Origin of the sequence: Candidatus Kapaibacterium thiocyanatum, assembly GCA_001899175.1 — a bacterium.
In the GTDB taxonomy this organism is placed as follows: Bacteria; Bacteroidota; Ignavibacteria; order Kapaibacteriales; family Kapaibacteriaceae; genus Kapaibacterium; species Kapaibacterium thiocyanatum.
The window spans coordinates 135648-193318 of sequence record MKVH01000003.1 but is presented as its reverse complement, the minus strand read 5'-3'; the positions used below and the strand labels follow the sequence as shown (position 1 = coordinate 193318).

The 57671-nt window shown below is 59.8% G+C and carries 50 protein-coding genes (1 of these 50 only partly in view); 24 read left to right on the top strand and 26 right to left on the bottom strand.

Annotated features, from left to right (window positions below; genetic code table 11):
* The 3 genes from BGO89_04485 to BGO89_04475 all read right to left on the bottom strand — a co-directional run.
* Positions 1-2658: the 5' portion of a hypothetical protein gene (locus BGO89_04485; GenBank protein ID OJX60827.1), read on the bottom strand. It extends 357 nt beyond the left edge of the window; only the first 2658 of its 3015 coding nucleotides appear in the window; its start codon is at positions 2656-2658; its stop codon lies off the left edge, out of view.
* 363 nt (positions 2659-3021) lie between these two features.
* Entirely contained in the window at positions 3022-3804 is a 783-nt protein-coding gene (locus BGO89_04480; GenBank protein ID OJX60826.1) for a hypothetical protein, read from the bottom strand.
* A gap of 74 nt (positions 3805-3878) precedes the next feature.
* A complete protein-coding gene (locus tag BGO89_04475; protein ID OJX60825.1) occupies positions 3879-7481 on the bottom strand; it encodes a hypothetical protein in 3603 nt (1200 codons plus the stop codon).
* 303 nt (positions 7482-7784) lie between these two features.
* Between BGO89_04475 and BGO89_04470 the strand changes: the two genes are divergently transcribed.
* Positions 7785-8228, top strand: a complete 444-nt coding sequence (locus tag BGO89_04470; protein OJX60824.1) for a hypothetical protein — start codon at positions 7785-7787, stop codon at positions 8226-8228.
* Positions 8229-8374: 146 nt separating this feature from the next.
* Here BGO89_04470 and BGO89_04465 read toward each other — a convergent pair whose 3' ends face one another.
* Positions 8375-9949 carry a hypothetical protein gene (locus BGO89_04465; protein OJX60974.1) on the bottom strand — a complete coding sequence of 525 codons (1575 nt, stop codon included), beginning with the start codon at positions 9947-9949 and terminating at the stop codon, positions 8375-8377.
* Positions 9950-9969: 20 nt separating this feature from the next.
* Positions 9970-11517: a hypothetical protein gene (locus BGO89_04460; protein ID OJX60823.1), complete on the bottom strand. Its 1548-nt coding sequence runs from the start codon at positions 11515-11517 to the stop codon at positions 9970-9972.
* 109 nt (positions 11518-11626) lie between these two features.
* Here BGO89_04460 and BGO89_04455 point away from each other — a divergent pair, with 109 nt between their 5' ends.
* A complete protein-coding gene (locus tag BGO89_04455; GenBank protein ID OJX60822.1) occupies positions 11627-13243 on the top strand; it encodes a hypothetical protein in 1617 nt (538 codons plus the stop codon).
* 8 nt (positions 13244-13251) lie between these two features.
* Here the strand turns inward: BGO89_04455 and BGO89_04450 are convergent, their stop codons facing one another.
* On the bottom strand, positions 13252-13989 hold the full coding sequence (locus BGO89_04450) for a hypothetical protein (protein OJX60821.1): 738 nt from the start codon (positions 13987-13989) through the stop codon (positions 13252-13254).
* 83 nt (positions 13990-14072) lie between these two features.
* Between BGO89_04450 and BGO89_04445 the strand changes: the two genes are divergently transcribed.
* Together BGO89_04445 and BGO89_04440 are read left to right on the top strand one after the other, a co-directional pair.
* Positions 14073-14912, top strand: coding sequence for a hypothetical protein (locus tag BGO89_04445; protein OJX60820.1), 840 nt, complete (start codon positions 14073-14075; stop codon positions 14910-14912).
* On the top strand, positions 14909-15829 hold the full coding sequence (locus tag BGO89_04440; protein OJX60819.1) for a hypothetical protein: 921 nt from the start codon (positions 14909-14911) through the stop codon (positions 15827-15829). The genes BGO89_04445 and BGO89_04440 overlap by 4 nt, the downstream gene beginning before the upstream one ends.
* Here BGO89_04440 and BGO89_04435 read toward each other — a convergent pair whose 3' ends face one another.
* The 3 genes from BGO89_04435 to BGO89_04425 form a co-directional block, all read right to left on the bottom strand.
* Positions 15830-16147: a phosphoribosylpyrophosphate synthetase gene (locus BGO89_04435; protein OJX60818.1), complete on the bottom strand. Its 318-nt coding sequence runs from the start codon at positions 16145-16147 to the stop codon at positions 15830-15832.
* Positions 16148-16165: 18 nt separating this feature from the next.
* Positions 16166-17950 carry an oligoendopeptidase F gene (locus BGO89_04430; GenBank protein OJX60817.1) on the bottom strand — a complete coding sequence of 595 codons (1785 nt, stop codon included), beginning with the start codon at positions 17948-17950 and terminating at the stop codon, positions 16166-16168.
* A 94-nt stretch (positions 17951-18044) separates the two neighbouring features.
* Entirely contained in the window at positions 18045-19397 is a 1353-nt protein-coding gene (locus BGO89_04425) for an asparagine--tRNA ligase (GenBank protein OJX60816.1), read from the bottom strand.
* A gap of 235 nt (positions 19398-19632) precedes the next feature.
* Between BGO89_04425 and BGO89_04420 the strand changes: the two genes are divergently transcribed.
* The 5 genes from BGO89_04420 (at position 19633) to mscL (ending at position 23394) form a co-directional block, all read left to right on the top strand.
* A complete protein-coding gene (locus tag BGO89_04420) occupies positions 19633-19983 on the top strand; it encodes a hypothetical protein (GenBank protein OJX60815.1) in 351 nt (116 codons plus the stop codon).
* A gap of 31 nt (positions 19984-20014) precedes the next feature.
* A complete protein-coding gene (locus BGO89_04415) occupies positions 20015-21679 on the top strand; it encodes a urocanate hydratase (GenBank protein ID OJX60814.1) in 1665 nt (554 codons plus the stop codon).
* Between the two features lie 202 nt (positions 21680-21881).
* Positions 21882-22439 carry a hypothetical protein gene (locus BGO89_04410; GenBank protein OJX60813.1) on the top strand — a complete coding sequence of 186 codons (558 nt, stop codon included), beginning with the start codon at positions 21882-21884 and terminating at the stop codon, positions 22437-22439.
* Between the two features lie 11 nt (positions 22440-22450).
* Complete coding sequence (locus BGO89_04405; protein ID OJX60812.1) at positions 22451-22867, top strand: hypothetical protein; 417 nt, start codon at positions 22451-22453, stop codon at positions 22865-22867.
* A gap of 110 nt (positions 22868-22977) precedes the next feature.
* Positions 22978-23394, top strand: a complete 417-nt coding sequence (mscL, locus tag BGO89_04400; GenBank protein OJX60811.1) for a large-conductance mechanosensitive channel — start codon at positions 22978-22980, stop codon at positions 23392-23394.
* Between the two features lie 8 nt (positions 23395-23402).
* On the opposite strand, the gene BGO89_04395 is transcribed toward mscL, so the two are convergent.
* Positions 23403-24581 carry a hypothetical protein gene (locus BGO89_04395; GenBank protein OJX60810.1) on the bottom strand — a complete coding sequence of 393 codons (1179 nt, stop codon included), beginning with the start codon at positions 24579-24581 and terminating at the stop codon, positions 23403-23405.
* Between the two features lie 113 nt (positions 24582-24694).
* On the opposite strand from BGO89_04395, the gene BGO89_04390 reads away from it, so the two are divergent.
* Positions 24695-26287, top strand: coding sequence for a phosphoenolpyruvate carboxykinase (ATP) (locus BGO89_04390; GenBank protein ID OJX60809.1), 1593 nt, complete (start codon positions 24695-24697; stop codon positions 26285-26287).
* An 84-nt stretch (positions 26288-26371) separates the two neighbouring features.
* Here the strand turns inward: BGO89_04390 and BGO89_04385 are convergent, their stop codons facing one another.
* The 3 genes from BGO89_04385 to BGO89_04375 form a co-directional block, all read right to left on the bottom strand.
* A complete protein-coding gene (locus tag BGO89_04385; protein OJX60808.1) occupies positions 26372-26644 on the bottom strand; it encodes a hypothetical protein in 273 nt (90 codons plus the stop codon).
* Between the two features lie 76 nt (positions 26645-26720).
* On the bottom strand, positions 26721-27410 hold the full coding sequence (locus BGO89_04380) for a hypothetical protein (GenBank protein OJX60807.1): 690 nt from the start codon (positions 27408-27410) through the stop codon (positions 26721-26723).
* A complete protein-coding gene (locus BGO89_04375) occupies positions 27361-29043 on the bottom strand; it encodes an energy-dependent translational throttle protein EttA (GenBank protein OJX60806.1) in 1683 nt (560 codons plus the stop codon). The genes BGO89_04380 and BGO89_04375 overlap by 50 nt, the downstream gene beginning before the upstream one ends.
* Positions 29044-29140: 97 nt before the next feature.
* On the opposite strand from BGO89_04375, the gene BGO89_04370 reads away from it, so the two are divergent.
* Both BGO89_04370 and BGO89_04365 read left to right on the top strand, forming a co-directional pair.
* Positions 29141-29500, top strand: a complete 360-nt coding sequence (locus tag BGO89_04370; GenBank protein OJX60805.1) for a hypothetical protein — start codon at positions 29141-29143, stop codon at positions 29498-29500.
* Between the two features lie 14 nt (positions 29501-29514).
* Entirely contained in the window at positions 29515-30144 is a 630-nt protein-coding gene (locus BGO89_04365) for a hypothetical protein (protein ID OJX60804.1), read from the top strand.
* Here BGO89_04365 and BGO89_04360 read toward each other — a convergent pair.
* The 5 genes from BGO89_04360 to BGO89_04340 form a co-directional block, all read right to left on the bottom strand.
* Entirely contained in the window at positions 30092-31057 is a 966-nt protein-coding gene (locus BGO89_04360) for a hypothetical protein (GenBank protein OJX60803.1), read from the bottom strand. The two genes, BGO89_04365 and BGO89_04360, sit on opposite strands and share 53 nt — an antisense overlap.
* 40 nt (positions 31058-31097) lie before the next feature.
* The gene (locus BGO89_04355; protein OJX60802.1) at positions 31098-34907 is read right to left on the bottom strand and encodes a hypothetical protein; all 3810 of its coding nucleotides are present in this window, start codon (positions 34905-34907) and stop codon (positions 31098-31100) included.
* Between the two features lie 76 nt (positions 34908-34983).
* Entirely contained in the window at positions 34984-35751 is a 768-nt protein-coding gene (locus tag BGO89_04350; GenBank protein ID OJX60801.1) for a hypothetical protein, read from the bottom strand.
* Between the two features lie 3 nt (positions 35752-35754).
* Complete coding sequence (locus BGO89_04345; GenBank protein ID OJX60800.1) at positions 35755-36951, bottom strand: 8-amino-7-oxononanoate synthase; 1197 nt, start codon at positions 36949-36951, stop codon at positions 35755-35757.
* 21 nt (positions 36952-36972) lie between these two features.
* Entirely contained in the window at positions 36973-37470 is a 498-nt protein-coding gene (locus BGO89_04340) for a YajQ family cyclic di-GMP-binding protein (protein ID OJX60799.1), read from the bottom strand.
* Positions 37471-37544: 74 nt separating this feature from the next.
* Between BGO89_04340 and BGO89_04335 the strand changes: the two genes are divergently transcribed.
* The 8 genes from BGO89_04335 (at position 37545) to BGO89_04300 (ending at position 43779) form a co-directional block, all read left to right on the top strand.
* On the top strand, positions 37545-39113 hold the full coding sequence (locus tag BGO89_04335) for a hypothetical protein (GenBank protein ID OJX60798.1): 1569 nt from the start codon (positions 37545-37547) through the stop codon (positions 39111-39113).
* A 3-nt stretch (positions 39114-39116) separates the two neighbouring features.
* The gene (locus tag BGO89_04330) at positions 39117-39755 is read left to right on the top strand and encodes a carbonic anhydrase (protein OJX60797.1); all 639 of its coding nucleotides are present in this window, start codon (positions 39117-39119) and stop codon (positions 39753-39755) included.
* A 57-nt stretch (positions 39756-39812) separates the two neighbouring features.
* Complete coding sequence (locus BGO89_04325; protein OJX60796.1) at positions 39813-40646, top strand: hypothetical protein; 834 nt, start codon at positions 39813-39815, stop codon at positions 40644-40646.
* Positions 40633-41235, top strand: coding sequence for a hypothetical protein (locus BGO89_04320; protein ID OJX60795.1), 603 nt, complete (start codon positions 40633-40635; stop codon positions 41233-41235). The genes BGO89_04325 and BGO89_04320 overlap by 14 nt, the downstream gene beginning before the upstream one ends.
* On the top strand, positions 41228-41611 hold the full coding sequence (locus BGO89_04315; GenBank protein ID OJX60794.1) for a hypothetical protein: 384 nt from the start codon (positions 41228-41230) through the stop codon (positions 41609-41611). Before BGO89_04320 ends, BGO89_04315 begins: the two co-directional genes overlap by 8 nt.
* Before the next feature lie 15 nt (positions 41612-41626).
* Positions 41627-42286, top strand: a complete 660-nt coding sequence (locus tag BGO89_04310) for a hypothetical protein (GenBank protein OJX60793.1) — start codon at positions 41627-41629, stop codon at positions 42284-42286.
* Between the two features lie 81 nt (positions 42287-42367).
* On the top strand, positions 42368-42724 hold the full coding sequence (locus tag BGO89_04305; GenBank protein OJX60792.1) for a hypothetical protein: 357 nt from the start codon (positions 42368-42370) through the stop codon (positions 42722-42724).
* Positions 42721-43779, top strand: coding sequence for a hypothetical protein (locus BGO89_04300; GenBank protein OJX60791.1), 1059 nt, complete (start codon positions 42721-42723; stop codon positions 43777-43779). The genes BGO89_04305 and BGO89_04300 overlap by 4 nt, the downstream gene beginning before the upstream one ends.
* Here the strand turns inward: BGO89_04300 and BGO89_04295 are convergent.
* The 6 genes from BGO89_04295 to BGO89_04270 form a co-directional block, all read right to left on the bottom strand.
* The gene (locus BGO89_04295; protein ID OJX60790.1) at positions 43767-46118 is read right to left on the bottom strand and encodes a hypothetical protein; all 2352 of its coding nucleotides are present in this window, start codon (positions 46116-46118) and stop codon (positions 43767-43769) included. The two genes, BGO89_04300 and BGO89_04295, sit on opposite strands and share 13 nt — an antisense overlap.
* Before the next feature lie 181 nt (positions 46119-46299).
* Positions 46300-49494, bottom strand: a complete 3195-nt coding sequence (locus BGO89_04290; GenBank protein ID OJX60789.1) for a hypothetical protein — start codon at positions 49492-49494, stop codon at positions 46300-46302.
* A complete protein-coding gene (locus tag BGO89_04285) occupies positions 49491-50018 on the bottom strand; it encodes a hypothetical protein (protein OJX60788.1) in 528 nt (175 codons plus the stop codon). Before BGO89_04285 ends, BGO89_04290 begins: the two co-directional genes overlap by 4 nt.
* Before the next feature lie 2 nt (positions 50019-50020).
* Complete coding sequence (locus BGO89_04280; GenBank protein OJX60787.1) at positions 50021-51799, bottom strand: hypothetical protein; 1779 nt, start codon at positions 51797-51799, stop codon at positions 50021-50023.
* 99 nt (positions 51800-51898) lie between these two features.
* Positions 51899-52657, bottom strand: coding sequence for a hypothetical protein (locus tag BGO89_04275; protein OJX60786.1), 759 nt, complete (start codon positions 52655-52657; stop codon positions 51899-51901).
* A gap of 37 nt (positions 52658-52694) precedes the next feature.
* The gene (locus tag BGO89_04270) at positions 52695-53246 is read right to left on the bottom strand and encodes a hypothetical protein (protein ID OJX60785.1); all 552 of its coding nucleotides are present in this window, start codon (positions 53244-53246) and stop codon (positions 52695-52697) included.
* Positions 53247-53753: 507 nt separating this feature from the next.
* Between BGO89_04270 and BGO89_04265 the strand changes: the two genes are divergently transcribed.
* From BGO89_04265 to BGO89_04255, 3 genes are read left to right on the top strand one after another with little or no spacing between them, the layout of a single operon-like run.
* Complete coding sequence (locus BGO89_04265) at positions 53754-54242, top strand: hypothetical protein (protein ID OJX60973.1); 489 nt, start codon at positions 53754-53756, stop codon at positions 54240-54242.
* 11 nt (positions 54243-54253) lie between these two features.
* Positions 54254-54970: a hypothetical protein gene (locus BGO89_04260; protein ID OJX60784.1), complete on the top strand. Its 717-nt coding sequence runs from the start codon at positions 54254-54256 to the stop codon at positions 54968-54970.
* A gap of 4 nt (positions 54971-54974) precedes the next feature.
* Positions 54975-55472 (top strand): hypothetical protein, encoded by a 498-nt coding sequence (locus BGO89_04255; protein OJX60783.1) that lies wholly within the window; start codon positions 54975-54977, stop codon positions 55470-55472.
* A gap of 82 nt (positions 55473-55554) precedes the next feature.
* Here the strand turns inward: BGO89_04255 and BGO89_04250 are convergent, their stop codons facing one another.
* Complete coding sequence (locus BGO89_04250) at positions 55555-55965, bottom strand: hypothetical protein (GenBank protein ID OJX60782.1); 411 nt, start codon at positions 55963-55965, stop codon at positions 55555-55557.
* A gap of 122 nt (positions 55966-56087) precedes the next feature.
* Positions 56088-56570, bottom strand: coding sequence for a hypothetical protein (locus tag BGO89_04245; protein ID OJX60781.1), 483 nt, complete (start codon positions 56568-56570; stop codon positions 56088-56090).
* Between the two features lie 137 nt (positions 56571-56707).
* On the opposite strand from BGO89_04245, the gene BGO89_04240 reads away from it, so the two are divergent.
* A complete protein-coding gene (locus BGO89_04240; GenBank protein OJX60972.1) occupies positions 56708-57661 on the top strand; it encodes a hypothetical protein in 954 nt (317 codons plus the stop codon).
* Positions 57662-57671: the final 10 nt, after the last annotated feature.

Below are 57671 nucleotides of genomic sequence, written 5' to 3'. Positions count from 1 at the left end.
TGCATGGACCGTCGCTGCGGACAGGTCGCTACGGAGGACCTCCACCTCGATACCGAGGGATCGTTCGACGGAAGCGTCCTTCGTCCATGCCGCACGAAGACTGTACGTTCCGTTACCTTCATGAACGAGTGACGATGCGGCTTCGTCGATTCCGTCGTCGGCGGAACGGCCGACGACACGGCGTGCATCCAGTGCCCGGTACGGCAGTTCGATGCGGAATCGGGCTTCTCTCATCGCCGGATCGGCGAACGTGATGCTCACCGTGTCGACGAGTCCGACGCTCGTCGAACGATCGGCGATGGCCGCGCCGATCGACGGACGTACGAGAGCATGGACAGGTATGTCGATGGAACCGAACGGCCCACGCGCGGAAATCGTCCCGCGCACGTCGCCCGATACCGATGATCGCAGGGTACATACGATGGGCAGCGACGAACGCGGCTGCAATTCGACGCCGTTGACCGGATCGATCGTGATGGCAGGATCGCCCGTCACGATGACGCTGTCGATGCGGATGACATCGAATGCACCTGCATTCGTCAGATCCACGGAGATATCGACGCTGTCGCCCGCACAAAGCGGACCGATCTCGATGCTGTCGCGCGATGCCTGGATGGTACGGGAACGGATCACGATGCAGACCGGAGCTTCGACTGCCGTATCGCTGTTGGAGACGAAGCGCACGACAGCCTGCTCCCTGGCTTCACGCTGGACGTGCAGGATGATGTCGACGACGACCGTCGCTCCGGGAGCGAGCGTGAAGGGAATGGGTTGTGACGTACCGACGGAGAACAGATCCTGTCGCGCTGCGATGACGTTCACAGCATTCACGACGATGGGTCCGTCTCCCGGATTACGTATGGTCACGAACGTCGGCACATCCGTACCCCGCGTCGCCATCACCGTATCGCACGTCGTCGAGCCGGTCGCGATGGCATACGTACGGATACCCTTGCCGACCGTCGCCACGGGAATATGCCGGGCTCCATAATGACATTCGAGCGTGGCACCTTCGGCACCACGGACCTGGGGTGCGAAGACGATACAGGCATGAAGCGTATCGCCCGGAGCTACACGTACGACACCTTTCGGCGACAGCACCGTGAACCGGTCGGGAGGCGTCATGACGAGAGAGTCGAGACGCAACGTATCGGAACCGTCGTTGACGAGCACATCGGCACATACGGTATCCGACGTTCCTACGGCGACGTCACCCGCATCGATCGATGCGGCGAGTACGCGAACCGTCGACGAAAGCCCGGTACCTCGCAAGGGTATCGTATCCTGGATCGGACCATAGTCGATGACGATGGCCGATGCGCGCTGGCCGGGAACCGACGGACGGAACCATGATGTGATGATTCTCTTCGATCCCGCCGGCAGTACGAGGGCGGCCGTATCGGCCGTCACGAGGAACTCGGCACTGCCCTGTTCCTGTCTGATCGTCACCGTGAGGGGAAGGAGCCATGTGTTTTCCAGAACGATCAGGACGCTGTCGCTCCGCGCGCCCACTTCCGTAGGATCATAGGCGGGTGCGGTCCATCTCACCGGACGCAGCCACATCGTCGCCTTCGTCGGCGCCGTACGTTCACGGCCCGCGACTACGACGGGCAGATTGTTGTCGGTGATGGCGAGGCCCGTCGCATCCACACGCAACGGCGTCGAGGCGATGGCCTCCCAGAATCCCGCAGGATCGGAGCTCGTAGGTAATGTGAAGACTTCGACATCGGATACGGGATCCGATGCGCGGCCACCGGCGACGAGATAGGCCATGGCCGTATCGCGGGGACCGGCGATGAGGGTGGAGGCGGCATGACTGCGCGCGACGAGGGGACGCGGCATACCGCGCCATCCACTCTTCACGTCGTACCACTCCGCCGTCGACAGTGTCGTCGTCGCATTCCGTCCGCCACTCATGCGCGCGATACCGGCAGGATCGCCCATCGCGACGGCATACGAGCGCAATTCGCGCGGCGGGTTGGCCCGTCCATCCCATGACGTTCCGGCAAGAAGCTCCGTCGTGGGCACGCCGGACGCCTCGCCTCCGGCGACGATGACTTCGAGGGCTCCGACGGCGTTGATCTGACGCATCAGTGCGTGACCGACGCGCGCGACGCTCATATCCGACAATCTGTCGACCGCCCCCGTCTGCCTGTGTATCCGTGCGGTGGTGGCGGAGACCGTACCCGTACCGAGTGCGGCAGCGGTCTGTACGCGGCCGCCGCAGACGATGATGTGATCACCGCCGTTGAATACGGCGCGGGGCTCCGCAAGGGCCACGGGAAGCGAGCCGACCGCGGACCAGCGCCATTGATCGATGGCCGGAATGTAGGTACAACGTTCGATCGTCGCCGTACTCGAATACGATCCGCCGCCACCCGTATATCCGCCGATGGCGTAGACTTCGCTACTGCCGTCCGGACGACGCAGTTCCAGGACGGCAGCAAGGCAGCGGGACGTCGCCATCGTGTTGGCCGTGAGCCGTACGGCACCCGTCCTGCCATCGATGACGTATGAGCGATCGCTCGTCGAACCATCGGCACGCAGACCACCTACGACGAGGACGTCGCCGGTATGGACCATGACGGCACCATGTCCTGACAGCGCTTCCGGCAATGGTGTGCCCAGGGCCCAGTCCGGACGGACCTGTCCGGACATCCCGACGGCACAGACGAGAAATGTAACAGCAAGTACGAGACGACGCATTCTCCACTCCGCGCATTCAGCGCGCAATCTACTGGTAGTCTATCCTATTCCGGACGGGACGATGTCCGTTCCGCGATGGAAACTATTCCGGGTTTTTCGCCGGTAGTCGGCGCAGGAAAACGGCGAGATACGCATGACGGCACCGCCGGGTTGCACATCATGAACGACAATCTACCGGCATTCCGGTTTCGACTGTCGGTCGCGCAGGATGAACCACCGCATTCACTTCCGCATGGAACGGCATTCGAGACACCATACGATACCGCATCGCTATCCGTTCGTGATATGCAGCGACATGAGGGACCGCCCGAACGATCACAACGTGAATCGTACCGGAATGTAGAGCCAGCACCCGACGGCCTGACCGTTCTGACGCCCGGGCTTGAACGTGATGCCCCGAACTCCCCGCAGGGCGGCGTCGTTGAGCAGCGCATGGTCCGATTGATGGACCCTGACGTCTCGCACATGTCCCTGTTCGTCGACATAGACCTTGACGACGACCGTTCCTTCGACACCATTCCTGCGTGCCATTTCCGGATAGACCACGGACCGTCTCAGAACATCATAGTCGAAGACCGGCTCTTCCTCCGCGAACGATATTTCTCCATCGTCGGGGATCGTCGGCGTCACGGTCTGCGTCGTTCCGCCACCGCCACCATTTCCGGTACCATTACCGGCTCCGTTACCGTTACCACTGCCGTTTCCATTTCCCACTGTGGAGCTACTGCCGTTGTCGATGATGGTTCCGGGTGTCCTGGGCGGAATCAGGGTCTTCGTGATCGTCACGTCCGGATCAGCGACAGGTACCGGGCGACTACCGTTCGTCGTCTTCGCCGGGATGGATTCTGCAGTCCGTGCTCCTGCACTCGCAACCGGATCGGGTGGCATCGGCAGGGAGATGTAGTAGGTCCGTGCATCGATCGTACTCGGCAGCATCGGTACGATGACTCCGACGATCTCTTCGTGGAACAGCATCGCGGCAGTGTAGACGACGATGGCGGCAGTACCCACCAGACCGAGTGTCATCGAATATGCCCTGCCCGCAAGACGATCGTTCGCATGCCAGCGTCCGGCAGCGTAGTGAGAACGTGCGCCCATGACGACCTCCGAGGTGAAGGATGGATGTTCATTCCCTCGGACACGCAGGATGGCGGGGCGGTTACAACGTGGTGTCACTCATCGGCGGCATCTTCATACTCATACGAGTCCTGTTCCACCTTCCATTCCATCAGCAGTCTGGCATGTTCGTCGGCATCGTAGTCGTCGAATACATCGTACTTCGTCACGAACGACAGTTTTCCGATATGGCCGCGCATATCCGGAAAGAACGGACCGGCGATACCAGCGTACCAGACGTCGGGTCCGTACGGCAGATTCGTTCTGAACTTCACGAGTATCCAGCGGCCACGATAGTCCGGATTCTCTTCCTGATAGTCCTTGACGACGATGGATGATGGCTGGCGGTAGCCTTTCTCGCCGAAAAGTGGCACCGTCTCATCGTAGGTATCTTCACCGTATGGCTCTTGCGATACACGCTGCACTTCCTCGACGATGAGCGCTTCCATCAATGATGTATCGGTAAGGACCGATTTCGGAACGGCGGATATGCTGCGGGTACTGTCGCACAAACGCAGCATGGACATCCTTCTACCGGCATCGGCGAAGAACCGCCGGATGCTGCGTGTGTCGAGGCGTTGTCCTGCCGTCGCGAGATTCCGTATCGCTTCCAGTCCCACATCCTGATGCGGGTTCATGATCAACGATCTCATGAGCCCAATGACCTTCTTATCATGACGATGATACCAAAGAAGAGAAAGACTGTTGACCATTGTGCTGTACTGTCGGCGCATCTCCCGCATCGACGTCATGACAGGCGGTTTGTCCATTTCCTGCATGACCGTCGTCAGAATACGTTCGACCTTGTTGATACACGCCTTGTCCCTGTCGGGTAACACCCTCTCCGTCTCATACTGAATTCCCTTCGTCATGAGATACAGATCCCGGAGTTTCGGCCGCAGATAGTATCGATCCGCAACCCTGGCGAGCGGGTCGATCAAGATGGAATCCATCAGCATCCACCTGAAGAGGTCGAGCGACCACGTCGTATCCGGTACCGTGCCGCTGCCGACCAACGAATCGAGCAGTTCGGTTGACGCGATATCACGATACGAGATGACATCATTGTGAATATCGGCCCGCGTCTGTGCGTCGTTCGTACTATCGGCCAGTGCGAGTAGCAGTCTTCTCGTACGAACGTCATCATGACGAAAGAGATCGGTGAGTACATAGTCCTTCGCATCGACATATGAATCCCTCCGATCCTTCATCCACGACCGATACCGTGCCATGTAGATATCGTAGTCGGATGGATTCATTCTCGACATCCGCAGGTATTCCATCGCACGATCCTTGCGAATGCTGTCATCCGACACTACGTCGGCGAATAATCGATCGGCCATCGATGTGAATCGCGTGGTGGTATCGATCGAGCACCGACATGTCATTTCGTCGAACGGGGCCGACCAGAGTCGCCTATCGCGGTACGTTGGCATGGTGATCAGCGACGACAGCACGTACAGCTCCGTTCCGCAGAAGAACGTCCTCTGCACGGACATGCCGAATCCCCGATCCAGGCGCCTGTGTATTTCCCGAATACGAACGACACCGTCCACGATCGTCGTGTCGACCACCGTCATCGAATCGATCAGACCGGCTCTTGCAAGGATCGTATCCATCGCTGCATCGGTGGATCCATCGAACGTCTGATACTCCGGAAGTATCACCCGTCCGACGAACCACATGACGTTCGAAATGGTGTCCTGACGATATATACCGATCGTTCGGCCAATAACTTCACGATGCTCGGCCTCCGGACCCGACGTATGCGTCGGCAACGGAAGCATCAAGGTCGAATCCATGCATGCCGTGATCGGCCAGTGTTGAACTCGCCGAAATGGACGGAGTTTGAACGATGCGACGAACCGGTCGACCGATGCCTTCCCATGTTCGGCCATCCAGTTACCGAGCAATAGATACATCCTTCCATCCCGAACGACGAGGTGGAGAATGCAGGCCACCTCTCCTTTCTTGGTCAATGTCGCCATGCAATGTGGATAGCCTTGCAGCTCGTCATACACCGTATCCGTGACCTCCGCACCCATGGCCGTAGCCATGATGTCAGGAATGGTCCTGAACGGTTCGTTCGACCAGACGTAGCCCGGCATGAGATCCATGATCTGGACCATGAGAGTACTTGCACCGCTGCCTTCCGTATACATTCGCTGCCATAGCTTGCGGATGTTCGCCTCGGAATCCTTCGATTCCCGAGTGACGGCCGCCTTCGGCATGTCGACCGAGAATCCGAGGGTATCGTCAGTGTATACCTCCCAGGTTTCATCGATCCGCATCGATTCGCCTATCGTCAACGATTGCTCGATATAGTCCAGCAGGGATGTATCCCTGTCCCGTTGCGTGAGAATGATGAGGGACATCGTGGACTCGGTCTTGACGACCAGCATCGTCAACTGGATCTTCTTCCTGATGGCATTGACAAGAAATACGCCCTTGCCAGCGATGATCCTCTCTTGGGCGGATAGTACAGTATCGACATCGGTCGATAGTCCTTCGACGATGTCGCCGAACATGCTCGTATTGTCGCTGTTCGCCTGATGCATCAGGCCAGTAAGGTGTATGATCGATACGGATTCCTGTCTGGCTGCATCTGCACCGACGAACATCTCACCGTCCATCGGCAATTGGGAAAGTGTGGCCTCCCTGACCAGCGCCGGCGCCTGTTGCAATGGAATCGGCGATATGAAGGAGAGAATGGAGTCCGTCGTCCTGAAGACGTGCGTCCCATATGGCATGAACGGAGGATTTCTTGGTGGTAGGGAATCCTGGAACGTCTGCACAACCGGCTCGACCGTGAATCCCCGTTTGCGAAGCAGTGCAACGAGTCCCCGTTCCCCCCACAGATGCGCGGCCCCGACTGCGATGAACGTCGATTCCTCCTTCAACAGTCCGGTAATGCGACCGATCATTCCTTCGTTGCGCCGATGGATGATGGCGTCCATATATGCAGAGGATGTAGCGATCCCCATGTTGACATACAGTCCTTCGACATCACCTTGCTCGTACAGTGCCAGCGTGCGCAGTTGCCGATCCGCCATTTCCCTATTGTTCGTGACGGTAAACGTAGAGTCCGCGCTTGGGCCTTCAAACAGGACCGACAGGTAGGAACGCACGGTAGCAACGTTCTCCAGACCGTGGCACGCTTTCCCTTCCGCCTTCGCCATTCGCTCCAGATAGAGATCCAGATGCAGGAGATAGTCATCACGATGCAACGGCATCGGCTTCCGGCCGATCGTGATGTTATCGAAGACCGTCTCGATACGTTTGTCCTGCGGTGTCATCAGAATGGCATCGCGTGCCCACGCGCGTATTCTCTCCTTCACGCTGGTAGCCGAACTGTCATCTGTGCCCTCGAACTGCCCCTCCATCATAGCGTTCTGCACTGAATCCATATCCACTTCCATCGCGAAGGCACTGCACCTGCGCAGGGCGGGAAGCACGGAATCGCCGAAGGCGAAGGCCCGTTCGTCACGCACGTGCATGGTACCGAAGAGATACGAGGTGCCGACCGCGCCCGGTCCGGTGATCCGCCAGAGCAGGCGATGACGCGAAGGATCCTTCCGTTCCTGCCCGAGACCGACGCTATCGGCGAGGATGAAGGCTGTGAGAAGAACAATCGATACGATGACGGAACGACGTGTCATGAACTACCGAACGGAATGGATATACCGGCTCTAAACTGTTTCCAAGCCTGCGAAGTTATTATCCTCGACACGATAACCCTACCGCACGAGTACGACACTCGACATCGCCACCTGCCGTCATCATGCTTCCGGACATGGAGGACGGACCGGTTCCCGGACGATGCGGAACGGTTCGTCAATGATTTCCGGTAACCTATCAACGGAAAAAGCATCCTTATCGACCACAATCCGATCCACACCACATCCGTACCCTATGAGGTACGGACTACGATCCCTACGGACGCTACAACCGGAGACCACCTCATGACCGACAACACCATAGAACTGGAAGTCCTGCTCCCGGCACCGGCGGAGCGGATATGGACGATGATCACGACGCCGGAAGACGTGACGGCGTGGTACGCCTTCGGCGGAGCCGATATCGACCCGCAGCCCGGCGGCAGGATCCGCTTCCGCTGGGATGAACACGGCGTCTACCACGGTATCGTCGAGGAGGCCAGGCGCCCCTCACGATTCTCGTTCCGATACGCGCCGTTCGAGGCCGATACGGTACCCGGGCAGGGCAACTCGGTCATCGTGAGCTTCCAGTTATCCCAACGCAACGGAAAGACGCTGCTGGCTCTCAGCGAACGTGGCTATCATGAGCTGCTGATGTCGGAAGTGGAGAAGCGCGATAATTTCGAGATCAGCAAGGGGGCCTGGGTCAATTCGCTCGAACTGCTCAGAAAGCTGGTGGAAACGGCATGAGGCCGACCGACGTTATGGATGCATGACGATCCATCCCGCTTGCACACGCACGTGGGACGGCGATGCCCGATCCGGAACATCGATCGGCGTTCACGGCCCGGCAGATCGTCTTCCCTGGCCGGACTTCCGTTCCATGACCGATGCCGTCACTTCACGACGACGAGCGGCCATGTCCTGTATCTGTCACCATAGCCCATCCGGACGAGATAGCTGCCCGAGGGAAGACCCTCAGCATGGAAAGGAACGGTGTACGATCCCGGCGCCACATATCCCTTCACGAGCGTTGCCACGTGGAAGCCGAGATTGTCGTAGACGGCGAGATGCATGTCCATCGCCTCGTTGACGAGATAGCGGATGTTCGCCGTGCCACGGACGGGATTGGGGGCGATGGCATTGATACCGAAGGCGGATGACGATACGTCGTCGACGGACGTCGGCATGCGGCGGATGATGGGCACCGTCGCGAAATCGTGGAAGAGAATGGACCGCACCGCAGCAGGATCGGCGCCGAACCATTGCTCCAGTACGGAGGCGTAGACCTGCCGGAAGTCGATCTGCATCTTGAGATTGTCGTTGTCGAGATCGCCGAGATCCGGATTGACACCGACGATACCGTCCTGCACCGGCGCGCCCACGACGAACATCGGTGCCGCCGTTCCGTGATCCGTTCCGAGACTGAGGTTGGATGCCACGCGGCGGCCGAATTCACTGAAGGTCATCGACACGACACGATCCTGGACACCGAGCGCTTCGATGTCGCGCTGGAATGCCGTCATGGCGTCGGAGACGGTGGTAAGCAGCGTCGCATGCGTGCCCGTGGTCGTCGCTCCATCCACCACCTGTGCGGCATGGGTATCGAAGCCGCCGAGCGTCACCACGTACACACGCGTCTTCAACCCTCCGGCGATCATGCGTGCGACGATCTGCAACTGGCTCGCGAGCTGATTCTGCGACGGATATTCGACCTTGTTCTGCGCCTTGTCCGCAGCGGCCTTGATGACGGTGGAGTAGGCCATGGACTGGGATTGTACCTGGCGTACGTATTCCACGTTCGTGCGTGCATACGGCTCGGAGGGGAGATCACTGCCCGGCGCCTCGGTACCGCTCACGAGCTGGTAGAATGTCTGCGGATCCTGCAGCGCGATGCCCATGGACTGCTGGTTGAGTCCGGTCAGTGCCAGCGACACGACTGCCGATATCTGGATGGCCAGGGGATCCGGCGTCGACGCATTCGGATAGCCTGCAGGATAGTCGGGATAGGATCCACCGAGATACCGGCCGAGCCAGCCGTTGGCGACGACCTTGTCGGCGTCGCTGCCCGACATCCAGATGTCCGTCGAACGGAAGTGCGAGAGATTCGGATTGGGATATCCCACTCCCTGGACGAGGGCGACCTTCTTCTCCTGGAAAAGGTCCCGCAGTCCCGTCATCACGGGATGAAGAGCCGTCGTATCGGTAAGCTTGAGTGCCGCCGATTCGGGAATGGCGATGTTGGAACGCAGTCTCGTGTACGCATCATATTGATCCAGCGGAAGCACGGTATTCAGTCCGTCGTTGCCGCCGATGAGCTGTACGAGCACGAGGACGTGGTCCGTTTCCTCACCGCCGTTCAGTAACCGATGCAGGACCGGTCCATCGAAGGCCTTGACCGGCAGGCCGTTGAGCAGCATCGGAAGCGCCATCGCTCCGGTGGAACGTGCAAGGAAGGTTCTGCGATTCATGTTCGTTTCCTTGTAGTACATCAGAGCAACTGGAATTCGGCCATACGGAAGAGATAGCGGAACAGGCCGTCGAGCTTCGTCTTCATCCTGCTGCGCATCATCGCATTGTCGGGATCGGCAAGGAAGCCCTCCCATTCCGTCGTCCACTCATAGTCCGGGGCACCGTTCTGCAGCACGTCCTTGACGAGTGCCGTACGACGTTCGTCCGTAAACTCGACGGCGAACAGCCGCATGTTGACTTCATCGACGAGAAGGTATGGATCGTTCGCATCGGGAATGGACCTGACATAGGCGATGCTGTCGAACAGCCCCAGCCCGCCCCTTCTGCCGATGATGAGTTGATCGGTGTATCCATTGCGGAGCGGAAGCGTCGCCGTATTCAGCCATATGCGGTAGTAGTCCGGCACCTGATAGTAGGCCGGCCACCCGGCGACGTTCGGCGGGCTGCCCGGATCCATCTGCTGTGCGGCGAGCGCCGTGACGATGTTGTTGCAGAACTGGTACCGCTGGAGTGCATCCGTCGGCAATGCGTAGGATCCGATAGATCTCAGGAGGCCGATGATGAAATCGGCAGGACTCTTGAGCGCACAGCCATGCATGGCATCGTCGTGGAAGTGCGTGCTCGCGAACAGCGTCCGTAGAATCGGTCCGACGACGAAGCCGTTCTGACGGAACGTCAGTGCGAGCGGACGTATCACCTCACGTTCGATATCGTCATCGATATCGGAGTTTACGAACCAGCGATACAGGCGCCTGATCACGTAGCGTGACGTCTCGTCCTGGTCGAAGATCATGTCGACGAGGTCGTTCAGCTCCGCCGTTCCCGCATCGGCGCCGGAACGGCCTGCAATCGTCCGGTTTCCGTAAGCTCCGGAGAACCGTTTGTCCCCAGTATCGTGCTGACGGAAGTTGAACGTCGTCTCACCGGTGAGCCGTGCGTCCCGCCAGCCCGTGAGAACGCGGGCAGCTTCGCGAACGTCCTGCTCGGTGTAGTTCGTGTAATCTCCCGGACCGACTTCGGCCCCCTTGCCGATCGTGAACAGCTCCTGCAGCTCACGGGCATAGTTCTCGTTAGGGTTGCCGACGGTGTTCGTGTTTCCGTTCAGGTAGCGAAGCATGGCAGGCATCAGCGTGATGTCCCTCACCATGTGCTTGAAATTGCCGAATGCGTTGATGCGGAGATAGTCCTGGATGGCATAGCAGTACTGCGGGTTCTGGACCGCCTCCATCTCCGTCACGAAGTGGTTCATCCAGAAGAGCACGAGCTTCTCCTGCAACGAAACGGGCTGCAGGAGCATACGCTCGATCCACCAGGCCTTGGTGACGCGATTGTAATAGGCGGACATCATCTGGTCGTAGGTCCCTGTCACGTAGGTCTGGCCGGTTCTCGGGTCGACAGGCGGAACCGGCGCCGGCAGCGGCGCGATCATCGTGGCGAGCGTGGCCGGCAGACCATCCGTCACAGCCCTGTCGATCTCGGCGGATGTCGCTCCGAAACATGAGCGTCGAAGCAGGTGTGCCGCCTCTCGCCTCGTCCATGGCCCGACGTACGGGTCAAGCATTGCCATAGTCCTCTCCCTCCGGAATGTATGCCGCCTTTGTTGCTCCCCTCGGACGATAGGTTTAATCGGCATCCTATTTTTGTGCGGCAGGCTTCAACACCATCGTGAGCAGACCGTGTCATCCCGTTCCATCCGCCTCCTGATAGTCATCGGCGCTCTGCTGCTGTTCGTCCCGTTCCTCGGCTCGGTACGTCTGTTCGATTGGGACGAGATCAATTTCGCCGAATGCGCACGGGAGATGATCGTGACGGGTGACTACCTGCACGTCCACATCGATTATCAGCCGTTCTACGAGAAGCCGCCGGTCTTCATCTGGCTCCAGGTGCTCAGCATGAAGGTCTTCGGCATCAATGAATTCGCGGCCAGACTGCCGAACGCCATCATCGGCGTCATCACCCTCGTCCTCCTCTTCACCTTCGGCGAGCGCTGGTTCTCACGTCGCACCGGACTGCTCTGGACCGCACTCTATGCGGGTTCCTTGCTCCCTCACTTCTATTTCCGCTCCGGCATCATCGATCCCCTGTTCAATCTCCTCATCTTCCTCAGCGTCGTAGGCATGATGCGCCGGCATCCCGTCTCCGCCGGCATCTTCAGCGGCCTCGCCGTCCTCACCAAGGGTCCCGTCGGCTTCGGTCTCGTGATGCTCACGACGGGAATATCGTGGTTCGTGCTGAGAAAGCGGATGCCGCTGCCGTGGAAGAACGTCATGATCGCCACGGCACTGACGATCGCCGTGACAGCGACCTGGTTCGGTATCGACTACCTCCAGAACGGACCCCGATTCATCATGGAGAATCTGGCCTATCAGGTTCGACTGCTCACGACGGGCGATGCCGGACACGAACAACCCTTCTGGTACCATCCCGTCGTCGTCCTCATCGGCTGTTATCCCGCATCGTTGCTGTTCTTCGGAGCGTTACGACGCAATCACGACGAAACGGACGAACAGAACGATACGCGGATATGGATGATCGTTCTCATGACGGTCGTCCTCGTCGTCTTCTCGGTCGTCAAGACGAAGATCGTCCACTACTCTTCGATGACGTATCTGCCGCTGACCTTCCTCGCAGCACTGTCGGTGGAGCGATGGCTGAGCGGACGCCTGCGGTGGCGCTGGTGGACGTCGGCGGGACTGGTCGCCGTATGCCTCGTCCTGACGACGCTCGGTGCGGCCGTTCCCCTGGCAGGATTGTACGTTGACACGTTGATGGCGCTGCCGACGTTCCGCGACGAATACCTTCGCGCCGCGATGCAGCAGCCCGTTCCGTGGCAAGGATACGAGCCCTTCGTGGCTCTGCTCCTCCCCGCCGGTCTGATCCTCTTCTTCGTCTGGAAGCGCATGTATCCCCTGCGTGCACTGGGCGCACTGCTGTCGAGCGTGGCACTCTTCATCTTCGTCTTCCTGCCGACCGTCACGCCGAAGGTCGAACGCTATACACAGGGTGCTGCACTCGATACGTACGAATCGCTACGAGGCAAGGACGTCTACGTCAAACCGCTGGTGATGAAGTCCTATGCGCATCTGTTCTATACGGACAAGCCCTATGCCCTGAGCGCTGCGGCACACGGCATGGAACAGGATGCATGGGAGCCGTGGCTCCTCGATGGCGACATCGACAAGCCTGCCTACTTCGTCTGCAAGGTCAACGACGCGGAACGGTGGCGCAGCGATCCGCGGCTGCGCATCGTGAAGGAATGGGGCGGCATCGTCGTCTTCGAGCGTATACGCTGACCGGCCGATCACTTCGCGGCAGGCGTCACTCCCATGACCTTCTGCGGCATGGCATCGGCGCTGGCAGCCATACCGTAGCCCGTGATGGACAGATCCGTATAGTCCGCGAGCGTCGTGACGAGCTTCACTTCGACCGTGAACGGTCCCGTCTTTTCCGGCGTATACGAACATGTCAGACCGTACGATTCTCCCTTCTTCAGCACGACGGATGCCGGTGACTTGATCGTCAGCCCGGGCGTGATCGCCGATACGTTGATCGAGACGGGCTCCTCGGCATAGGACGTGATGGACATCGCGCCTTCGATCGCCTGGCCGACGACACCCTGATTGAACGGGATGAAGCTGGACGACAACTGCAGCGGCCGCTGGATGTCGGCCTTCAGCGTCAGCGTCTTCGTGCTGTGCTGGATCTCGTTCGTCTGGATCGTCACGTACTTCGTGATAGGACCGTTGTTGCTCGGTGTGTTCAGCGTGATGTTCAGTGCCGTTTCCTCTCCGGGTTCGAGCGAATCCTTTTCGAGAGGCGCCGAGGTACAGCCGCAACTCGGACGTACGCTCGTGATGCGCAAGAGCTTGTCGCCTTCGTTCTTCAGTATGATCCTGGCCTTGAGCTTGTGGGCTTCGCCCTTCGTCTCGACCGGAGTCACACGTCCCCAGTCATATGTTTCTTCCATCTTCAGCTTCGGCTGTGCGAATGTCGCTGTGGAAGCGATGATCATGGCAATGGCGATGACGACGTACTTCATTGGTATACTCTCCCGCTATATGACGCCGGATGGCGCGGAATCGATCTGACGATAAAATACCTGATTTCGCTGTAGCTTGCCGCATGACCTGTCCCGTATGTTCTGCGGCCCTCGAAGAACGCCGCATCGGCTCCTCTCCGATCCTCTACTGTCCGTCCTGCACGGCTCATGTAACGCATCCGTCGCTGCGACGCGGCGACGATGCTTCGTTCTACGCAAAGGACTACACGCTGACGCAGACGGTCCGGTCATCGACGGAACGACATCGCTATTTCCGCTATCCCGAATATTACAAACTGCTTGGGGAATTGTCGGCCTTGCAGCCGCCACCGGGCAGATGGCTGGACATCGGTTGCGATCACGGTTTCTTCATCGACGAAGTACGTCGTAACGGGTACGATGTCGCCGGCGTCGAGCCGTCACAACGTGCACGCGCATATGCACGGCATATCGGACTGGATGTCGAAGCGGACGTCGCGAACGTCCAGGGACGTTGGTCCGTCATTTCGATGTGGCATGTTCTCGAGCATATCGGAGAACCGCGTGCGATGATCGACCGTTGCATTGAACTCCTCGAGCCGGGTGGTATCTTGTGCATCCGCGTTCCCGATTTCGCATCGGCATGGCGTCATGTATTCGGTGCGCGATGGATCTGGTATCAGCCCGGTGTCCATCTCGTCCACTATACCGACCGTGCACTACGACAACTCGTTGAATCGTCTGGGCTGACTGTGGAACTGGTGCGCCGGCAGCATCCGAATACGCTTCTCACGCGTCGTTCGTATGGATTGTCGACGACCGTCTTCCGCCGGTACGCGTCTCTCCCCTCTCCTTCGTCGAGAGATCGTATCGCACGGCTCTATCAGGATGTTACCGGCGCGGAGATATTCATCGTGGCTCGAAAACGTCAGACATCATCATGATCCGTCGACCTGTCATCATATCCCTCGGTGCTGCGGTGCTCGTTCTCGGCATCGTCTTCGGTACGGTCATGCTCGTGCAGGGTGGCCCTGCACCAACCGTGCAGCAGGATGGCGCGAAGGATACCACGAGCATGCTGCGGAGGGCAGCACAGATCGTACGCGCGAGCGGTGTCGATTCGGCCTTCATCGAAGATCTGCTGGCCCAGCCGGAAACGTCCTTCAACGAAGACTTCGCGCGGATCAACGTCACGAACTACGCGGTGAAAGTGGACTATTCGCATAATTACAATGCGCCATCCATACGACGCGTGAAGGAATTCATCTCGAACAACGACTCCATCCTCACGGTATGCGAACACACCTATGGTGTGCAGCGCGAAGTCGTGGCGGCCATCCTCTGGGTGGAGACCAAGTACGGTCGGATCCTGGGCAAGCATCACGTGCCCAGTGTCTTCCTCAGCGTCGTGCTGTGCCGCGAACCGGAATTCATCGAGCGCAACGTCGAGAAGGTCATCGCCGGTGAACCGCTGGATACGGCCGGTGTGGACAGTGTACGACGCCTCATACGCCAGAAGGCCGACCGCAAGGTACGCTGGGCCATTGACCAGCTCCGCTCACTGTCCGACATGCAGCGTCGTGGCGTCATCAACGTCCATAAACTCTACGGAAGCTGGGCGGGTGCGTTCGGTCTGACGCAGTTTCTGCCCTCGAGCTATCAGCGATGGGCACAGGATGGCGATGGAGACGGCACGATCGATCTCTATGCGATCCAGGATGCCGTACACAGCGTAGCCAATTACCTGCGCAGCAATGGCTGGGGTACGACGCCGGCCTCGCACAGGAGCGCCATCTTTCACTACAACAACAGTACTGCCTACGTGGATGCCGTGCTGACGCTCGCGGCGAAGGTACGCTGATCAGTTCTGTCCCGTACCGGGATGTATCTGCAGCTTGCGGATGAAGTCGGCATGCACCCCGTCGGCATAGGAACCGTATGCCATCACGAACGTTCCCCGCACTCCGTCGGGCGACATGATGGCATACAGTACCGTACTGTCGTCAGGATTCGTCATTCCCTCGAAGCGATGGACTTCCACGATCTCGAACTGATCGGGATGCAGGCGCAGAGCGAGCTGCGTGCATTCGATACAGTCACCGGCAAGGTTGAAGTCACTGGTGAAGCCGCGTGCCTTCAGGTCGTTGAGCGCCTGTACGAGTGTTTCGTATCGTTCCATCGTCGTCTCCTCTGATTCTTATTGGGTTGCCGCCAGCGCTTCCGCTTCCGAGATCAGGCGTTCGATCGCGGACAGACCGATGTTCCAGAAGGCCGGGTCGTTGATGTCGAGACCGAGCGGTGAAAGCAGGTCTTCGGGACTCTTCGAACCACCGCTACGCAACAGGTCCATGTATTGTTCCGGGAAGGTGCCGCCGTCGCGTTTGTAGATCTCGTAGAGGGCGAGCACGAGCAGTTCGCCGAAGGCATAGGCATAGACGTAGCCCGGCGTATGCATGAAGTGCGAGATATAGGACCACCAGTGCCGGTAGTTCTCCGTGAGGGTGACGGACGTGCCGAACTGTGCACGCTGCGTTTCCATCCACAGCTCGTTGAGCCTGTCCACCGTGAGCTCGCCTTCCGAACGGCGTGCCCTGTGGATGGCGTTCTCGAAGCGGTTGAGGCCGATCTGACGGAAGACGGTCGCGAGGATATCGTCGATCTTTCCGACGAGAAGCGCCAGGCGTGCCTGCGGATCCGTCGTACGCTCCATCAGCATGGAGAAAACGACCATTTCACCGAAGACCGATGCCGTTTCGGCGATGGTCAGCGGCGTATCGGCGAGCAGGATTCCCTGGCGACGCGACAGATACTGATGGATACCGTGACCGAGTTCATGGGCGAGGGTCATGACGTCACGGTTGGTCCCCATGTAGTTCATGAAGACATAGGGGTGGGCGGACGGAACGGTACCCGCACTGTAGGCGCCACCGCTCTTGCCCTTGTAGACAGGAGCGTGGATCCACGACTTGTCGAAGAACATCGCGGCGATCTCGCCCGCTTCCGGATGGAAGTCGGTATAGGCCTTGACGACGATGTTCCGCGCATCTTCCCACGACCAGAACGTCTGATCGCCTCCGACCGGCGCATAGCGGTCATAGTCCTGCATCTCCTCGATACCGAGCAGACGCTTCTTCAGTGCGAAGAAGCGATGGACGAGGTCATAGCGATCCACAACGGCGGATACCAGCGTTTCGACGGTGGCATCGCTCACTTCGTTATCGAGGTTGCGGGAGGAAACCCACGTCGGATAGTTGCGCATACGATCGTTGGATGCGCAATCGGCCAGCACCGTGTTGAAGATGAAGGCGTGCGTCTTCACACCGTCGGCGAGTCCCTTCGAAAAGGCTTCTGCTGCGGCCTTCCGTGTGGAACGGTCGGATTCGTACAGCAGCTTGAGGATCGCCGACTCCGTGTACTCACGTCCGTTCAGTTCGATGACCTTGGCATTCTGCAGTTCGTCGTACAGACGCACCCACGCGTAGCGCGCCGTCAGAGCCTTCTCGCCCAGCACCTGTTCCAGCCGCTCGTCGAGCATGTGCGGGCCGTACTTCCGGGTGCGCTCGAACCAGTGCGCGCGCGACGCATGCAGCGGTGACGAGGCGAGAGCCTGGAGCCGCTCGGTGGGCAGCGCTGCGAAGTCGATGGGAACGAAGAACAGGAGCTGGCTCGCCGACGTCCCGATTTCACGTACGCGTTGGAGCAGGCGGCCGTTCTCCGGATTCTCCGTATCCGTCGACCACAGGAGATGGGTATACGATCCCATCTTGTCGAGAAGTTCTGTCAGCTCCTCGTACGTACGCAGGAGGGCGTCGATGTCCTGGTCCGACGCCGTCGCGATCCTGCCTCTCCATTCCGTACGGAATGCATCGGCGCGTGCGACGATCGTCGTGAGGTCGTGTTCAAGGGCGGGGTCGGCAGGTGACTTGTAGAGATCGGAAAGATCCCACAGTACTTCTTCAGCTCCGGTCTGTTGTGTCGTCATGATCGATCGAAAAGTAAGTGTACATGTGATAATCTGCGTACGGCGAACTTCGCGAATCCGGCTATGCCGAGAGTGCGAAGGTGCATTGCGATGATCAGGGCATGATGCGGTAGATCATCCGCGGGAACGGAATGACTTCGCGGATATGTTCGGCGCCGGTGATCCACTTCACCGTACGCTCCACGCCGAGCCCGAAGCCGCTGTGCGGTACCGAACCGTACTTACGCAGGTCCAGATACCACTGGAAGGCTTCTTCCGGGAGGTTCTCGTGGCGAAGACGGTGCAGCAATGCATCATGATCGTCCTCGCGCTGCGAGCCGCCGATGATCTCGCCGGCACCTTCGGGTGCGAGCATGTCCATGGCCAGCACGACCTTCGCATCGTCCGGATCGCGCTTCATGTAGAAGGCCTTCACCTCGGTCGGATAGCGATGGATGATGCAGGGTTTGTCGAACTGCTGCATGATGGCTTCTTCCTGCGGCGCACCGAAGTCCTCTCCCCATGGGAAGTCGACCTGTATCTCGCTTCCGTCGGCCTGCTTGCGGTTGAGCTTGACGTTGTTCCTGTTGAGCCATTCCACCGCTTCCGAATACGACATGCGGTGGAACGGACGACGCACGGCCTCGAGCTTCGAGATGTCGCGGCCGAGTGCCGCCAGCTCGCGCTGGCAGGTCTTGAGGCAGTACTGGACGATGTATTCGACAAGGTCCTCGGCGAGGTCCATGTCGTCGTTGAGGTCGAAGTATGCCATTTCCGGCTCGACCATCCAGAATTCCGTGAGGTGGCGCCGCGTCTTCGATTTCTCGGCACGGAAGGTGGGACCGAAGGTATAGACCTTGCCGAGTGCCATGGCACTCGCCTCAGCGTAGAGCTGACCGGACTGCGTGAGATAGGCCTTGCCCAGATCGAAGTAGTCGGTCTCGAACAGCGTCGACGTGCCTTCGCAGGCATTCGGCGTGAAGATCGGCGAGTCCATGAGACGGAAGCCGTTACCGTCGAAGAAGTCGCGGATGGCCTTCACCACGGCCGAGCGTACGCGCATGATAGCGTGCTGCCGCGTGGAACGCAGCCAGAGGTGGCGATGCTCCATGAGGAATTCGACGCCATGTTCCTTCGGCGTGATGGGATAGTCCTTCGACGTCTGCCATACCTTGATGCTCTGGACGTCGAGTTCCACACCGCTCGGAGCGCGTTGTTCGGCACGGACCGTACCGGTGATGGAAATGCTGGTCTCCTGCGTCAGTGCCTGGGCATCGGCCGCCGTCTGCTCGTCCACGTTGGGCTTGAACAGAACGCACTGGACGATGCCGCTGCCGTCGCGCAGCTTGATGAAGACGAGTTTGCCTTTTTCCGTCTTGTCGTAGACCCAACCGTTCAGCGTCACCTGCTGGCCGATGTGCTGATCGAGATGTTCGATGGAGACGAAGCTTTTGTAGCGGGATGTCATGGGATGGACTGGAATGAACCGAAAATCTGTTGCTGGTGCTGGATGGCCGCGCATGAAGGCGATAGGACGTTTCAGGACGGGCCCTCATGTGCGCCGCGACCGGGCGGCCGTCCCTGATGGCATGCGGATCCGCACGCCCGGGGCGAACCGCAAATGTACTACGAGATGGGAAACCGTTACTACCGCCTGCGACCACGGCCTGGGGCAGCTTGGGTGGACGCCGTATCTTTGTCGCATGGAACGTCCCACCTCCCTCAAACGCCGCAATCCCGTCGTACTGGAAAGTACATGGACGGACGGCTTCGTTTCGGCAATCCTCCTGAGCGATCTTCGTGATGCCTGTCCGTGCGCTTTCTGCACCGGAGAGGAAATCATGGGGCAGAAGGTCTTCGCCGGTATCAAGACCTTCTCTCCCGGAATGAACGAACTGGAATCGCTGACACCCGTGGGGAACTACGGGGTGCAGGCGCGCTGGAAGGATGGTCACGACACGGGCATCTATACGTGGGAGCTCCTCCGGTCCATCTTCGAGGGCAAGCGCCTGAGCGAGGAGACGCTGGCCGAGATCGAGCGGCAGATCGGGTGAGAGACAACAATCATCAATCAGGAATCGAGGCATGACGGCAACGACGCGCATCGTACGAGCACCACGAGGTCCGCAACTCACCTGCAAGACATGGCAGATCGAGGCGGCCTATCGCATGATCCAGAACAACCTGGATCCCGAGAATGCCGAGAAGCCCGATCAACTGATCGTCTACGGCGGCCTGGGCAAGGCCGCACGCAACTGGGAGTCCTTCGATGCCATCCTGCGCTGCCTGCGCGAGATGGAAGCCGACGACACGCTGCTCGTCCAGAGCGGCAAACCCGTCGGCGTCGTCCGCACCCACGACCTTGCGCCGCGCGTCATCATCGCCAACTCGAACCTCGTTCCGAAATGGGCCACCTGGGAGGAATTCCGTCGGCTGGATGCGATGGGACTCATGATGTACGGTCAGATGACGGCCGGTTCATGGATCTACATCGGAACCCAGGGCATCGTCCAGGGCACCTACGAAACGTTCGCAGAATGTGCGCGCCAGCACTTCGGCGGGACGCTGCACGGACGTTTCCTGCTCACCGCCGGCCTCGGCGGCATGGGTGGAGCTCAGCCGCTGGCCGCGACCATCGCCGGTGCTGCAGCCCTCTGTATCGAAATCGACGCCGCACGGATCGACAAGCGCATTCACGATGGCTACTGCAACCGGAGAATGGACGACCTCGACGAGGCCCTCGCAGTCATCCGCGAATACCAGGAGCGCAAGGAACCGATCTCCATCGGACTGGTCGGCAATGCCGCCGAAATCCTTCCCGAGCTCGTGCGCCGCGGCATCACGCCCGACGTGGTCACGGACCAGACGTCGGCCCACGACCCGCTGAACGGCTACTATCCCGCAGGGCTGACGAAGGCCGAGGCCGATGATCTGCGCATGACCGACCCCGCCACCTACCTGGAGCGCACCTATCGTTCCATCGGCGAGCATGTCCAGGCCATGCTCGAATTCCAGAAACGCGGCGCCATCACCTTCGACTACGGCAACAATATCCGCGGCGTGGCACGGGATCAGGCCGGCGTCGGGAATGCCTTCGACTTCCCCGGCTTCGTGCCGGCCTTCGTCCGCGAACTGTTCTGCGACGGAAAAGGACCCTTCCGCTGGGTGGCACTCAGCGGCGATCCGGAAGATATCCGTGTAACCGATGAGGCCATCATGGGTCTTTTCCCGGAGAACGACCACCTGCACATGTGGATCAGGGAAGCCCGTAAGCACATCGGCTATCAGGGGCTTCCTGCCCGCATCTGCTGGCTCGGCTACGGCGAGCGCGCCAAGGCCGGGAAACTTTTCAACGACCTCGTCCGTAGTGGGAGGGTATCTGCACCGATCGTCATCGGACGGGATCATCTGGACTGCGGATCGGTCGCTTCTCCGCATCGTGAAACCGAAAGCATGAAAGACGGGTCAGATGCGATAGCCGACTGGGTGTATCTGAATTTCGCCCTCAATGCCGTAGGCGGGGCCACGTGGGTGTCCCTTCATCACGGCGGCGGTGTCGGAATGGGACTGAGTCTCCATGCGGGAATGGTCGTCGTCGCGGACGGAACCGACCTCGCAGAGCAGAAGTTGGCACGAGTATTGACATATGACCCTCTGATGGGTATATTACGTCATACCGACGCCGGTTATGAACGAGCTACCAACAATGCAAGGAAATTTGGCATAGAAATACCACTACCTTCTGTTTAAGCGATTCGCCACATATTTCGGACAAAATGGCATAACTGCTACGTCATTTTTACATGCGTGACTGACAAAACGTGTGTTTTCGTATTAACTGTAGCAGGAGTTGGCCATGAAGGTCGAAGAATTCCGTCGGCGTACGGGGTACACCCCGATGTCGGCAGCGATGCGCAAACAACGCCATTCACTGTCAGAAGGTAGAGATTCTATGGACCTCGCCCTGCAAATCGAACAACTTTTCCGCAACGACCGGAAAAAGTACCTCGGCTTCATCCGTCAGCGCGTGCGTAGCCAGGAAGAAGCGGAAGACATCCTCCAGGATGTATTCGCCAATGTACTGGCAGCCTCCCAGGATGTACAGAAACCTATCGAGAACATCGCCTCCTGGGTGTTCACCAGCGTCCGCAACCGCATCATCGACTCCTACCGGAAGAAGAAGACCGACAGTTTCTCCGATCTCTCCAGCCCGTCGGACCGCGACGAAGGCCTCGAGAACGTGGAGCGATTCCTCGGCGACTTCTCCTACAACCCGGAACAGGACCTCGTCCGCAAGACCATCTGGGAAGCCGTTCTGAAGGGTCTCGATGAGCTGCCTGTCGAACAGAAGGAAGTGTTCGTCAAAAATGAATTCGAAGGTGTATCGTTTAGAGAGATGTCCGAAGAGTCGGGTGTCAACATCAACACTCTTCTGGCGCGTAAACGATATGCCGTGCTGCACCTCCGCAAGAAACTGCAGGAGTTGTACGACACGGTCAACGAGAACTAGCATCTCCTGACATGCCGGCTTTGCAATCAAGAACAGCCCGCTCGATCATCTATCTCTGCTGCATCGGCGGGCTGCTGGTTTGCAACGCGTTCCTCGTAAGCTTCCTGTGGAACCATGCCCTTCACGACATGGCCCCGGACTCCCAAGAACTCACCTTTCTGGAAGGGGCCGGCCTTACAGCCTTCGCCTACGTCGTAGTGTATTCGATTCGCTACGGTATACGATCGGCAAGTCAGCCGGCCCGGACTTCCATGCAACGCTCCCCCGCCGAATCCTCTCCCTGCCGGTCGGAACAACCTTCCTCACCCGACCCCACCCTCAATGATCTCTGCTCCAAATTGTCGGCCGAACAACGCGCCGAGCTGAAACGTGAGCTGATCTCGAACTGCGGCTGCAAGGACATTGCCAAACAGCCGAACATGCGCTGATCCCCCAACCTCTCCTTTACGAGTACCGTAAAATTCCTTTGGATGTGCCTTTGCACATTGGCCGGAATGTTTAGATTGGACCTCGTACAATACAACCATGAGAGGGACACATGGGGATGATCTCCGAATTCAAAGAGTTTGCCGCCAAGGGTAACGTCCTGGATCTTGCAGTAGGCGTCATCATCGGCGGTGCATTCGGGAAGATTGTGAGTTCCTTCGTCAACGACGTCCTGATGCCACCGATCGGCATGCTGATGGGTGGTATGGACTTCAAGGACGTGAAGATTCCGCTGAAGGCAGCGGTGATGGAAGGCGACAAGGTCAAGGAGGCCGCCGTTTCCATCAACATCGGATTGTTCATCAACGCGACGATCGACTTCCTCATCATCGCATTCGCGATATTCCTGGTCGTCAAGGCCGTCAACTCGATGAAGAAGAAACCGGCCGAAGCTGCGCCTGCCGCACCGCCGGCACCGAGTAACGAAGAACAACTGCTCGCGGAAATCCGTGACCTTCTGAAGAAATAAGCACCCGGTCAGGCTGTAACGCTATTGACTCGAATGGCATATAGGGTGTATCTGACGCTGTCGGCGCGTGTCATCACGATTACGCCGGCACTTGATGAGGAGGAGGGGAAACCCAAAGCGTGGTGGACTTCCATGGGATCCATGGAAACGCCACGCTTTTTAATTTCCGTACCGCTGTTCCAGTCGAGCTCACGCACCTTGCGGCGCATACGCTTGACGTCGATCCCCTCTTCGATGTCGATGACGATGAAGGACTGCATCCAGGGCGATGCGGGGACATGCATCCGGCCCAGCCCGTAGGCGATACGCCGGTCGATCACGTCCAGTCCCTGCTCGACGAACCAGGACCCCACATCACCGCTCGCGATGAGGGCGGCATGCGGCTCGACGATGATGTCCCCTACCTCCGGTGGCCGTTCCGCGGGTAGTCCTGGCTCCGGCGGCGAAACCCACGTCAGCCCCTTGTCCACGAGCGTAACGCACCGTCGCGTGATTCCGGTTCCCTTCCACAGGATCCGCTCGCGCGCTTCATGCCCGAGGCCGATGTATTCGTCCATGAAGCCCGACGTGATCTGGCTGTCGACCTCGTCACCGGGGCCCAGCTTGATACCGATGACGAATTCCCCGCCATCCACGGGCAGGGTGGTCAGCAAGCCGAGCGGCGGGTCATGATGTACGGCCGAACGCGTACGGCGGCCCTGTTCGTCCCTGCGCGACGGATCGGCCCACAGTCCATCGGCCTGCCTCCACGCGTTCGTGAAGACCTCGGAGGGAACGGCCTGTGCAACGACGTCCACATTGCCGATGCCCGCACGACGCATGTTCCCTTCGGCGAGCGCGGCCAGAGTCGGGTCGGCCTCGAAGGTCGTGACGTGCGGAACGACGGCCGCGAGGGCGCGGGCATCGATTCCCGCTCCCGTGCATACTTCCACTACATGACGGCAATCCGCGAACCGCGCTGCATGATGGGCCGCGATGAGAGGATGAGTGGCCTGTTCGGCACCCGTCGACGTGAAGAACCATCCGTCCGCAGCCTTGCCCAGACGTATGGCCCGTTGCGTTCCCGTAACGAGGTCGACGATGCCCGGAACGAAGGTCTGCATCGTTGCGGGCAGTCCCTTGCGGACGGCTTCTATCCCGGCAGGAACGGGTACCGGACCATATCGGGACAAGGCCTCGGAGGCCATTCCGACGATAACGGCAAGTTCTTGTGAACGAAGGAGTTCACACCATGCTTCCGAGAAAATCACGATATTTGTGCCACTAGTGTCTTGATTGTGTCATTCATCGACGGATCGCAATGAGTACCGGTGCAGAAGCCGTTCGTTCTGCGTTAGAAGCGCAAGGATTGGCAAACGTTGGCGATATCAATTACAACCTCTCGACGCCCGAACTGTATGAACATGCTTTGTCATACGATGAAGGCAAGATTACGGAGCACGGAGCCCTGCTGGTAGTATCGGCCCCCTATACCGGACGCCGCCCGAACGACAAGTTCGTGGTTGAAGAGGAAGGTAGCAAGGGTGACGTGTGGTGGGGTAAGGTCAACCGCCCGTTCAGCGAGGAAAAGTTCAACGCGCTGAAGTCCAGGGTCTACGCCTATCTGCAAGGACGCGACGTCTACGTCCAGGATCTCATCGCCGGCTCGGACCCGAAGTACAAGCTTCCCGTACGATTCATCCAGGAATTCGCCTACCACTCCCTGTTCGTCAAGAACATGTTCATCGAGGCGACCGCCAAGGAGCTCGCCGACTTCGTTCCGGGTTTCACCGTCATCGCAGTCCCCGAATTCAAGGCGATTCCGGAACTCGACGGTACGGCATCGGAAGTCTTCGTCATCCTGAGCTTCAAGCAGAAGCTCGTCCTCATCGGTGGTACGTCCTATGCGGGCGAGAACAAGAAGGCCATCTTCACCGTGCTCAATTACCTCCTCCCCAAGGAAAAGGTGATGAGCATGCACTGTTCCGCCAACATCGGCAAGGACGGAGACACGGCCCTGTTCTTCGGTCTGTCCGGCACCGGCAAGACCACGCTCTCCACCGATCCCGATCGCGCACTCATCGGCGACGACGAGCATGGCTGGAGCAACGATGGCGTCTTCAACTTCGAAGGCGGCTGCTATGCCAAGGTGATCAACCTGAGCGCTGAAGCCGAGCCCATCATCTTCAAGACGACGCGTACCTTCGGTACGATCCTCGAGAACGTCGTGATGGACGAGGACACTCGCGTCATCGATCTCGAATCGCAGGAATACACGGAGAATACCCGTGCCTCGTATTCGCGCGAGATCATCGACAACATCGTACCCGACAACCGCGGCGGCCATCCCAAGAACGTCGTCTTCCTCACGGCCGATGCCTTCGGCGTCATGCCGCCGATCTCGCGTCTGTCGCCGGAACAGGCCATGTTCCACTTCCTCAGCGGATACACGGCCAAGGTGGCCGGTACGGAAGCCGGCGTGAAGGAACCGTCGGCCACGTTCTCGACGTGCTTCGGCGCACCGTTCATGGTCCACCACCCGAGCGTCTATGCCAACCTCCTCCGCGACAAGATCAAGGAGCACGGTTCCCACGTATGGCTGGTGAATACCGGCTGGAGCGGCGGTCCGTACGGCGTCGGTTCACGCATGAAGATCAAGCACACGCGTGCCATGCTGCGCGCCGCCCTCAACGGCAGCCTCAACAACGTGACCTTCGTCAAGGACCCGTTCTTCGGCCTGGAAATCCCGACGGCATGTCCGGACGTTCCGACCGAAGTGCTGAACCCGCGCGATACGTGGTCGGACAAGGCAGCCTACGACAAGCAGGCCACACACCTCGTCCAGTTGTTCCAGGAGAACTTCAAGCAGTTCGCCGACAGCGTCGAGGAAGCCGTACGCAAGGCGATGGGCTGATAGCGCAGGACATCGAATCAAACGAAAAAAGCGATCCGGTCGGATCGCTTTTTTCGTTTTGTCTTCGTCTGATGCTCCGGTGGCTCAGATGTCGTCCGCGAACTCGTCGAGGTTCGTGTCCGTCTCGAAGGGCGTCCCGAAGTCGTCGTCGTCGAGGGCACGGGCTTCCATGATCTCGCGGGCGAATTCGAGGTCGTCTTCGAACACCATCACGCGGACGCCGTCCGAGGCATGCATGGACGGGAACTGGCCGCCACCGTCGTCACGCACGATACGGTGATCGATACCGGCATCCTTCAGTTGTGACGCCAGCAACTGCGCTTCGAGGTCATTGGCAAATGTTGCGAGCAATATCATCGTCGATCTCCGATTCTCAGGATACAGGCCAAAAACACCAAACGGTCGATTCGGTTACTTCGGGCCGTCAAAAAGTCTACTTGCCTGCAGGTTTGTCGAGCTTGATCCTGCCGTCACGTACCATCTGCTCGGCCGTCGTGTTCACCATTTCGAAGGTCTTCTGCTGGCTCGCCAGCTTGACAGGGGCATCGGTGGTCTTGAAGCACCAGATGATGAGCTGCCTGTCGTTGGCCAGATACTCCACCTTTTCCTTCTCGGTATTCGCGATGGCTGCCTGCTTGTAGAACAGCGTGTTCAGCCTGGTACGGATGTCCTGCGGCAAGGTCTCGGAGAACTCCAGCATCACCACCGTACCGCCCTTGTCACCTGTATAGACCTGAGACAGTTTCTTCGACGGTTTGCCGAGGCCGGGAACGACGGACGACGGATCGTTGTAGAGACCTGTGACGGTCTTGTCGTCGGCCGAGAAGACTTTGCTCATCGACACACCCTTGGGAATCTCGCTCCCCGTCAGCGGCAGCTTGTCCAGCGGCAGGAGGATATCGCGACGCAGGTTGCTGAAGTTGTACCGCGTGGTCTTCGTGGTGACCTTCGTCGTATATCCGGGAGGCGCCTTGAAGCTGGGCAGGGTCAGGCGGCTCGGCTGCTGTTGCGGCGCAGCAAGCATCAGGGCCGTCAGCAATATGGATACGGTCATGACGATACTCTCCTTGCGCTCATTCGCGGGTAAGCTTCCGGTACGTGATCCGGTGCGGACGTTCCGCATCGGTGCCTAAACGACGATGACGATCCTCTTCGTATTGCGAGTAGTTGCCTTCGAACCAGACGACGTCGCTGTTGCCTTCGAAGGCCAGGATATGCGTCGCGATACGGTCGAGGAACCACCTGTCGTGGCTGATGACGACGGCACAGCCGGCGAAGCTCTGCAGCGCTTCTTCGAGAGCACGCAGGGTATTGACGTCGAGATCGTTCGTGGGCTCGTCGAGCAGCAGGACGTTGGCGCCTTCCTTCAGCATCTTGGCGAGGTGGACGCGGTTGCGTTCACCACCGGAAAGCTGGGTGACCTTCTTCTGCTGGTCACTGCCGGAGAAATTGAACCGGGCGACGTAGGCGCGCGACGACATTTCGCGATTGCCCAGGGTGATGATGTCGGCACCGTCGGAAATCTCTTCCCAGATGCTCTTCTGCGGATCCAGCGGCCGGTTCTGGTCGATGTAACCGAGTTTCACGGTATCGCCTACGGTGAAGGAGCCCTTGTCCGGCTGCAGCTCGCCGACGATCATCTTGAACAGCGTCGTCTTGCCCGCACCGTTGGGTCCGATGATACCGATGATACCGCCAGGAGGCAGCGAGAACGTGAGGTTCTCGTACAGGATTTTGTCGCCGAAGCTCTTCGCGATGCCGTTGGCGTCGATGACGAGGTCGCCGAGACGCGGCCCTGCCGGAATGAAGATTTCCATCTCCTCGTTGCGCTTGACGGTTTCCTCGCTGAGCAGTTTCTCGTAGGCCGAGATCCGGGCCTTGCTCTTCGCATGACGTCCCTTGGGATTCATGCGTACCCATTCGAGCTCTTCCTTCAGGGCCTTCTGGCGCTTGCTCTCCTGCTTCTCTTCCACTGCAAGGCGGGCCGACTTCTGGTCGAGCCATGACGAGTAATTGCCTTCGAACGGAATACCGTGGCCGTTGTCCAGCTCGAGGATCCAGCCTGCGACGTTGTCGAGGAAGTACCGGTCGTGCGTCACGGCGATGACGGTGCCTTCGTAGGCGTGGAGGTGCTGTTCGAGCCACGAGACGCTTTCGGCGTCGAGGTGGTTCGTGGGTTCGTCGAGCAGCAGGACGTCGGGCTTCTGGAGCAGGAGGCGAACCATGGCCACGCGACGCTTCTCGCCACCCGAACATACGCTGATGGGTGTGTCGCCAGGCGGACAGCGCAGGGCGTCCATGGCGAACTCCAGCTTGCTGTCGATGTCCCATGCCCCAAGGTGTTCGATCTTGTCCTGGAGCTTCGCCTGCCGCTCGAGCAGGGCATCGAAGTCGGCATCGGGATCGGCGAACTGCTCGCTGATCGCATTGTATTCCTTGAGAAGGCCGACGGCTTCGACGGCGCCTTCCTCGACGATTTCCTTGACCGTCTTGGTGGGATCGAGCTCGGGCTCCTGCGGCAGATAGCCGAAGGAGACATCCTTGTTCTTCGTGATCTGGCCCATATAGTCTTCATCCAGACCGGCGATGATTTTCAGCAGCGTGGACTTGCCGGCGCCGTTGAGACCGAGGACACCGATCTTGGCCCCGTAGAAGAAACTGAGGTAGATATCACGCAATACCTGCCGGTTGGGCTTGTAGACCTTGCCCACTCCGACCATCGAGAAAATGATCTTGTTCGGTTCGACTGCTGCCATGTAGACGATGCTTTCTGAATGTAGAGACACAAAAATACGAGCAACGGCGTCACCTGGCTCCGGAAGGGCATCGGCCCCCACCATCATATCTTGCGGCATGAACACCCTGCTGCGCCTCGAAGAACTGGCCGAATTCCTCGTCGCCAGCTTCCTGTTCTTCCAGCTCGACTGTCCCGGATGGTGGTATGCCGCGCTGATCCTCGCCCCGGACCTGGGAATGATCGGCTACCTGGCATCGCCACGCATCGGGGCGGCGACCTATAACCTCCTGCACCACAAGGGGATCGGCGTGGCCCTCGCAGCGGTCGGCTGGTTCCTGGAATCCACGCCACCGATGATGGCCGGGCTCATCGTCGTGGCCCACGCGGCGCTGGACAGGACGATGGGCTACGGACTGAAATACGATGACGATTTCGCTCACACGCATCTCGGATGGCTGAAACCACGACGATCATGACAGAACAACGACACATGACCTGGTCAGAAGTGCTGGCGGACGGCAAGGAACGGCAGACACTGTTCGCGACGCTGGCGGGAATCGCCATCGCCCTGTTTTCGTACACCCGTTTTCTCCGCGCAGTGGAAGCCCGCCAGGGCGTCAGCTTCATCGATCCGGTCCACGCCCTCGCGGGTCCGATCGATCTTACCTGGCCCATCTTCCTCGTGCTGTACGGCGGTCTCATCCTCGCCATCGCCGTGCTTGCGCGCAGGCCCCTGGACCTGCTGGCGGCCATGCGCACGTATACCATCCTGATCGTGATGCGGATGGCCTGCATGTGGTCCCTGCCGCTCGATCCACCACCGACGATGATCACGCTCGCCGATCCCTTCGTGGAGACGTTCACGCCGGGCAGTGCGGCACTGACGCGCGATCTGTTCTTCTCGGGTCATACATCGATCCTCGTGATGATGGCCCTCATCGTCCGCACGCGCCGTCTCCGCATCGTCTTCGGTGCGTTGGCGACGGTGATGGCCGTGGCCGTCACCTTGCAGCACGTCCACTATACGGTCGACGTGCTGGTGGCTCCGATGGCGGCATGGCTGGCGGTTACGATCGCCGGAGCCCGTCCGACAGACCGGCAAGCACCTCGGCGATCATGATGGCGGCGAGCTTGGCCGTACGTCCATCGATGTCGAACGACGGATTGCACTCCACCACGTCGAAGACCCTGAACTGCGGAAGGCCTGCAGCCCTGCGCAGACATGCCCCCAGTTCGGCGGGCACCATCCCGTCCGCTCCGGGTGCGCTGACGCCCGGCGCGAAGGCACTGGCGAACGCATCCATGTCGAGAGAAACGTAGAGCGACTCTCCCGCTCCGGCCCTGGAAAGGGCCTGATCCCATGCTTCGCCGAATCCTTGGCGACGTACGTCGTCGAGCATCATCACGTGCATCCCACAATCCGTCACGAAGGCCCGGTGTGCCATCGCCACGGCATGATGCTGCAGCCCGAACTCGACGAAGCCACCCTCGACGATCGCAGAGGGCGATGCCGTGAGCATCTGACGAAAAGGCGAACCCGAATGTGCACGCGCCTCGTCCTTGAGGGGACGTACGTCGGCGTGTGCGTCGACATTGATGACGCCATACGGCTTGCCGACGGTATTGAGGGCATGGATGGTAGGCCAGGCGGTGTCGTGTCCGCCCCCGAGTACGATCGGCACGTAGCCGCGCTGGAGCAGGTGAGCCACGACGTCGTGCTGTTCGTCGTGGATCTGTTCGAGCGTCTTTCCGTCCGTATCGATGTCTCCGACATCGGTGATGACGAGCTGTCCGCTACGTACCACATCGACGATGTCCGACGTGGCGAGACGCGTCAGTGCACGACGGATATGGAGCGGCGCTGCGGCGGCACCGGCACGGCCCCCATTGCGTTCCACGCCGATATGCTGGGGAACGCCGACGATGACGGCTACACATGCCGCAGTATCGGGAACGGCGTCGGATCGGGTAAGGAGATCGCCGATGCGAGGATCGTCGGCATCGTTGCTGCGAAAGATGGCCTCCTGCTCCACAGGGAGCAGGAGGCGTCGAGTCCGTGCTGAAGGCATGATGCTAGTGAACTACTGAAAATGGTGTCGATACGGTTACGGCCATCGATTCGAACGTCAGATAATACATGCCGGCCGCGAGTGTCGGCGGCAACGGCAGATGGAACTCGCGGGACGTCACGACGGCGTCGAACAGTGTCGCGGCATCGCGTCCCATGGCATCGCGCACGACGACGCGGCCACGATGTCCAGCCGCACGCTCGTCGAGTACGACGATGGCTTCACCCGTACCGATGACGGGATTCGGAACGACGCCGACCTCGGCGTGCATGCGGACGATGTCGTCGCCCGCCACGCTCGTCGGATCGCCGGCCGTACCGACGAGACGCACGGACTTCACGGGCAGTCGCTGATCGTTGGAATAGATGCGCAGACTTCCGGACGTGGTGCCGTCATCCGGGCGCATGAAGGATACCTTGATCGTCATGGTATCGCCGAAGGCCAGATCGACGTTGCGCAGGGCCGGCGTCACCGACACGATGTCGAAGTGGTTGCGCACGCTGGCGATGTTGATGCTGTCGATGTGCAGTCCTTCGCTGTTCTGCGGCGTGACGCGCATCTCGCGCTCGACGGTCGTGTTGGCAGGAACGGGACCGAACCTCAGCGTATCCGCCGTCGCCACGATCGTCGGCTTTGGACCGACGCGGAACTGCATCCATGCACTGTTGCCGAAATCGGGGTTGAAGGACTTCAACGTGATGTTCCGCGAACGGAACGTCAGCGAACCCGATCCGAGCTGATCGCGCAGGAACCAGAAGTCGAGCCCGTATCCGAGTTTGTTCACGAGTTCGAACTCGTAGCACCCGTCTTCCAGCGTATAGCTCAGATCGTAAAGCTTGTTACTTTCGAGATTACTGCCGGACGCCACCACGGTACCACCGATGCGTCGCAGCTCCCATTCGTACTGTTCGCTGGCCGAGTTGTTCGTGCGCAGTTGTATCTCGAAGTCCGAATACCAGAGCGGAGGCATGGAGAACGACGTCGTGGCCGTATCGTTTCCTGCATAGTCGTCAGCCACTCCGTTGGGCGACGATACGACGGCCACGAAACGATGCGGACCGACTTCCTTCGGCCATACGGGAACGGGAAGCGTCACCGTGTCCATGCTCATGAAGGGGAGATCGCCGCGCCATTCGTACGTCTGCACGGCACCACCCTTCGTACCGTAGGTGATGGTGCACTTCGTGAGCGGCATGCGACCGTTATTGCGGATGACGATGACCGGCTCTCCGCAGACGGGATTGAGCCGACCGTAGAACTCCCACGAATTCGGTGCGATGACGTCGTAGACGGAAGCGTCGTTCTCATGATTCGCACGACCGTATCCGAAGAGCTGGCCGCAGACGATCCAGTTGCCCCAGGCACCGCCCGTCGTGTCGGATTCGATGCCATAGTCGAGTCGTACGGTACGTCCCGGAGTCATCCAGGGCGTCATCTCGAAGTCGTATTCGTCGACGGGAGCACCGGGGCACCATCCCGTCCGATCGATCAGCCACGTGCCCCCCTGCGGGAAGACGGGATTGGAACCGCATTCCTTCCACAGTTCCCATTCGGCGCGCTTCGTACCATCGACGGTGATGGAATGATGGCGCGGACAGAATTCCGCGCAGTTCGTCGAGTTCGAGAAGCCGTGTCCGGACGAACGCGCCTTCATACGGAAGGTCTGGGCCTGGGAGGACAGCGCTACGTCCACGGGCGTGAGTGCCGTACCTTCCACGACTCCGCGATATCCGTAGTCGCCGAGGTCCCATACCTGGTCGATCTGCACCACGTCGCGTGGCGGCGTTCCCTTGATGAAGATGAAGGTGAGATCGATCAGCTCCTGCTGATTACCGGCCGACAACGTCACGTTCTCCCTCAGCAAGGGCGCATAGTCGGTGACGTCGTACACCCAGCGGAAGCCTTGCGGTCCGAGATCGAGACCGATTCCGTAAGGCGTGATATAGCGGCCGATTTCGAAGGTGACGACCGGACTGTAATAGATCTTCTGTGCATTGACGAGAGTGTCGACACGTCCGGTACGGCGTGTGGAATCCACGACGTTGCCGTTTTCGTCGAAGGTGCGGACCCATCCATCGGCTGGAATCACCGTCAACGTATCCGTTGCGGCGACGGGATACTGCAGCGAGTCGACTGGATAGATGCGCGGACTCGTCGGATTGCCGTAGACGATCACGTCGGTCTGGTCGAGGGGAAGGTTCACTCGGACGCGTGTCGTGTCGTTACGCCGGGTGAACGTTCCCTGCTCGAAGCCGATGTTGGCGCGGCTTCCGGGGTCGCGTCCACCGATGACGATCGACGTCGCATCGACGGGCATCGTCACGGGCATACCGAAGACCGATGCATCGTTGCGCTTGCCGCTGCGATCGACGAGCCGTCGATCACCGTTGTCTCCGAACGACGGATACCATGCCTGCAATGCCGCAGTATCCGCGGGGGACGGTGTGCCGTTCATCAGCGTACGGATGGAGGCGGAGTCGAGTGCCTTGTTGAAGACGGCGATCTGCATGAGATCTCCCGGGAAGGCGCCACTGGTTCCGTTGCCGACGATCATGCGCGTGATACCGCTCATCGAACGTGTGAGCGATTGTCCCTGATGGAAGAGCGAGCCGTTCAGATAGACCGACATCTGTCCCGTCGTGGCATTCTTGACGAAGGCCCAGTGATTCCATGTGCCGGACCATGACGACGGCACGGCATCCTTCTCGATCCGGTCCACGTTACCCGTCGACGGATCGATACCCGCATCCCAGTAGACGCGGCTGTTGCTCCAGGGAAGATGGACGTTCAGCACGCGACGGCCCTGGACATCGTAGGCTTCGAACAGATTCGATTCCCGTGGCTGGCGGCGGGAGTCGCCCCTGCACCACATCGCGACGGTAACAGCATTCGATAACGACTGTCCAACGGCACCCGGCAGCGCCACTTCGTCCACACCGTCGAACGTACCTGCCACCACCGATGCCGTCATGATGCGGGCAAGGCCCGCAGGTACGTTTTCGCCGTTGAACCGGCCATCGAGTGTGGAGCCCGCACAGGACCAGTCGAGAACGATGTCCGATGTCCCGTCCCATGTGAAGGACGTATGGAAGGGCAGCCACCGCTTGCCCGCCACCCCAAGATTGACCGTCGCACCGCGGAATACCGCCGTGAAGGGTCTGGCATCCGGACGCAGCGTATCGAGCACGGCATTACGCTCCTGGCGAAGCCGGATCACCAGATCCGACACCACGCCCGAAGGCAGGGCGACGTCGATACCGAGGCCGGTGATCGCACCTGCAACGATACCGGCATCCTTGAGCTCGGATGCCCGCCACACGTACTGTATCCGTGTGGGCCTGCGATCGGCGAGGCCCGACATGACGGTGGTACCGGATTTGACGAAGGATTTCTTCACGTTCTGCGAATCCGTGCGGACCGTCGTGATGTCCGTGACGCGCAGCAGCTTGTCGGCTTCCACGGCGGCGCTCTGTCCGCCGGCATAGGTCAGGGTCGGAGGTGCCGTCCTGTTCACGCGGAAGGATGGCCATGCCATGCGGGTCGAATCGAATCGTCCCGTGGAATCCGTCAGCGTCGTATAGGTAAGGTAGTCCCACTCGCCGCAGGGGAATCTGTCCTGCGTCGTGCGTTCGTCGCACTTCAGCGTGTAGTACATCAGCACTTTCTCGTAGCGCTGGGCGGGCGGGAACAGCCACGTACCGGTTCGTTTGGTGATGTCGTTGAACGTGAGCGTCTTGACGACGATCGTATCTCCGGCCCGGATCGCCGGAGCTGTCGACAGGCATATGATCAGGAACAGTAGCAGACGACGCATGATACCTCCACCCTCTCTGTTGATGGTGGAAGTTACGAATTGATCACGCCTTGCGCCTATCGGGAGATGCAATCCGTCAGTGACGGGCGACGCCGCCGTCCACGTTGATGGTCTGTCCGGTGATGATGCCCGAGGCGGGCAGGGCCAGGAAGGCCACGACGTTGGCGATGTCTTCCGGCTCGTCGGCGCGATGTACAGCCTGCGACGGCAGGATGTGTTCGAGGATGGTGGATGACGTCGCCGAACTGTCGGCCGACCGTTGCGTGGCGGTGAGGCCCACGGAGATCGTGTTGATCGTGATGCCGTACTTCCCTATCTCCGAGGCAAGGGAACGCGTCAGACCGATGACGCCCATCTTGGCCGTGACGTAGTGTGTCAGATAAGGTGTTCCGAGCCACACCGTGTCGGACGACAGGGTGATGATCCGTCCGAACCCTTCGCGCTTCATGTGCGGCAGTACGGCACGGATCGTGAGGAAGAGCGAGTTGAGCGTCACGTCGAGCGTGCGTTTCCACTCCTCGAACGACAGCAGATCGAAAGGTTCTTCGGAATAGTGTCCGACGTTGTGCACGAGGATGTCGATACGGCCGAAGCGCTCGATGGCGGCGGCCACCATCGTCTCCACATCCTTGGGTCTCGTGACGTCGGCACGCAGGCACAGGGCTTCGGCACCGATGGCCTTGACGGCGTCGGCGGTTGCGGTGGCATCGGCGATGTCGGCGATGACGATGCGGGCGCCTTCTTCGGCAAGGCGTTCGCAGAAGGCGCGACCGTTACCGACGGCCGCGCCCGTCACGAGAGCTACCTTGTCCTTGAGGCCGCGCTCGAACTTGTTGATCTGCATGTGTTACTTCTGGAGGATACCGAGTTCGATGCCCACTTCCTGGAAGATGTTCAGGATGGCGTCCAGATGCTCGTTCTCGTGCGTGGCCATGTAGCTCGTACGGAGCATCGACAGGGTAGGCGGTACTCCCGGCGGTACGAAGGCATTCACGAAGACGCCCTTGTCGTAGAGCTTGCGCCAGAAGAGGAGCGTCAGTTCCACGTCGCCCAGCACGACGGGAACGATACCCGTGTTGCTGTCGATGACCGTGAATCCGAGCTCCTTGAAGCCCTTCCGCATCTTGTCGGCATTGGAGATGAGCTTCGTGATACGTTCGGGCTCCTTCTCCAGGATGTCCAGGGCCGCAAGGGCCGAGGCGACGCTGGCCGGCGTCGGCGACGCGCTGAAGATGAGGGCCGGCGAATGGTGCTTGAGGTAGTTGAGGACGCGCTCCGGACCCGCCACGAAGCCGCCCAGCGAGGCGAAGGTCTTCGAGAACGTACCCATCGTGAGGTCCGTCTTGCCCACCATGCCGAAGTGGCTGGCCGTACCGCGGCCGCCGACGCCCACCACACCCGTGGCGTGGGCATCGTCGATCATGATCCTGGCACCGTACTTCTCGGCGACCGGCACCATCTCGGGCAGGTTGACGAGCTCACCGCTCACGGAGAAGACACCGTCCGTGACGATGAACTTCCCGGCATCGGCGGGAATGCGCGCCAGCACACGCTCGAGATCCTCCATGTCGTTGTGCTTGTAACGGACGAATTCGGCGAAACCGCCCTTGGCGAGCAGGCAGCCGTTGATGATGCAGGCGTGGTTTTCCTTGTCGGAGATGACGTAGTCACCCTTCTGCACCAGACCGGAGATGACGCCGAGGGCCGTCTGGTAGCCGGTGGAGAAGAGCAGGACGTCTTCGTATCCGAGGAAGGCGGCCAGTTTTTTCTCGAGTTCGATATGGAGGTTGATCGTTCCCGTGAGGTAGCGGGAGCCGGAGCAGCCAGTACCGTAGCGGTCGATGGCGTCCTTCGCGGCCTGCTTCACGCGCGGATCGGCGGTGAGGCCGAGGTAGTTGTTGGATCCGGCCATGATGGTCTTGCGACCTTCGATCATGACCACCGGTCCTTCGTTCTCCTCGATCGGGCGGAAATAGGGATACAGACCCGATGCCTTGACTTCGTCGGCACGGGTGAATTCGATACACTTCTGGAACAGGTCCACGTTTGATACTCCGATGGATGGTCAGCGCATGTTTTCGAACTGGACGGGGAAGCCCAGGTCCGCGCCGCGGACGAGGGTCATCACAGCCTGCAGTTCGTCCTTGTCCTTACCGGTGACGCGGACCTTTTCGTCCTGGATCTGGGCCGTCACCTTCAGTTTCGAGTCCTTGATCAGCGTGGTGATCTTCTTGGCATCTTCCTTTGAAAGACCGTTCTTGAGGCCGACGACCTGGCGGACCGATTTGCCCCCCATCTGCTCCGGTTTCTGCTCGTCGAGGGCGAGAACGGAGATGCCGCGTTTGATCATCTTGCTACGCATGATCTCGCCCGCGGCCGTGATGAAATGCTCGCCATCGGCTTTCAGGATGATCTGACGCTCTGTTTTCATGAGCTCGATCGTGCAGTTGGAGCCACGGAGATCGTAACGGTGTTCGATCTCCTTGCGAGCCTGGTTCACTGCGTTGTCGGCCTCCTGGAGGTCCACTTCGCAGATGATGTCGAAGGAATAGCTTGATGCCATAGGGAGACAAAGTTACTGAAAGGGCATATCACACTATATACGGCTGAATAATCCTGCCTGTGTATCTTGACCGTATGGCATTCTTTTCTATCCCGACATTCGCATCGGCCAAGCGCGACCTTCCCGCTGGTCTGGTAGTATTCCTCGTTGCCCTTCCTCTTTGCCTGGGCATCGCTCTCGCATCGGGTGCACCGGCCTTTTCCGGGATCATCGCCGGAGTCATCGGCGGCCTCGTCATCTCCTTTTTCTCGGGCTCCGAACTCAGCGTCAGCGGTCCGGCCGCCGGCCTGGCCGTCATCGTCGCTACGGCGATAGGGAAGTTCGGCACCTTCGAGACGTTCCTCATGGCCGTCATGTTAAGCGGTATCCTGCAGATGCTCATCAGCTTCCTGCGAGCAGGCTCACTGGGCAACTACATTCCCCATGGCGTGATCAAGGGCATGCTGGCGGCCATCGGCATCACGATCATCATGAAGCAGATTCCGCACGCACTCGGCTACGACAAAGGCTTCACGGACGAAGAACAGGCCTTCGCCGGTGCGGACTGGGTCCATATCTTCACCGATCCCTTCCACGCCGTACAGGCCTTCCACCCCGGTGCCGTCACCATCGCCCTCTGCTCCCTGGCCATCCTCGTCCTCTGGGAACTCAAGGCGATAAAGCGCCAGAAATGGACCGGAATCGTTCCGGCGGCCCTGATCTGCGTCATCCTGGGCATCGCCCTCAATGCCGTCTTCGGCTCCGTGGCACCCAGCATACAGCTCCTCGGCTCGAACGACCACCTGGTGAATCTGCCCGTGGCGGACAGCCTGATGGGGTTCTTCGGGCAGTTCACGATGCCCGATTTCTCGGCCGTCACCAACCCTCTCGTTTGGCAGACGGCACTGACCATCACGGCCATCGGCAGCGTGGAAACATTGCTGTCCATCGAAGCTTCGGACAAGATGGACCCCGAGAAGCGTATCTCCAACTCCGACCGTGAGCTGCTGGCCCAGGGTATCGGCAATACGATCAGCGGCTTCATCGGCGGCCTTCCCATCACGTCGGTCATCGTGCGTTCCTCGGCCAACATCTATGCCGGAGGCCGTACGCGCCTGTCGTCGATGGTCCATGGCCTCCTCCTGCTGCTCAGTGTCCTGCTCATCCCGGCCCTGCTGAACATGATCCCCCTGGCCTGCCTGGCCGCCATCCTGCTGGTCGTGGGCTACAAACTGTCGTCCATCAAGCTGATCCGCACCACCTATCACGAAGGATGGAGCCAGTTCCTGCCCTTCATCGTGACCACGGTCGTCGTCGTCGCTACGGACATCCTCGCCGGCGTGGCAGCAGGCCTGCTCGTGAGCATCTTCTTCGTGATGAAGTCGAACCATCACGCGGCATTCTCCATGGTCAACGACGGGAACTCCTTCCTGCTGCGTTTCAACAAGGACATCTCCTTCGTCAACAAGACGGCACTGAAGCGGCACCTGCGTTCCGTTCCCGCAGAATCGTCCCTGATCATCGACGGTGCCAAGGCACAGTATATCGATCATGACATCTACGAAACGCTGCACGACTACGAACTCTCCGCAACGTTCCGGAACATCTCGATCGAACTTCATCACGTTCACGGGAAGGAACGCCCGTGGCGAAACAAAGGATAACGGATGGAATCTTACAAGCGCTTACTGCTGAACAACAAGGCCTGGGTGCAGGACAAGCTCAATCTTCGTGAGGACTACTTCACGCGTATGAGCGAGAACCAGAAACCCGACTTCCTCTGGATCGGATGCTCGGACAGTCGCGTCCCCGCCGAAGATATCACCGGCGTGGAGCCGGGCGAGATCTTCGTCCACCGCAACATCGCCAACCTCGTCATCCATACCGACTTCAGCGTGCTCAGCGTCCTGCAGTATGCCGTCGAAGTCCTGGAAGTCAACCACATCATCGTCTGCGGCCACTACGGCTGTGGCGGTATCCGTACGGCCATGTCCAGGAAGAACCTGGGCCTGATCAACAAGTGGCTCCGCCACATCAAGGACGTCTATCGGCTGCATGCCTCGGAACTCGAGAGCATCACCGACGAACAGATGCGCTACGAGCGGCTCGTGGAACTCAACGTCATCGAACAGGTACAGCACCTGGCGGAGATTTCCTTCATCCAGCGCTCGTGGAAGAACAAGAAGCGGCCGATGGTTCACGGCTGGACCTACGACATCCATACGGGATATCTCAAGGATCTGGTCACGCTGAACCCCGGGGACATGCCGCACGACATCTACATCTACGACTTCGAAGACGAATAAGTACGACGGGAACGGGGATTCACCGCCCCGCCCCAATCACCACACTGGACCGGTGTCATGCGATTACCGACGTACGTCCTTGAGGGAGGACGCTCCGGACGCGAACGCCTTCGGCTTCTGGCCGGTACGATGCGCCCCCTGACCCTGACATTCCTCGACAGCCTGCACATCCGCCCCGGCGTCCACTGCCTGGACGTCGGCTGTGGAGGCGGTGACGTGAGCCGTCTCCTGGCCGAACGCGTCGGCATGGAGGGCAGCGTCACGGCCGTCGACGCCGATGCCGACATCCTCGCCATCGCCGAATCCGAAACGACGGGCGAAGCCGCCTCCATCGTCCGGTTCGTCCATGATGACGCCACCCGCTTCGTGACGGAACGTCGCTTCGACGTCATCTATGCCCGCTTCTTCCTGTCGCACGTCCCGGATCCGGCAGCCACACTACGACATTTATACGGTCTTCTACAACCCGACGGCATCCTGGCCGTCGAAGACGTATGGTTTCCCGGCCATTTCTGCTGGCCACCGAGCGCGGCCTTCGAGACCTACGTAGACTGGTACCGCCATGCGGCCCGGGCCCGCGGTGCCGACGCCGACATCGGCATCAAGCTGCCTGCCCTGTTCTCCGGAACGGAGCTCACCGATATCCGACATCAGATGCTCATACCATCATTTCGTACTGGGGAGGAAAAATTCGTGACGTTACTCACGCTCGACCGCATTCGGCAGTCGGTACTTGTAACAGATATCGCCGACGATCGTTCATACGCTCGCCTTTACGACGAGCTGGAGGCTCTTACGCAGAGCCCCGATTCCACCGTCAGTATGGCACCCGTCATGCAGATCCACGGAAGACGTCCCACGACCACCGGAAACAGCCATGTCTCCCTTTGAAGACTCCGAACTCGTACGCCTGTACAAGGAAATCAACGAACGCCGCAACCGGATGACGGAGCTGCTCCGCGAGCGTGCCGCCATGTCCATCGACCAGTCCTACCGGTTCGCCACCGGCGAACGGACGGATGTGACGCTGGACGAACTGTTCGACGGACGCAACGATCTTATCGTCGTTCACAACATGGGACGTGGATGTCCGTATTGTACCCTCTGGGCCGACGGCCTCAACGGAATCCTGCCGCATATCAGATCCCGCGCAGCAATCGTCCTCATGAACGGCGACAGCCCCGACGTTCAGAACGAGTTCGCTTCGTCAAGGGGATGGTCCTTCCGGATGGTGTCGGACGCCGAAGGCCGATTCACGGAGGATATGGGCTTTTCGACTCTCGACAATCAGAAACGTATGCTACAGCCTGGGTTTTCCACCTTCCACCGCAATGCCGACGGTACCATCGTACGCGCCGGTACCGATGCATTCGGACCGGGAGATTTCTACATGGGCATCTTCCCGATGTTCGATCTCCTCAAGGACGGACAAGCCGGCTGGCATCCCAAATACACTTATAACGAGGAACATCATGGATAATCCACATGCAGTGAGCTGGTTCGAAATTCCCTGCACGGACTTCAAACGGGCGACCAAGTTCTATAGCGCCATGTACGACCAGCCCTTGTATACATCCCGCATGGAATCCAAGGCCGGCGACCACGACATGTGCTTCCTGCCGCGCGGACAGAACGGTGTGGGCGGAGCCATCACCAACGACTCCCACAACACGCCCGGAACGCTCGGCGTGGTGATCTATCTGAACGCCGGACAGAATCTTCAGCCCATGCTGGACCGTGCCATCGCGGCCGGTGCCACCCTGCTGATGAAGAAAACCAAGGTGAACGAAATTGGCTACATTGCCTTCATTACCGATACCGAAGGCAACAAGATCGGGCTCCATTCCGAAAAGTAACCGGGCCGGCTCCCAATGCTCTCGCAACACTACTTCGACTTCTTCGCTGGCCTCGAGCGCAACAACTCCAAGGAATGGTTCGATGCACACAAGGCCGAGTACGAACGCCACGTCAAGGTGCCGTTCCGCGACCTCGTCGCCGCCCTGATCGAAGCCGTCCGTGAACGTGAACCGGATCTCCACATAGAGCCGAAGGATACCCTCTTCCGGATCAACAGGGACATCCGGTTCTCGAAGGACAAGTCGCCGTACAAGACGCACATGGGAGCCATCATCTCGAAGTATGGCCGCAAGTCCGAAGGATATCCCGGCTTCTACATCCATGCGGAAGCGACGGGTGGCTATGTGGGCGGAGGGGTCTACATGCCGGACAAGGAACGGCTGTCCATCATCCGTGAAATGATCGCCGACGATCCCGCGGCCTTCAGGAAGCTCATCGGGGCGAAGCCGTTCGTCAAGCACTTCGAGTCGATCAAGGGCGAGCGGAACAAGATCGTGCCGGCGGAATTCAAGGAAGCCGCCGCCGCCGAACCGCTCGTCGCCAACAAGCAGTTCTACTATATGGCGCCGGTGTCGCCGGAGATATTCATGCGCAAGGACGCGGTGAAGGCCCTCATGGCCTACTACGATGCCGCTCGCCCTCTGCGGGAATATCTGGCGCAGGCATTCGAATAGCGCCTGGACGATGCGGACGATACATCTCACCGATACGACGAAGACGATTACCCTTTTCCATTTCACTCTATGAGGTCGGTCATGGGTCGCGTTGTCCATTTCGAAATTCCGGTCGAGAACTTCGAACGCTCGATGGATTTCTACCGGAAGGTATTCGGCTGGAACTTCCAGCCCTACGGTGAAGACTATATCTTCGCTTCCACAGGCAAGGAAGGCGAAATGGGTATCGACGGTGCGCTGATGAAGCGCACGCCGGAATCCTCGCGCGTCACGAATGCCATCGGCGTCGCTTCCATCGACGAAACGATCGCCGCCATCGAAGCCAACGGCTGCAAGATCGTCGTCCCCAGGATGACGGTCGGCGACATGGGCCATCTCGCCTACTTCGCAGATCCGGACGGCAACGTCCACGGCATCTGGGAGCCCATCCAGCAATGACGACCATCATCGGTCTGATCCGCACCGGCTATGAACACTGGAACGATGCCCGTGCATTGTTCGAGGCCGGATTCGAGCTGGAGGAGCGTGCACGGGTCGATCTGGCGGAACTGTTCCTGAGGAGGAGCATCGAGCTCGATCCCGTCGGCAATCCCGGCGCCTACATCGCCCTCGCATGGGCGCTGCAGCGCAGTAATGCACCGCGTGAAGACGAAGCTGCGGCAATCCTCGACGAAGCATTGGCCAGAACGAACGATCCGCTCGTACGCACATGGCATGCCGCTACGCGTCCGTCGCCGGACGAAGCCAGACCGTTGTTCGATGCGATCCTCGCGGACGCTTCCTTCGAGATCACGATGTCCGTGGCGAACGGCCTGATCTGGCAGGGCGAGAACGATCGCGCCTGGGAACTCATCCGCGAAGCACGTACGGAAATCGGCTCGGTGGAAGATGCGGAAGCGCTGGCATCCTATATCGGCACCCTGTGCGCCCTGCATCGCAGTGGCCAGGCGAATCTGGACGAGCAGGACGTGGAGCCGTTGCTGACGCAACTGCAACGACTCGATCCGGAGAAGTTCGCCACGTATTCGCTCGCCATCACCTACTATCGCGTGCTCGAGGACTGGCACGGCGCACTCCGCGTTACGGAAGTGGCCCTGTCGGCCATGCCCGACGAAGAAACCATGATGTGGAATCGTGGCGACCTGTTCGTTCGCCTCGGCGACGACGTCCACGCCGAACAATGGTTCCTTCGTGCCATCGGAGCCAAGCACACGTATTCGTCCGCACGCATCAGCCTCGCACGACTGTACGAACGGACGGGCCGTGTGGACGACGCCGTGGCCATCGCCCGCGAGATTCCCCGCACGAATGCCGACTTCCTGTTCGGTCATTTCGCTGCAGGCGGAGTGCTATGGCGCGCAGGACGACATGAGGAAGCAATGGAAATGGCCCGCGAGGCAGCCGACAAGCTGCCACCGTGGGCCATGAACCGTATCAGGAGTGACGAATCGCTGAACGAACTGTATCAGCGATTGTCTGCTCAGAAGCTGTAGGTGACCGTCGCCGTCGCCTGGCGACGCAGCATCGTACCACCGAAGATCTCGTAGTGGTAGTTGTCCAGCAGGTTGAAGATGTTGACGCTCACGCGCAGATCGTTCATCACGTAGACGCCGGCATTGAGGTTGACGACGGTATAGGATGGTACGCTGCCTTCGAACAGACCGGCTATCCAGCGGAAGCCTTCGACATACCGAACCATGATGCCGGCGTCGAACTGATTCGGACGGCTGTATTCGAGACCGATGTTCACGCGGTTCTTCGACGTGTTCGGCAGGATCTTCTGCGAGGGAACGTCGTTTTCACGGACGTTGATGTCCAACCATGAATAGTTACCGGTCAGCAACAACTCGTTGGTGACGTAGTAGTTCACTCCGAGTTCCACACCGTATTCGTCGACGACGGCGATGTTCGTGGGCGCGATCACCAGTGCGGGACCACCTTCGTACGTCGCGAGACGGGACATGAAGGCGGGGTTGATCTTGCCGAGTTCCGCAGCCAGCACAGAATCACCGATACGGTTCAGTCCGGCATCACCGGTGTTGGAGCGGATGGGCGCATAGACCGACGGAGCGAGACCGCCGAGCGGTGCCGAGATGAGATTCTTGCGCTGGTTATAATATGCATCCACCGTCACGAAGATATCCTTGTTCACCTGGCCCTTGTATCCGAGCTCGAGCGACAGGGCCGTCTCAGGCTTCAGATCGGCATTGCCGAGATTGAACTGACGCACTGCCGTACCCAGATTCAGGTTGGCATCCACTTCACGTCCAGCGGCCTGCGATACGGCTGCGTTCACGAGCGAATCGACGCGGGCGAGATTGACGGGCAGACCTGCGGGCGAACGGCGATAGAGGTCCGTATAGCTCGGACGCAGGAAGGACCTGTTCAGCGTCAGACGGAACGTCTGCTTCGCGATCGGCTCCCACACCAGTCCGACCTTCGGGGAGAACTGCGTGGAGAATAATTGCGAACCATCGACGCGCGCCGCGACCACGGCCGAAAGCGTCGGTACGATGCGGTATTCGAGTTGACCGTAGGCGCCATAGAAGTCGGCCTTCACGCGATCGGGGCTGATGAGCGACACGGCATCGCCCTGCAGCGGCGAGCTCACGTCCTGATGCTCCGCCTGCACTCCGAAGATGTAACGGAGATCACCATCCATCGCCGTGTTGTTGTACTGGGCATCGATACCGAGAACGTCGGAAAGTTCGAGCGACGTCGCAGCGGCATTGAACACCAGTTGGGCGTTCGGCGTATTCCGGCGCTGCCACAGACCCTGGACATTGATGTGCTCGGAGTTGTAGGCCAGACGTGCGAAGGGCTTCTCGACACGTTGTACGAGCAGGCGTCCCGTCTGGTTGACGTACATCTCGTTACCACTGGCGGAGAATCCGCCTTCGAGAACGAGACGGCTGGTGGGGTCGAGGTCGTAGTCCAGGCGTGCCGTCCCCACGTAGAGGAACGGACGACGCTGTTCGTCGGTGAGCGGTCGTACGTCGAAGGACAGTCCCGGATATTCGAGACCGAGGTTGGGTTTCGACGAATCGCGCATGCGCGACGTCAGCGAATAGTTCAACTGATGCGATGCACCGAGATTGATCTTGTACGCGAAGTCTCCGAACGTGCCGGCATGGCGGATGGATGCGCGATACGTTTCCCATTCGCCACCGGTCAGGCTGATGCGCGTTCCCTGTACGTCACGCGGATCGGTGGTACGGATGTTGACCACGCCGTTGTAGGCGTTCTGTCCGTAGAGTGCCGATCCCGGACCCCGCACCACTTCGATGGAGGCGATGTCGGAAAGGATGCTGGACATCGAGTTCCACTCGTTCAGGTTGATGAGCGGTGTGGAGGGGTCGCGTCCGTCGATCAGGACGAGCGTCCGGCGGTTGATCGAATTGTTGAAGCCACGGGCATTGACGTTGAAGTCGTTCGATCCGGACTGGACGACGTCCACGCCGGGCATCGTTTCCATCGTCTTCGCCAGGGAGCCGTGCGACGACGCACGTTCGAGCTCCATCGGCGAAACCGTGCTGATGGCGGCCGGAGCTTCCGTCAGCTTCTGCGCCCTGCGGGCGGCGCCGTAGACGATGATGTCGCCCACGTTCTTCGCCGTCGACGTCACCGGGATCGGACGTTCGTCGGGTGCCGCCGTACCCATCCTGCGTTCGACGTCATTCCATCCCATACCGGAAATGGTCACGGTGACGGAGTCGCCCTTCACGTTGGAAATACGGAACCAGCCATCGTCGTTCGTGAATGCCGACAGCTTCTGGGCCTTGACCCTGGCTCTCACGCCGTAGATCGGCTGGCCGGTCGTCGCATCGATCACTCTCCCCGATACGGTACCTTGTGCGAACAGGGCTGCCGAAGAGCATACCAGTGCAAGTACCGATAGTACCAGACGTTGCATATATCTTCCTGTCTCGTGTGTGCAATATTCCGACCAGTCGGTCGGGGTGCAAACATAGGAAGATATGTCCGCCCGGTCCCTATGGGCCGGATGGCGAGGATCATCGATCGATGATGAAACGCAGGGTGAAACGTCTGTCCGGTGAAGCGAGGACGGCGATGTATACACCTGACGGCAAATGACTTAGATCGACTTCACGCCGAATGTCGGCCGGAACGTCGGCAAATCCGGCCGTACGACCGACGATGTCCACGATGTTGACCGTACCCCCCATACCGGCGGTGACGACGAGCCGGTGATTGGCCATATCCACGAACATGGGTCGGGCGGTCTCTCCGGCTTCCGATACCGAAACCGACCTCATGCTGCCATGGAGGGCGATATGCAGGGGAACCGCGCAGGAATCGAGGAACAGATCCAGACTTCCCTCGATATCTCCCGTACCCGTCACCAGGGATGGCTTCAGCATGATGTCGATATCGAGCGGCCGTGTCCTCCGCACATCCTGTCCGGGGCGGACACTCGTAACGAACGGGCCTTCGATATCGACTCCTGTGATCACGCCGGCCGGAAGAACTTCGGTATCCGTCGCGATCGTCGTCATTCTGCGGATGTCGGCATCGCTCGTCGACGTCAGTTCTCCGAACTCCACGACATCGTCGTGCCGATATGGGGCCGTGATCGCGGTAATGCGAACCGGCATGTCGAACCTACGTTCGCATGAGGATGTCGTGAACGATACCGCCAGCGTATCCATCGTGATACCTGCGGGCAGGACAGAACGGAAGAGGGCGATGAAGCGCACGTCGGCGCGTGCAGGGATTCTCACACGACCGTCGGGAAGCGTGAAGGTACCCAGTCGACTGCCACGGACGGAGGTGATGACGGCGTCGGCGGAAGAGGTATTCGCCACGCCGATATGGACCGACCGTGGGGATTGCCCTGTGCACTCTATGTGCGTACCGAAGTCGGTGACGTCGTCCGAAGGAGACACGCTACCCGCCGTACCAGCAACGAGAACCGGAACGGTACGTCCGCACGCCGCATCGGTGAACCAGACCGTATCACGAATCTGCCTGGTCGTCGTCAACCGGATCGTGACGGGCATGGTCAGCGCCGCTCCCGGCACGATGGTCGCAGGCAGCATCGACGATGTCATGACGGTATACCTGGACTTCGTCGTATCGATGGCGATCGTCATCGTATCCGCACCGTCGTTCCTGATGACGATGGTACCGGGGAAGGTGTCCTCGCATGCAGACAATGCGGGGATCGGGAGGGCGGATGGTGTGACGGTGTATCGGATATCGTGCACGGGAATCGTGTACTCGGTCGTATCCGCGCAGCCGCTGATGTCCGTCACCACCACACGGTACGTCATGGTCGCATCGGCAGCGACGTCGAGATAGGGTGTATTGGTGACGAGCTTCCGTCCGTTCTCGAACCACACATAGGCGAGCGGACCGAGTCCAGACAGCACACTCGTCCTCAACCTCACCATCTCACTCCTGCATGCTTCGGGCAGATCGTTGATGGTCACGACAGGTGCGGGTCTGATGATGACATGCATCGTATCCGCATCGACACAACCGTTGGCGTCGGTGGCCTGCACGATGTAGTCCCCGTTCATCGCAGGTACCGTCGTGAAGGTCGCACCGATGCTGTCCTGCATGGCGTCGCCCGCGTACCACCGATACGTGAAGGGCGGCATGCCGGAATTCGTCGATGCGGAAAGGCGCAGTGCACTTCCTTCGCACAGCATCTGGTCCGCGCCGAGCGATACGTCGACGGGGGGATTCACCGTAACGACGACCGTATCCTTCACGGATGCGTTGTACTGATCGCGTACTTCGACGATGTAGACCGTCGTCGCCACCGGGTTCACGATCGGCATCGATGTCGCCGAGCCCGTCATACCCGCTGCAGGTGACCAGATGTACGTATACGGTGCCGTGCCACCCGTGACCGTCGCGCGCAGCGTCACGGCCGCACTGCCGCAGACCGCGGTATCGCGTCCGGCATCGACCGTCATGTTCGTCGAAAGTCCGACGCATACCGCGTTCCGCAGTTTGCCATCCATCAGGGCCACGACGCGCGGATGGAATTCGAGCGACGTTCCCTTGTTGGTCAGATGGCAATAGCTCATGATGGTACCGAGCACCGGCTTCGTACCCGCATAGCAGTTGCCGCTCTCGGCGGCCACGCACGAGTCGATGGGCGGATTCCATGTACACGAATGCGTGTGCGGCGAGCCTACGTTGTGTCCGAGTTCGTGCGACGTCACATCGGTATCCCACGCATATCCTGCGGCGGGATAGTCGATGTTGCTGTTCAGGCCAGACACGCCATAGCCCCACGTCTTGCTGCAGAGTGCATCCAGGTAGGCGATGCCACCGATGCGGTTGACGCCCGACAGCAGATGGGCCAGCGTACGGTCGACGCCCGTCCTGCTGGTACGCCACTCCGCACGGAATTGTACGAGCAGATCGTCCGGAGCGATACCGGGATACGGATCGTTCGTCGTCCATATATCCAGTTGTCCGATATAGAGCGTGGCCGACACGTCGCGCTGGTAGATGTCGCTCGATGCTGCGATCACGGCCTCGGCATACTCCGTGGCCCGGTTCACGTTCTGTCCGTGATCCTGATAGTATTCGTAGTCTCCCTCAAGGGCGAGCTTGATCCTGCGCAACGTCGCCTGCACGCCATCGCCGCCCGATTTGCCGTTCGGTACCGTACGCGTCGGTTCTGCCGTCCCGCATATCCAAGGCTGCGGCTGCACGGCATACCGCTCGTCGTAGACGATCATGGTGGCCGGGCGATGCTCGACGGACAGAGGATTGACGAGATATCGCTGCATGGCCGGGCCGTTCCACATCGTGACGTATCCGATGCAGTAGCCGGTGAAGCAGGACAATACCACGTTCGAACGCGGCATGCCGTCGACGGTACCACGCAGAAGCACACTGCCCGGCCGGGTCAGACGTTGCCGTCCGTTCTTCGTACGCGCCCATACTTCGGTCTCATCGTCCATCACGGAGAACCGCTCCAGGTTCAGGACGACGTCACCGCGTTGCGGCAGTGACACCGACATCGTCATGGACGCACCCATCGGAAGACTCAGGGCCTGGGCGAAACGTTCGTCGTCGATCGTCGCGAACGATGCCGGATGTTGTCCCTGGAACGAGGATGGCTTCGAGGTCGGACGCAACAGAGGCAACGTGGTGGGCGTCTGCGCGAACGATACGATGACGGACAGCGGCAGGAGAACGGACAGGAGGTAACGCAGCTTCATGGTTTCGCTCTCACTGCGGCAAGGATCTTTGGAATATCGAAGTACGGGGCCGTGGCATGGTGTTCGAGCACGACATGCGCATCGTTGAAGACGATCGTACTGTGGAGTTCGGTCACCGAACCGTCGCGTTCACGTATGCGGGCTCCGATGGCATCGGCCACCGCACCTGCGGTATCGGAGTACAATCCGATCACCGCCGTGTCGAGGTCCATCGACACCATCGTTTCACGGTTCTCTTCCGGCAGATCCTCACAGACTGCCACGACGTAGGCGCCGGCCTCGTGCAATATCGCGGCGGCATCGCCGAGAAGACGTATCTGTCGTATGCAGTGCAGGCATTGGTTGCCGATGTACCGTACCAGGACGACCGGACGACCTTTCAGCAGCGCATCGACGGATACGACGTGGCCATCGGCCGCGGTGACGTGCAGGGCCTTCACCTTGTCCGCTATCTGCGCATGGAGATGTCCATGCATGCACGACGATGCCGCGATGACGATCAGGATCGTGACCAGCAGCTTCATGGTTATCGTACCAGGACGAGTTTCGTCGTTTCGCGATAACGCGGACCGTTGGTGACCATCACGTAGTAGGTACCGGCCCCGAGTTCATCGAGTTCGAGCGTCGCGAGCTCGCCATCGGCCGCATCGACCTGCTTGACGAGAACCATCTCGCCCGTGATATCCACCACGCGAATCGTCGTCTTCGTACCTGCGAGGAATTGCGGCAGCCGCACCTTCACGGTGCTGAAGCGACCTGCGACGGGATTCGGGAATAGCTCCGGCGACTGCCACGGCTGCGTTTCGTCGACACCTACCAGCGGCTGGATGTCGATGACCTGCATCATGCCCCAGTCCTCGTGCGCGAGGAAGTGACAGTGCAGAACGGTCTTGCCGTAATTGTCGTCGATCCGCATACGGACCTTGTACGTCGATTGCGGCCGGAGCAGCAGGACGTCGTGCCATTCCGGTACTTCGAGCGGAAGGCCGTTGTCCTCGACGAGCTGGAATTCGTTGACGTGGATGTGGAATGGATGGAAGTCGTCGCTCACGTTGCGGATCGTCCATTCCTCCACATCGCCCACGCGCAGCGTCATGTTCACGACGTCGTGGTCGTAGGGCGTGCTGTCGATCAGGAAGGATCGCGTGATGATCGTCGGATCCTCTCCGATACCGCTCATATCGCCGATGCTGAAGGTCAGCGTTCGCGTACCGGTGATCTCCTCACTGCGGATGTCGCCGCCCGTCATCGGAGCCGGCAACGTGAAGGGAACGTAGGGCGTCATCGCTTCGCCTGCGACGACGATCTGGATGAGGTCGCGGGTTTCGACGGTTCTGAAGGACCTGTCGAGTTCGCGCATGACCAGCCAGTACGTTTCGCCCTCGACGATGTCCGTCGGAGCCTGTAGCAGGACGTCCGAACGCGATCCTGGTACGACGGTGACGGCCGGCATCGTACGTGCGCCGGGAAGGTAGAGTCCGTCGACGGCGATCTCGAACTGCGGTATGGCGATGACGCCATCCGGCGAGCGCTTCTGTACGAACAGCATGACCTGGCTTTCGTTCGTGGCATTGCACAGACGCAGGCGCTTCGTTTCGCCCGGACGCATCGTGAGCTTCGCTTCGTGCATGCCATTGACGAGGATCGGCGTCTCCTTGCCGGCGATCGGCGTGAACGGATTCGTCAGCCGCGTAGGATAGGGCATCGTATTGGTCAACGAGTCATAGAGCAGGGACTGGAAGACCATGACGACGTCGTCGAGTGCGAGAAGACCCGGCTCGGCGACGGCAGGATCGTCTTCGACGATGATCATGCCTGCCATGCCGCTCATGACCTGGGGCGAAGTGGACGTATGATGGTGCGGATGGTACCAGTACGAGCCGCTGGCGTGGTCCCTGCCGACGGCGACGCTGTAGTCGAACCTCTCGCCCGGCTTGATGGCGAGCAGGACGTTGTCCGAGCTGTCACGCGGCGAAACGTTCAGTCCGTGCGTATGCAGATTCGTCGTGTTGATGCGTTGGGGATAGTTACCGAGGCTGGCACTGTCTTCGTCCGGATTGGGCGGCATGTCGTTGATCAGACGGACCTTGATGGTGTCTCCGGCCTTTATCCTCCACGTCGCGGACGGGAGCTGGCCGTTGTAGAGACGGGTCGAGAGCGTGGTCTCGCCGAGTTGAAAGGGGCTGAGGGCGCAGCGGAGCTCGGTGCGGAGTACGCCACCTTCAGGCCGGAGTTCGGCCGGTTCACGCAGCTCCTGTCGCTGTGCTTCGGCCGTCGCACTGCCGACGACGGCGACGAGGATCATTCCAGCAAGAGTACGTAGCATTCTTGCCATTACGGCCCTTTCGGATTCGTGGTAAACGCAGTTATGAAGATACAAAAGAGTTGATTCGAGGCAGCACGTTTATCGAACGGCGGGTCGACCATTCAGGGACCAGTCGTAGTCGAGGTACGTCACGGTGAAGACCGTGGCCTGAGTCCTTATCGCGGCAGCCGTTTCCGCGGGCAGATACTTCGCGACGTATCGCAGGAGCCCCGCATCGTCCCCTGCGAAGTCCTTGCGGTACCAGTCGAAGATCCTGGAAAGCCTTGCACGGCGCCCGGCGACGTCGATGACGTTCAGATTCCCGTCAGCCATGAACCGGCGCACCTGGTCGTCGAGCTGGGCATCGAGCTTGCCCGCCTCGTAGGCTTCCGAGCGCAATGGAGGGCAACTCCTGGCGGCGCATACCAAGGCCATGTGAATCCTCGGATCACCGAGGGGACGGATGATGTCGTGTTCCACCTCGTTCAAGGAAAGCGAACGTCCCTTCACATGGACGAGCTTCGCGTCCCAGACATCCGGAACGTCCCGTATGCTCTTCAGCGGAAGATGGTCGCATACGATCCTGATCGTCGAGGCATTGTAGACATTCAGCCAGAAGGCGAGTTTCTCGGCCCCCGAAAGCGAGGCGGGATCGATCGTCCTCAGCATCTTCAGATAATCGTGAAAGCGGCGGTCGTTGCGGATCGCCGGATAGTCGACGACGCCCCTGTCGACATGGTCGGCCAGTATGGCCGTGAAGAGCTTGTGGCCGGTCTTGCCGGTATCGCTCCCCTGAGCTGTGGTGCTGCTCAGCAGGAGCAGTGCAAGAATACAGAGATATCGGATATGATGCAGCATACGGTCGTTCGTAGGGTGAAACTACGAAGACCGCCCATCATTTCGCCGAGCAGTTGCATTCGGGATTGCGACATTCGTGTTCGCCCGCTTCGATCCTGCAGCAGTCCATCATCATGTCGCGAAGCTGGGCGCGGCCGCGCTGGACCCTGGACTTGATGCCCGACAGCGATACACCGGTCTCTTCGGCGATCACCCGCATCGGCACACCGTCCAGCTCGGAGCGCCGGATGGTGGACTGATAGGGTTCCGGCAGATGATTCATCATGTGTTCCATGCAGGCGGCCAGCTCCTTGAGCGTCGAAGGATCGGCTTCGTCCATCACATCGAACTCTTCGTCGAGGCTCACCGTCGGACGCTTGGCACGATAGTGATCACGAACGGAGTTCATGGCGATCTGGAAGAGCCAGGACAGGATCCGGTCCTCGTCCCGAAGCGTATCCCGCTTCGCGAGCGCCTTCACGAGAGTATCGTGAACGATATCCTCCGCGGCCTGTTCGTCGTGCACCCGCGATCGTACGAAGCGCACGAGACGTGAACGATAGTCCTTCCATACCGTATTCGTCAACAAAGAGCTGGCCGTTGCATCCATGATCGTCGTTCTCCTTTAACAGCAGGTCGTCGTGGTAGTACCCATGCAACACGTTCCACACGTGCAATTCTTGCAGGTACAATTCGAGCATTCGCAGGACTTTTCCATGATGGACTCCGGATGTTGATGATGAAGCGGTCTGTCGTACGTTGGACGCTTCCGGCCGAAAAAGGACGCAGAAATACGCCCCCCGATCAGGATCGATCCTATTCTACGGATCACGGGTGCATTCTCCAACATGCATCGCGACACCGTTCCTGTTCCGTCGATCATGCCACGATACACCTGCCTGTTTTCGTGTGACAACGCAGATCCATCGGCAATCACGACCACACCCCACGCCATCGTAGCCCGCAGCATCATGTGCAGGAACATTTTGTAGAATCGCCCCGTCGGGAGCCCCGATAGAGGGATGGTTAGTCTCGTTCATTACAATTGGAGGGATGCATCATGGATGCAATGCGCCGATGTCTGACGATCGTCGTGGTGCTGCTGGTATCGTACGGCATGTCCACGGCAGCACAGGATATGTTCCTGAAGATCGAAGGTTCCAAACAGGGGAAATTCCCGGATGAATCCGGGCAGCAGCGGGGAACGCAGAACTGCGTCGGATACCAGCACGAAGTCAAGTCTCCGCGCGACGCTTCTTCGGGGCTAGCCACCGGACGTCGCCAGCACAAACCCATCACCTTCATCCGTGAGATCGGCAAGTCGTCACCGCTCCTGATGAAGGCGATGACCGACAACGAAGTCTTGACGTCCGTCATGATGGAGGTCTGGGAACAGAACAACACCGGCCAGATGGTCCAGATCTATACCATCACCCTCACCAACGCCCGTTGCGTGGGCGTACGTCAGTGGTCCGACGTAGGCTCCAACCAGCGCACTCCAAGCAGTGGAGCGATGGAAGAAGTATCGTTCACGTACGAAAAGATCACGTGGACGTGGACCAACGGCGGTATCACCCACGAGGACTCCTGGTCCTCATCCCGGTAAGGAGTACTGCCATGAAGATCCTGACATTGTTCATCGTTCTGTGCTTCTCGGTCGCGCTGTCCTCCGCACAGATCCCGGAGCAGTTCTCCGTTTCCGGACAGTTCGTCCGTGCCGACGGTTCGTTCCCGCCCGATGGCCCGATCGACGTGACCGTATCCCTGTACGACGGCGCCGAGGCACCGTCGGCCGTATGGGAAGCGACGATCAGCACGACCATTCGCTCGGGAGTGATGAATCTCCTTCTCGGCGGTCCGGGCCAGCCACCGCTCCCCGACTTCTTCACCACGTACTGGATCGGTGTCCGCACCGGCGATGAGACCTTCCAGCCCAGAGTCCGCATCAGCGCCGTACCCCAGGCTCTCACGGCACTACGTTCCATCGACGGTGTTCCGATCGGTACCATCGTGCCGTTCGCCGGCTCTCCGGACAAGATACCCGGAGGATGGCTTGCCTGCGACGGCAGTGCCGTATCGCGTACGACCTTCGCCATCCTGTTCGGGATGCTCGGCACACGATGGGGCAACGGGGATAACGTCGACAGCTTCAATCTTCCCGACCTCCGCGGCATGGTCATCCGCGGCGCATCTCCATCCGATGCCGTCATCGACGACGGCGTGTCGTCGACGGACGACAGCATGTATCGTCAGAGCGGGTATTCGTCGAGCGTCGCGACGTCGAGCGCAGCATCGACGGTCGTCGACATCCTGTACATCATCCGAGCACGGTGACGCCATGCGCAGCCTTCTCATGCTCGCTTCCGTCGTCATGGCCGTCTCCACGGCAATGGCACAAACGGCGTTCAAACTCGAGCCCCGCAGCGGCGCCGCAATGCGCACAGGCGGAATCGCGGACTCCATCATGGCCATCGCGGCGGGAGAATCCGTGGCCGGCCCGACGTCCGGCAATGCCGGAACGATCACATTCGGCCTCCTCCCCGTTCGTCTCCGCGTCACCACGTCGGTCGATGACGATCGTACGGCGGCAGGCATACAGGTTCATCCGGTTCCGGCCCGTGATGAGTTCAGCATCGTTCTTCCCGACGACACGGGACGATGGATCGACGTGGTCATCATCGATGTCGGGGGCACGACCGTACAGCGGTTCGCCACCGCCGTCCAGGGAGCGGCCTCCCTCCGCGTCGACGCACGTACCCTGGCGAACGGAACGTACGTCGTACGTATCCTGGACAACGGGCATGTCCGCGAACGGCGCATCGTCATCGCACGATAGCCATCGACTTCCGTCATCAAACGCGAAGGCCTCTCCGGCAATGCCGGAGAGGCCTTCCTCACGTTCGAGATGATCGAACCGTTTATTTCTTGAGTTCATGGTTCAGCATCCAGTTGACGCCGAAACGATCCGTCAGCATGCCGAAGCGTGCGCCCCAGAACGTTTCCTGCAGGGGCATTCCTACATTGCCGGCCTGGGAAAGCGTATCGAACAGACGGGTCTGTTCATCCGCATCGCCCACCTGAAGGCTCAACGTCACGTTCGTTCCGAGCTTGAACTCCATCCCCGGGGGGCAGTCCGATGCCATGAAGTGCACGTCTCCCGCCTTGAATTCGGCATGCATCACCAGGTTGCGGGTCTCGTCGGTCACTTCGACCGGCGTTTCACCGAAGCGTTGCATCGTGACGTCGGCACCGGCGAATGCCGTCTTGTAGAAGTTCAGCGCTTCCTCGCACGTGCCCGGAAAATTGAGATAGACGCCCAGTGAGGTCATAGCGGTTCTCCAGAATGATGGGTGGTTGATTGGACTGCAAATCTACGCCACGGGTGGCCTCGATTGACCGACCGGTCACCGGACGTTTCGTATTCGTAACCACGGGAGAATGTTCCCGTCCATCACTCGTAGTCGACCTCTACGAGATGCAGTCCGATCTCGCCTTGCTCCTCCGGCGATGCATGCACCAGTACCGTACGGGGTCCGTCGTCGCTACCGTGGATGCTGAACGGCAAGGGCCTCTCCGTACCGTCCGGGTCCCGGTAGAACCAGCTTATGGCCATGGTTCCCCCATGCCCCTGTTCGCGGCGACAGGCGTGGGACAGGAAGGCTACCTTCAGGGCACCGGCTGGAGGCGGGTAGACGGGAACGTCGTGAACCATGGGCGCACTGTAGGAACGTCCAGGCGTCGGCATCTCGTTCAGGTAGCGATGGTCGCTCACCCATGCCGTATGCGAATCCGTCATGCGTCGCAGGAATACCGGCCGCCCCTGGGCCGGATGTATGTCCACCTTGATGATCATCGATCCTGTCCGGAAATCGTTCCGACGGAGCATCGTACCCGCTCCGTCTTTCATATCCGTATCGTGCCAGCCGGGAACCATCGCCCTTCCATGGAGATCACAGTCCCGGTGATACGGCGATCGGCAACTTAGCCGGGAGTACCCATAGCGTTCAATCCCCGGCTCCGGTCATTTTGTCCGCAAATGAAGACCGTTCGTTCTTCGTCACCTATCTTCCTATGCAACCGTCTACACGCCGTTCATTCCTTCGATCCTGGTTCGGTGGTGGCGCCCTGGCCGCCGCAGGCACGGCCCTCATCGGTCCCGCCCGGGCCAAGGCTTCTCCCGTGGAACACAGACCACTCCCCGGGACATGGAAGGAGGATGAACTGACCGTCGCCTGGATCGGACACTCCACCGTCCTCATCAATTTCCATGGTGTCAAGATCCTCACGGATCCGATCCTCTTCGACCGCATCGGTCTCAACTTCTTCGGCGGGACCATCGGTCCTGCCAGGATCACGGAGCCGGCCCTCTCGCCCGACGACATTCCCACGCCCGACATCGTCCTGCTGTCCCATGCCCATATGGATCACATGGACGTACCGTCGCTGGAATTCCTCACGAAGCGTTCGCCCGGCACCATCGACTGCATCACGGCTCATCGTACGAGCGACGTCATCGAGCATCTTCCGTGGAAGTCCATCCAGGAAATGGACTGGACCGCGAAGCACACGCTTCGCGGAATACGGTTCGACGCCCTGCCCGTGAAACACTTCGGCTGGCGATATCCATGGGAGCAGGACAGATCGAAAGGACAGGGGAAGTCGGGACGCAGCTACAATGCCTACCTCCTGCGAGCCAACGGCAAACGCCTCGTCTTCGGCGGCGATACGGCATACACGGAGAGTTTCAGGACGCTGGCCCAGCTCGACGGCATCGACGTGGCCATCATGCCCGTCGGTGCATATCAGCCCTGGCATTCGGTCCACTGCACACCGGAAGAAGCCGTCGACATGGCCAACATGATGAAGGCCCGGCACTTCCTTCCCATTCACTGCATGACGTTCCGTCAGGGTACGGAAACCTTCCAGGCCCCTGTCAAGCGCCTCTTCCAGGCGATCAAGGATTCTCCGACGGACATGAAGCTCGGCTATGCCTTCATCGGCCAGACCTTCGTGATGAAGGGGTGACGGATACCGG

Bases quoted from the DNA above. Each gene is read 5' to 3' on its own strand.
- BGO89_04480 (OJX60826.1), bottom strand. From the start codon at position 3,804: ATGGGCGCACGTTCTCACTACGCTGCCGGACGCTGGCATGCGAACGAT.
- BGO89_04475 (OJX60825.1), bottom strand. From the start codon at position 7,481: ATGACACGTCGTTCCGTCATCGTATCGATTGTTCTTCTCACAGCCTTC.
- BGO89_04470 (OJX60824.1), top strand. From the start codon at position 7,785: ATGACCGACAACACCATAGAACTGGAAGTCCTGCTCCCGGCACCGGCG.
- BGO89_04465 (OJX60974.1), bottom strand. From the start codon at position 9,949: ATGAATCGCAGAACCTTCCTTGCACGTTCCACCGGAGCGATGGCGCTT.
- BGO89_04460 (OJX60823.1), bottom strand. From the start codon at position 11,517: ATGGCAATGCTTGACCCGTACGTCGGGCCATGGACGAGGCGAGAGGCG.
- BGO89_04450 (OJX60821.1), bottom strand. From the start codon at position 13,989: ATGAAGTACGTCGTCATCGCCATTGCCATGATCATCGCTTCCACAGCG.
- BGO89_04445 (OJX60820.1), top strand. From the start codon at position 14,073: ATGACCTGTCCCGTATGTTCTGCGGCCCTCGAAGAACGCCGCATCGGC.
- BGO89_04440 (OJX60819.1), top strand. From the start codon at position 14,909: ATGATCCGTCGACCTGTCATCATATCCCTCGGTGCTGCGGTGCTCGTT.
- BGO89_04435 (OJX60818.1), bottom strand. From the start codon at position 16,147: ATGGAACGATACGAAACACTCGTACAGGCGCTCAACGACCTGAAGGCA.
- BGO89_04430 (OJX60817.1), bottom strand. From the start codon at position 17,950: ATGACGACACAACAGACCGGAGCTGAAGAAGTACTGTGGGATCTTTCC.
- BGO89_04425 (OJX60816.1), bottom strand. From the start codon at position 19,397: ATGACATCCCGCTACAAAAGCTTCGTCTCCATCGAACATCTCGATCAG.
- BGO89_04420 (OJX60815.1), top strand. From the start codon at position 19,633: ATGGAACGTCCCACCTCCCTCAAACGCCGCAATCCCGTCGTACTGGAA.
- BGO89_04415 (OJX60814.1), top strand. From the start codon at position 20,015: ATGACGGCAACGACGCGCATCGTACGAGCACCACGAGGTCCGCAACTC.
- BGO89_04410 (OJX60813.1), top strand. From the start codon at position 21,882: ATGGACCTCGCCCTGCAAATCGAACAACTTTTCCGCAACGACCGGAAA.
- BGO89_04405 (OJX60812.1), top strand. From the start codon at position 22,451: ATGCCGGCTTTGCAATCAAGAACAGCCCGCTCGATCATCTATCTCTGC.
- mscL (OJX60811.1), top strand. From the start codon at position 22,978: ATGGGGATGATCTCCGAATTCAAAGAGTTTGCCGCCAAGGGTAACGTC.
- BGO89_04395 (OJX60810.1), bottom strand. From the start codon at position 24,581: ATGGCCTCCGAGGCCTTGTCCCGATATGGTCCGGTACCCGTTCCTGCC.
- BGO89_04390 (OJX60809.1), top strand. From the start codon at position 24,695: ATGAGTACCGGTGCAGAAGCCGTTCGTTCTGCGTTAGAAGCGCAAGGA.
- BGO89_04385 (OJX60808.1), bottom strand. From the start codon at position 26,644: ATGATATTGCTCGCAACATTTGCCAATGACCTCGAAGCGCAGTTGCTG.
- BGO89_04380 (OJX60807.1), bottom strand. From the start codon at position 27,410: ATGCGGAACGTCCGCACCGGATCACGTACCGGAAGCTTACCCGCGAAT.
- BGO89_04375 (OJX60806.1), bottom strand. From the start codon at position 29,043: ATGGCAGCAGTCGAACCGAACAAGATCATTTTCTCGATGGTCGGAGTG.
- BGO89_04370 (OJX60805.1), top strand. From the start codon at position 29,141: ATGAACACCCTGCTGCGCCTCGAAGAACTGGCCGAATTCCTCGTCGCC.
- BGO89_04365 (OJX60804.1), top strand. From the start codon at position 29,515: ATGACCTGGTCAGAAGTGCTGGCGGACGGCAAGGAACGGCAGACACTG.
- BGO89_04355 (OJX60802.1), bottom strand. From the start codon at position 34,907: ATGCGTCGTCTGCTACTGTTCCTGATCATATGCCTGTCGACAGCTCCG.
- BGO89_04350 (OJX60801.1), bottom strand. From the start codon at position 35,751: ATGCAGATCAACAAGTTCGAGCGCGGCCTCAAGGACAAGGTAGCTCTC.
- BGO89_04340 (OJX60799.1), bottom strand. From the start codon at position 37,470: ATGGCATCAAGCTATTCCTTCGACATCATCTGCGAAGTGGACCTCCAG.
- BGO89_04335 (OJX60798.1), top strand. From the start codon at position 37,545: ATGGCATTCTTTTCTATCCCGACATTCGCATCGGCCAAGCGCGACCTT.
- BGO89_04330 (OJX60797.1), top strand. From the start codon at position 39,117: ATGGAATCTTACAAGCGCTTACTGCTGAACAACAAGGCCTGGGTGCAG.
- BGO89_04325 (OJX60796.1), top strand. From the start codon at position 39,813: ATGCGATTACCGACGTACGTCCTTGAGGGAGGACGCTCCGGACGCGAA.
- BGO89_04320 (OJX60795.1), top strand. From the start codon at position 40,633: ATGTCTCCCTTTGAAGACTCCGAACTCGTACGCCTGTACAAGGAAATC.
- BGO89_04315 (OJX60794.1), top strand. From the start codon at position 41,228: ATGGATAATCCACATGCAGTGAGCTGGTTCGAAATTCCCTGCACGGAC.
- BGO89_04310 (OJX60793.1), top strand. From the start codon at position 41,627: ATGCTCTCGCAACACTACTTCGACTTCTTCGCTGGCCTCGAGCGCAAC.
- BGO89_04305 (OJX60792.1), top strand. From the start codon at position 42,368: ATGGGTCGCGTTGTCCATTTCGAAATTCCGGTCGAGAACTTCGAACGC.
- BGO89_04300 (OJX60791.1), top strand. From the start codon at position 42,721: ATGACGACCATCATCGGTCTGATCCGCACCGGCTATGAACACTGGAAC.
- BGO89_04290 (OJX60789.1), bottom strand. From the start codon at position 49,494: ATGAAGCTGCGTTACCTCCTGTCCGTTCTCCTGCCGCTGTCCGTCATC.
- BGO89_04285 (OJX60788.1), bottom strand. From the start codon at position 50,018: ATGAAGCTGCTGGTCACGATCCTGATCGTCATCGCGGCATCGTCGTGC.
- BGO89_04280 (OJX60787.1), bottom strand. From the start codon at position 51,799: ATGATCCTCGTCGCCGTCGTCGGCAGTGCGACGGCCGAAGCACAGCGA.
- BGO89_04275 (OJX60786.1), bottom strand. From the start codon at position 52,657: ATGCTGCATCATATCCGATATCTCTGTATTCTTGCACTGCTCCTGCTG.
- BGO89_04270 (OJX60785.1), bottom strand. From the start codon at position 53,246: ATGGATGCAACGGCCAGCTCTTTGTTGACGAATACGGTATGGAAGGAC.
- BGO89_04265 (OJX60973.1), top strand. From the start codon at position 53,754: ATGTCCACGGCAGCACAGGATATGTTCCTGAAGATCGAAGGTTCCAAA.
- BGO89_04260 (OJX60784.1), top strand. From the start codon at position 54,254: ATGAAGATCCTGACATTGTTCATCGTTCTGTGCTTCTCGGTCGCGCTG.
- BGO89_04255 (OJX60783.1), top strand. From the start codon at position 54,975: ATGCGCAGCCTTCTCATGCTCGCTTCCGTCGTCATGGCCGTCTCCACG.
- BGO89_04250 (OJX60782.1), bottom strand. From the start codon at position 55,965: ATGACCTCACTGGGCGTCTATCTCAATTTTCCGGGCACGTGCGAGGAA.
- BGO89_04245 (OJX60781.1), bottom strand. From the start codon at position 56,570: ATGGTTCCCGGCTGGCACGATACGGATATGAAAGACGGAGCGGGTACG.
- BGO89_04240 (OJX60972.1), top strand. From the start codon at position 56,708: ATGCAACCGTCTACACGCCGTTCATTCCTTCGATCCTGGTTCGGTGGT.